Source organism: Agromyces sp. Y575, from assembly GCF_059445445.1.
Genome location: NZ_JCAIUI010000004.1, coordinates 200,650 through 256,201 on the forward strand (window position 1 = coordinate 200,650; position 55,552 = coordinate 256,201).

Annotated in this window: 59 protein-coding genes and 1 pseudogene (1 of these 60 cut by a window edge); 10 read left to right on the forward strand and 50 right to left on the reverse strand. The window is 68.7% G+C overall.

All coding sequences use genetic code 11. The features are described from left to right. Positions 1-825 (forward strand): cell wall-binding repeat-containing protein (locus AC1C2U_RS16875; protein ID WP_495362932.1); only part of this gene is annotated, 825 nt, incomplete at its 5' end. A gap of 42 nt (positions 826-867) precedes the next feature. Here the strand turns inward: AC1C2U_RS16875 and AC1C2U_RS16880 are convergent. Both AC1C2U_RS16880 and AC1C2U_RS16885 read right to left on the reverse strand, forming a co-directional pair. Beyond that, positions 868-1,064, reverse strand: a pseudogene (locus AC1C2U_RS16880) (GMP synthase (glutamine-hydrolyzing)); the annotation flags it as partial. A 53-nt stretch (positions 1,065-1,117) separates the two neighbouring features. Next, a complete protein-coding gene (locus tag AC1C2U_RS16885) occupies positions 1,118-2,188 on the reverse strand; it encodes an FAD-dependent monooxygenase (RefSeq protein ID WP_495362933.1) in 1,071 nt (356 codons plus the stop codon). A 66-nt stretch (positions 2,189-2,254) separates the two neighbouring features. Here AC1C2U_RS16885 and AC1C2U_RS16890 point away from each other — a divergent pair, with 66 nt between their 5' ends. After that, positions 2,255-2,791, forward strand: a complete 537-nt coding sequence (locus AC1C2U_RS16890; protein ID WP_495362934.1) for a TetR/AcrR family transcriptional regulator — start codon at positions 2,255-2,257, stop codon at positions 2,789-2,791. 8 nt (positions 2,792-2,799) lie between these two features. Here AC1C2U_RS16890 and AC1C2U_RS16895 read toward each other — a convergent pair whose 3' ends face one another. The 8 genes from AC1C2U_RS16895 to AC1C2U_RS16930 all read right to left on the reverse strand — a co-directional run bounded on the left by AC1C2U_RS16895 (position 2,800) and on the right by AC1C2U_RS16930 (position 11,804). Next, complete coding sequence (locus tag AC1C2U_RS16895; protein WP_495362935.1) at positions 2,800-3,249, reverse strand: SRPBCC family protein; 450 nt, start codon at positions 3,247-3,249, stop codon at positions 2,800-2,802. A gap of 52 nt (positions 3,250-3,301) precedes the next feature. Beyond that, positions 3,302-4,900 (reverse strand): glutamine-hydrolyzing GMP synthase, encoded by a 1,599-nt coding sequence (gene guaA, locus AC1C2U_RS16900; protein ID WP_495362936.1) that lies wholly within the window; start codon positions 4,898-4,900, stop codon positions 3,302-3,304. After that, complete coding sequence (locus AC1C2U_RS16905; RefSeq protein WP_495362937.1) at positions 4,897-5,403, reverse strand: DUF3817 domain-containing protein; 507 nt, start codon at positions 5,401-5,403, stop codon at positions 4,897-4,899. Before AC1C2U_RS16905 ends, guaA begins: the two co-directional genes overlap by 4 nt. Positions 5,404-5,412: 9 nt before the next feature. Beyond that, positions 5,413-6,201 (reverse strand): SURF1 family protein, encoded by a 789-nt coding sequence (locus AC1C2U_RS16910; RefSeq protein WP_495362938.1) that lies wholly within the window; start codon positions 6,199-6,201, stop codon positions 5,413-5,415. A gap of 11 nt (positions 6,202-6,212) precedes the next feature. Continuing rightward, the gene (locus AC1C2U_RS16915; protein ID WP_495362939.1) at positions 6,213-6,728 is read right to left on the reverse strand and encodes a cation:proton antiporter regulatory subunit; all 516 of its coding nucleotides are present in this window, start codon (positions 6,726-6,728) and stop codon (positions 6,213-6,215) included. Positions 6,729-6,846: 118 nt separating this feature from the next. Next, positions 6,847-8,592: a glycerol-3-phosphate dehydrogenase/oxidase gene (locus AC1C2U_RS16920; RefSeq protein ID WP_495362940.1), complete on the reverse strand. Its 1,746-nt coding sequence runs from the start codon at positions 8,590-8,592 to the stop codon at positions 6,847-6,849. Between the two features lie 258 nt (positions 8,593-8,850). Further along, a complete protein-coding gene (locus tag AC1C2U_RS16925; RefSeq protein WP_495362941.1) occupies positions 8,851-9,975 on the reverse strand; it encodes a GuaB3 family IMP dehydrogenase-related protein in 1,125 nt (374 codons plus the stop codon). 128 nt (positions 9,976-10,103) lie between these two features. After that, positions 10,104-11,804, reverse strand: coding sequence for an ABC-F family ATP-binding cassette domain-containing protein (locus tag AC1C2U_RS16930; RefSeq protein ID WP_495362942.1), 1,701 nt, complete (start codon positions 11,802-11,804; stop codon positions 10,104-10,106). Between the two features lie 129 nt (positions 11,805-11,933). Here AC1C2U_RS16930 and AC1C2U_RS16935 point away from each other — a divergent pair, with 129 nt between their 5' ends. Next, on the forward strand, positions 11,934-13,085 hold the full coding sequence (locus AC1C2U_RS16935; RefSeq protein ID WP_495362943.1) for a MalY/PatB family protein: 1,152 nt from the start codon (positions 11,934-11,936) through the stop codon (positions 13,083-13,085). A 39-nt stretch (positions 13,086-13,124) separates the two neighbouring features. Here the strand turns inward: AC1C2U_RS16935 and AC1C2U_RS16940 are convergent, their stop codons facing one another. Further along, positions 13,125-13,943 carry a hypothetical protein gene (locus AC1C2U_RS16940; RefSeq protein WP_495362944.1) on the reverse strand — a complete coding sequence of 273 codons (819 nt, stop codon included), beginning with the start codon at positions 13,941-13,943 and terminating at the stop codon, positions 13,125-13,127. Positions 13,944-14,060: 117 nt separating this feature from the next. Beyond that, a complete protein-coding gene (guaB, locus tag AC1C2U_RS16945) occupies positions 14,061-15,563 on the reverse strand; it encodes an IMP dehydrogenase (RefSeq protein ID WP_495362945.1) in 1,503 nt (500 codons plus the stop codon). Positions 15,564-15,901: 338 nt separating this feature from the next. Here guaB and AC1C2U_RS16950 point away from each other — a divergent pair, with 338 nt between their 5' ends. From AC1C2U_RS16950 to AC1C2U_RS16965, 4 genes are read left to right on the forward strand one after another with little or no spacing between them, the layout of a single operon-like run. Beyond that, positions 15,902-17,152, forward strand: a complete 1,251-nt coding sequence (locus tag AC1C2U_RS16950; protein ID WP_495362946.1) for an ABC transporter permease subunit — start codon at positions 15,902-15,904, stop codon at positions 17,150-17,152. A 13-nt stretch (positions 17,153-17,165) separates the two neighbouring features. Next, positions 17,166-18,146, forward strand: coding sequence for a branched-chain amino acid ABC transporter permease (locus AC1C2U_RS16955; RefSeq protein WP_495362947.1), 981 nt, complete (start codon positions 17,166-17,168; stop codon positions 18,144-18,146). Continuing rightward, positions 18,136-19,047, forward strand: coding sequence for an ABC transporter ATP-binding protein (locus tag AC1C2U_RS16960; RefSeq protein WP_495362948.1), 912 nt, complete (start codon positions 18,136-18,138; stop codon positions 19,045-19,047). Before AC1C2U_RS16955 ends, AC1C2U_RS16960 begins: the two co-directional genes overlap by 11 nt. Continuing rightward, a complete protein-coding gene (locus AC1C2U_RS16965; RefSeq protein WP_495362949.1) occupies positions 19,034-19,807 on the forward strand; it encodes an ABC transporter ATP-binding protein in 774 nt (257 codons plus the stop codon). Before AC1C2U_RS16960 ends, AC1C2U_RS16965 begins: the two co-directional genes overlap by 14 nt. A 221-nt stretch (positions 19,808-20,028) precedes the next feature. Here the strand turns inward: AC1C2U_RS16965 and AC1C2U_RS16970 are convergent, their stop codons facing one another. From AC1C2U_RS16970 to AC1C2U_RS16985, 4 genes are all read right to left on the reverse strand, one after another. After that, the gene (locus tag AC1C2U_RS16970) at positions 20,029-21,333 is read right to left on the reverse strand and encodes an ABC transporter substrate-binding protein (RefSeq protein WP_495362950.1); all 1,305 of its coding nucleotides are present in this window, start codon (positions 21,331-21,333) and stop codon (positions 20,029-20,031) included. A gap of 256 nt (positions 21,334-21,589) precedes the next feature. Next, positions 21,590-22,546, reverse strand: coding sequence for an EamA family transporter RarD (gene rarD / locus AC1C2U_RS16975; protein ID WP_495362951.1), 957 nt, complete (start codon positions 22,544-22,546; stop codon positions 21,590-21,592). A 220-nt stretch (positions 22,547-22,766) separates the two neighbouring features. Then, positions 22,767-23,063 (reverse strand): co-chaperone GroES, encoded by a 297-nt coding sequence (groES, locus tag AC1C2U_RS16980; RefSeq protein ID WP_495362952.1) that lies wholly within the window; start codon positions 23,061-23,063, stop codon positions 22,767-22,769. A 127-nt stretch (positions 23,064-23,190) separates the two neighbouring features. Next, positions 23,191-23,346: a hypothetical protein gene (locus AC1C2U_RS16985; RefSeq protein ID WP_495362953.1), complete on the reverse strand. Its 156-nt coding sequence runs from the start codon at positions 23,344-23,346 to the stop codon at positions 23,191-23,193. A 39-nt stretch (positions 23,347-23,385) separates the two neighbouring features. Between AC1C2U_RS16985 and AC1C2U_RS16990 the strand changes: the two genes are divergently transcribed. Beyond that, positions 23,386-24,573: a class I SAM-dependent methyltransferase gene (locus AC1C2U_RS16990; RefSeq protein WP_495362954.1), complete on the forward strand. Its 1,188-nt coding sequence runs from the start codon at positions 23,386-23,388 to the stop codon at positions 24,571-24,573. Between the two features lie 90 nt (positions 24,574-24,663). Here the strand turns inward: AC1C2U_RS16990 and AC1C2U_RS16995 are convergent, their stop codons facing one another. From AC1C2U_RS16995 to glmS, 10 genes are all read right to left on the reverse strand, one after another. After that, positions 24,664-25,188, reverse strand: a complete 525-nt coding sequence (locus tag AC1C2U_RS16995; protein ID WP_495362955.1) for a DUF4190 domain-containing protein — start codon at positions 25,186-25,188, stop codon at positions 24,664-24,666. 10 nt (positions 25,189-25,198) lie between these two features. Continuing rightward, positions 25,199-25,939, reverse strand: a complete 741-nt coding sequence (locus tag AC1C2U_RS17000) for a DUF4190 domain-containing protein (protein WP_495362956.1) — start codon at positions 25,937-25,939, stop codon at positions 25,199-25,201. A gap of 7 nt (positions 25,940-25,946) precedes the next feature. Beyond that, positions 25,947-26,489, reverse strand: coding sequence for a DUF4190 domain-containing protein (locus tag AC1C2U_RS17005; RefSeq protein ID WP_495362957.1), 543 nt, complete (start codon positions 26,487-26,489; stop codon positions 25,947-25,949). A 105-nt stretch (positions 26,490-26,594) separates the two neighbouring features. Then, positions 26,595-27,698, reverse strand: coding sequence for a tRNA (adenosine(37)-N6)-threonylcarbamoyltransferase complex transferase subunit TsaD (gene tsaD, locus AC1C2U_RS17010; protein WP_495362958.1), 1,104 nt, complete (start codon positions 27,696-27,698; stop codon positions 26,595-26,597). Continuing rightward, positions 27,695-28,282, reverse strand: coding sequence for a GNAT family N-acetyltransferase (locus AC1C2U_RS17015; protein ID WP_495362959.1), 588 nt, complete (start codon positions 28,280-28,282; stop codon positions 27,695-27,697). The genes tsaD and AC1C2U_RS17015 overlap by 4 nt, the downstream gene beginning before the upstream one ends. Further along, positions 28,279-28,914, reverse strand: coding sequence for a tRNA (adenosine(37)-N6)-threonylcarbamoyltransferase complex dimerization subunit type 1 TsaB (gene tsaB / locus AC1C2U_RS17020; protein ID WP_495362960.1), 636 nt, complete (start codon positions 28,912-28,914; stop codon positions 28,279-28,281). The genes AC1C2U_RS17015 and tsaB overlap by 4 nt, the downstream gene beginning before the upstream one ends. Before the next feature lie 10 nt (positions 28,915-28,924). Further along, positions 28,925-29,470: a tRNA (adenosine(37)-N6)-threonylcarbamoyltransferase complex ATPase subunit type 1 TsaE gene (gene tsaE, locus AC1C2U_RS17025; RefSeq protein ID WP_495363113.1), complete on the reverse strand. Its 546-nt coding sequence runs from the start codon at positions 29,468-29,470 to the stop codon at positions 28,925-28,927. Continuing rightward, positions 29,470-30,615 (reverse strand): alanine racemase, encoded by a 1,146-nt coding sequence (gene alr, locus AC1C2U_RS17030; RefSeq protein WP_495362961.1) that lies wholly within the window; start codon positions 30,613-30,615, stop codon positions 29,470-29,472. The genes tsaE and alr overlap by 1 nt, the downstream gene beginning before the upstream one ends. Beyond that, positions 30,612-30,980, reverse strand: coding sequence for a holo-ACP synthase (locus tag AC1C2U_RS17035; RefSeq protein WP_495362962.1), 369 nt, complete (start codon positions 30,978-30,980; stop codon positions 30,612-30,614). The genes alr and AC1C2U_RS17035 overlap by 4 nt, the downstream gene beginning before the upstream one ends. A gap of 22 nt (positions 30,981-31,002) precedes the next feature. Continuing rightward, entirely contained in the window at positions 31,003-32,853 is a 1,851-nt protein-coding gene (gene glmS, locus AC1C2U_RS17040; protein ID WP_495362963.1) for a glutamine--fructose-6-phosphate transaminase (isomerizing), read from the reverse strand. Between the two features lie 88 nt (positions 32,854-32,941). Here glmS and coaA point away from each other — a divergent pair, with 88 nt between their 5' ends. Next, positions 32,942-33,898 (forward strand): type I pantothenate kinase, encoded by a 957-nt coding sequence (coaA, locus tag AC1C2U_RS17045; RefSeq protein WP_495362964.1) that lies wholly within the window; start codon positions 32,942-32,944, stop codon positions 33,896-33,898. A gap of 123 nt (positions 33,899-34,021) precedes the next feature. On the opposite strand, the gene glmM is transcribed toward coaA, so the two are convergent. The 18 genes from glmM to AC1C2U_RS17135 all read right to left on the reverse strand — a co-directional run bounded on the left by glmM (position 34,022) and on the right by AC1C2U_RS17135 (position 48,992). Continuing rightward, entirely contained in the window at positions 34,022-35,383 is a 1,362-nt protein-coding gene (gene glmM / locus AC1C2U_RS17050; RefSeq protein WP_495362965.1) for a phosphoglucosamine mutase, read from the reverse strand. A 23-nt stretch (positions 35,384-35,406) separates the two neighbouring features. Then, complete coding sequence (rpsI, locus tag AC1C2U_RS17055; RefSeq protein ID WP_495352960.1) at positions 35,407-35,892, reverse strand: 30S ribosomal protein S9; 486 nt, start codon at positions 35,890-35,892, stop codon at positions 35,407-35,409. A gap of 43 nt (positions 35,893-35,935) precedes the next feature. Beyond that, positions 35,936-36,382, reverse strand: a complete 447-nt coding sequence (gene rplM / locus AC1C2U_RS17060) for a 50S ribosomal protein L13 (RefSeq protein WP_495352959.1) — start codon at positions 36,380-36,382, stop codon at positions 35,936-35,938. A gap of 220 nt (positions 36,383-36,602) precedes the next feature. Next, positions 36,603-37,490 carry a tRNA pseudouridine(38-40) synthase TruA gene (gene truA, locus AC1C2U_RS17065; protein WP_495363114.1) on the reverse strand — a complete coding sequence of 296 codons (888 nt, stop codon included), beginning with the start codon at positions 37,488-37,490 and terminating at the stop codon, positions 36,603-36,605. A 350-nt stretch (positions 37,491-37,840) separates the two neighbouring features. Further along, on the reverse strand, positions 37,841-38,896 hold the full coding sequence (locus tag AC1C2U_RS17070; RefSeq protein ID WP_495362966.1) for a GNAT family N-acetyltransferase: 1,056 nt from the start codon (positions 38,894-38,896) through the stop codon (positions 37,841-37,843). A gap of 89 nt (positions 38,897-38,985) precedes the next feature. Continuing rightward, complete coding sequence (locus tag AC1C2U_RS17075) at positions 38,986-40,023, reverse strand: GNAT family N-acetyltransferase (protein WP_495362967.1); 1,038 nt, start codon at positions 40,021-40,023, stop codon at positions 38,986-38,988. 86 nt (positions 40,024-40,109) lie between these two features. Then, the gene (gene rplQ / locus AC1C2U_RS17080) at positions 40,110-40,646 is read right to left on the reverse strand and encodes a 50S ribosomal protein L17 (protein WP_495362968.1); all 537 of its coding nucleotides are present in this window, start codon (positions 40,644-40,646) and stop codon (positions 40,110-40,112) included. 50 nt (positions 40,647-40,696) lie between these two features. Then, the gene (locus AC1C2U_RS17085; RefSeq protein WP_495362969.1) at positions 40,697-41,686 is read right to left on the reverse strand and encodes a DNA-directed RNA polymerase subunit alpha; all 990 of its coding nucleotides are present in this window, start codon (positions 41,684-41,686) and stop codon (positions 40,697-40,699) included. Between the two features lie 138 nt (positions 41,687-41,824). Further along, the gene (rpsK, locus tag AC1C2U_RS17090) at positions 41,825-42,223 is read right to left on the reverse strand and encodes a 30S ribosomal protein S11 (protein WP_170024924.1); all 399 of its coding nucleotides are present in this window, start codon (positions 42,221-42,223) and stop codon (positions 41,825-41,827) included. A 44-nt stretch (positions 42,224-42,267) separates the two neighbouring features. Then, positions 42,268-42,642, reverse strand: coding sequence for a 30S ribosomal protein S13 (rpsM, locus tag AC1C2U_RS17095; RefSeq protein WP_495352953.1), 375 nt, complete (start codon positions 42,640-42,642; stop codon positions 42,268-42,270). 179 nt (positions 42,643-42,821) lie between these two features. Continuing rightward, positions 42,822-42,938 carry a 50S ribosomal protein L36 gene (gene rpmJ / locus AC1C2U_RS17100; protein WP_282836964.1) on the reverse strand — a complete coding sequence of 39 codons (117 nt, stop codon included), beginning with the start codon at positions 42,936-42,938 and terminating at the stop codon, positions 42,822-42,824. 69 nt (positions 42,939-43,007) lie between these two features. Next, complete coding sequence (gene infA, locus AC1C2U_RS17105; RefSeq protein WP_495352952.1) at positions 43,008-43,229, reverse strand: translation initiation factor IF-1; 222 nt, start codon at positions 43,227-43,229, stop codon at positions 43,008-43,010. Positions 43,230-43,428: 199 nt separating this feature from the next. Further along, complete coding sequence (locus tag AC1C2U_RS17110; RefSeq protein ID WP_495362970.1) at positions 43,429-44,580, reverse strand: mannitol-1-phosphate 5-dehydrogenase; 1,152 nt, start codon at positions 44,578-44,580, stop codon at positions 43,429-43,431. Continuing rightward, positions 44,577-45,017, reverse strand: a complete 441-nt coding sequence (locus AC1C2U_RS17115) for a PTS mannitol transporter subunit IIA (RefSeq protein WP_495362971.1) — start codon at positions 45,015-45,017, stop codon at positions 44,577-44,579. Before AC1C2U_RS17115 ends, AC1C2U_RS17110 begins: the two co-directional genes overlap by 4 nt. Positions 45,018-45,047: 30 nt before the next feature. After that, positions 45,048-46,580 carry a PTS mannitol transporter subunit IIBC gene (locus AC1C2U_RS17120; RefSeq protein WP_495362972.1) on the reverse strand — a complete coding sequence of 511 codons (1,533 nt, stop codon included), beginning with the start codon at positions 46,578-46,580 and terminating at the stop codon, positions 45,048-45,050. Continuing rightward, positions 46,577-48,280, reverse strand: a complete 1,704-nt coding sequence (gene ptsP / locus AC1C2U_RS17125) for a phosphoenolpyruvate--protein phosphotransferase (protein WP_495362973.1) — start codon at positions 48,278-48,280, stop codon at positions 46,577-46,579. The genes AC1C2U_RS17120 and ptsP overlap by 4 nt, the downstream gene beginning before the upstream one ends. Positions 48,281-48,325: 45 nt before the next feature. Beyond that, entirely contained in the window at positions 48,326-48,592 is a 267-nt protein-coding gene (locus tag AC1C2U_RS17130; RefSeq protein ID WP_495362974.1) for an HPr family phosphocarrier protein, read from the reverse strand. Positions 48,593-48,680: 88 nt separating this feature from the next. Next, the gene (locus AC1C2U_RS17135) at positions 48,681-48,992 is read right to left on the reverse strand and encodes a PTS sugar transporter subunit IIB (protein ID WP_495362975.1); all 312 of its coding nucleotides are present in this window, start codon (positions 48,990-48,992) and stop codon (positions 48,681-48,683) included. Positions 48,993-49,217: 225 nt separating this feature from the next. Here AC1C2U_RS17135 and AC1C2U_RS17140 point away from each other — a divergent pair, with 225 nt between their 5' ends. Then, complete coding sequence (locus AC1C2U_RS17140; RefSeq protein ID WP_495362976.1) at positions 49,218-51,119, forward strand: BglG family transcription antiterminator; 1,902 nt, start codon at positions 49,218-49,220, stop codon at positions 51,117-51,119. 45 nt (positions 51,120-51,164) lie between these two features. Here the strand turns inward: AC1C2U_RS17140 and map are convergent, their stop codons facing one another. The 6 genes from map to rpsE all read right to left on the reverse strand — a co-directional run. Next, a complete protein-coding gene (gene map / locus AC1C2U_RS17145; protein ID WP_495362977.1) occupies positions 51,165-51,992 on the reverse strand; it encodes a type I methionyl aminopeptidase in 828 nt (275 codons plus the stop codon). Between the two features lie 6 nt (positions 51,993-51,998). Then, positions 51,999-52,649 (reverse strand): adenylate kinase, encoded by a 651-nt coding sequence (locus tag AC1C2U_RS17150; RefSeq protein WP_495362978.1) that lies wholly within the window; start codon positions 52,647-52,649, stop codon positions 51,999-52,001. Continuing rightward, positions 52,646-53,968: a preprotein translocase subunit SecY gene (gene secY / locus AC1C2U_RS17155; protein ID WP_495362979.1), complete on the reverse strand. Its 1,323-nt coding sequence runs from the start codon at positions 53,966-53,968 to the stop codon at positions 52,646-52,648. Before secY ends, AC1C2U_RS17150 begins: the two co-directional genes overlap by 4 nt. Positions 53,969-54,083: 115 nt before the next feature. Then, positions 54,084-54,758, reverse strand: coding sequence for a 50S ribosomal protein L15 (rplO, locus tag AC1C2U_RS17160; RefSeq protein ID WP_495362980.1), 675 nt, complete (start codon positions 54,756-54,758; stop codon positions 54,084-54,086). Next, a complete protein-coding gene (gene rpmD / locus AC1C2U_RS17165) occupies positions 54,758-54,943 on the reverse strand; it encodes a 50S ribosomal protein L30 (protein WP_022893865.1) in 186 nt (61 codons plus the stop codon). Before rpmD ends, rplO begins: the two co-directional genes overlap by 1 nt. Further along, positions 54,943-55,552, reverse strand: partial view of a 30S ribosomal protein S5 gene (gene rpsE, locus AC1C2U_RS17170; protein WP_495362981.1) — the 3' portion only. Its footprint extends 83 nt past the window's final position; only the last 610 of its 693 coding nucleotides appear in the window; its start codon lies off the right edge, out of view; its stop codon occupies positions 54,943-54,945. The genes rpmD and rpsE overlap by 1 nt, the downstream gene beginning before the upstream one ends.

A 55,552-nucleotide genomic window follows, 5' to 3' on the forward strand; every position in this document is an offset into this window, starting at 1 on the left:
GTCGCATACATCGCCAGCGGCATGAACTACGCCGACGCACTCTCCGGCGCACCCGTCGCCGGCATCACCGGCGGCCCCATGCTCCTGACCAACCCCAACGCGCTCCCCGAAACCGTCGCCACCGAACTCGAACGACTCAACCCCGAACGAATCATCATCCTCGGCGGCACCGCATCCGTCAGCCCCGACGTCCAAACCCGCCTCGAGGCCATCAGCCCCGGCGCCGTCACACGAATCGCCGGCGCCGACCGCTATGCGGTCTCGGTCGCCATCTCCCAGTCGCAGTACACCCCGGGCGTCCCCGTCGCATACATCGCCAGCGGCATGAACTACGCCGACGCACTCTCCGGCGCACCCGTCGCCGGCATCACCGGCGGCCCCATGCTCCTGACCAACCCCAACACTCTCCCCGATACCGTCGCCACCGAACTCGAACGACTCAACCCCGAACGAATCATCATCCTCGGCGGCACCGCATCCGTCAGCCCCGACGTCCAAACCCGCCTCGAGGCCATCAGCCCCGGCGCCGTCACACGAATCGCCGGCGCCGACCGCTATGCGGTCTCGGTCGCCATCTCCCAGTCGCAGTTCACCGCGGGCGTCCCGGTCGCATACATCGCCAGCGGCATGAACTACGCCGACGCACTCTCCGGCGCACCCGTCGCCGGCATCACCGGCGGCCCCATGCTCCTGACCAACCCCAACACTCTCCCCGAAACCGTCGCCACCGAACTCGAACGACTCAACCCCGAACGAATCATCATCCTCGGCGGCACCGCATCCGTCAGCCCCGACGTCCAAACCCGCCTCGAGGCCATCAGGTGAACCTGAGACGCGTGACCGTGGAAACGACATCTCCGACACGTACTCCCGCTCGATGGTGCCGCCGGCTTCGACGTGACGTCGAGCACGACCCGGTTGACCGCGGCCACCTCGTTCGTGATGCGGTTCGAGATCTTTCGCGTCGTAGGGCAGCCGAGGCCAGTCGCGGTCATCGCGTCTTCCGACGACAACGGCTGCAGTACGATCGGGTGACCGTAGGTGCGGCCATCGCCCTGCACGCCGGCAACAGTCCCTGCACCGCACGAGTCGAGCGGATCGCAGCTCGCACTCGTGCTCAGCCGGCGATGCTCGCGTCCCGACGGCCCGGCGTGGTGCGACTCGTGGCCCGGCTGCCGGCGATCGCCAGCAGGCGGTCGCGCAGTGGTTGGGCGCGCTCGGCGAGCGCGAGATGCATGAGCGCTCCGGATGCCACACGCAGACGCTGCGACGATCGAACTCGAGCCCGGTCGTACGCATTCAGCGCCTCGTCGACCGGCAGCTCCCCGAGCAGCCGCCCGAGTGCGACGGCGTCGAGGAGCGACTCGCATGCGCCTCGACCGAGGTTCGGCGTCATGGCATGGGCCGCGTCTCCGACGAGCACGAGTCGTCCGCTCACGTAGGAACGCAGGCGCGGAACCGTCCAGACGCGCTGCGCAAGGGTGGCCTCGGGCGCGGCCGAGGCGAGCACGTCGGCGAGGCTCGGGGCGAGCTCGTCGAAGCCCTGCCGAGCGAGCTCGAGCGCGGCGGCGACATCGATGCGGCGCGGCCCGAGGTCGGAGCGGAACGCGGCATACCAGTTGGTACCCGACCGGTGCGGCCCGACGCCGTAGAGGCGACCGCGACCCCAGTACTCGCCCATCGCCTCGGTCGGCGCGGAGTGCGGCACGACGCCGCGTACCGCGAGGTACGGCGTCAGCGAGGCATCCGCTCGACTGCCCCAGCCCGAGCGCCGCACGACGCTGTGCACGCCGTCGGCCCCGACGACGAGCTCGTGGGCCGCCGCAACCACGCGGTCGATGCGCTCGGTGGTGCGAACGACGGATGCCGGGACGGCCGCGTCGAGCGCGGCGAGCAGGTCATGGCGGGCGACGAGCACTGCCACGGGCGTCGGCAGCTCCGTCCAGGTGCGTCCGGCGGAGCTGCGCAATGGGAACCGGTCGATGGAAGGGCTCGAGCGACGCAGCCCGTCGGCGATGCCGATCGACTCGAGCGCGTCGACGGCCTCGGGCCACATGGCGAGGCTGGTGCGGATGTCGGGCAGCTCGGTGCGTTGCTCGACAAGTGTGACGTCGAAGCGGTCGGGGTCGAGTACTGCCGCGAGGGCGAGCCCGGCGATTCCGCCGCCGACGATGCGTATGCGGGTCATGCGCGACACACTACTACAAAAATAGTAGCTACACTACTTCTGTAGTTGATTTGATACACTCGCCCCATGGACCGCCGCACGCTCGTCGCCGACGCCGCCCTCGATGTCGTCGCCGCCGAGGGCATGAAAGGGCTCACGCACCGCGCTGTCGACGCGGCATCCGGTTCCCCTGCCGGCACCGCCTCGAACTACTACCGCACGCGTGCGGCGCTCGTGGCGGCTGCAGTCGATCGCCTCGAGCAGCGCGACCTCGAGCTCTGGTCCGCCGGCGCGCAGCTGCCGCCCCCGGCCGACCCCGACGCCCTCGCCGACCGCCTCGCGGCCACCCTCGCCGCGTTCGTCACCGAACAGGCGGACCTCACGCGTGCCCGTCTGGTGCTCGCGCTGTCGGAGCCCGAGGCCGTCGTCGCGGGACACGGCCGATTCGTGGACGTGGCGCGCGCCCTGGTCGACGCCGCGGGCGTCGACCGCGCCGAAGAGCGAGCGCGCTGGCTCGCGGACTACTCGGACGGCGTGCTCCTGCACCAGCTCACGACCCGGAAGGGCGAGCCGCTCGACGTCGAGTCGCACCGCCGCGCCATCCGTCGATTACTGCTCGAGTGAGTTCGGCCTCAGTCGGCCGCGAGCCGTTCCAGCCGCCGGATGTCCGCCCGGATCGCACGCGCGAGCATCCACCGCAGGGGCAGGGCAAACCAGCGCTCCACACCGTGGGGCCGGATGCGCACGTGGAACGTGAACACGCAGCGCAGCCCGTCGAGCGGCTCGACGGACCGCCCTCCCTCCGCATCGATGCCAGAGGTCGTCCGCCAGGTGAACGCCCGCCCGTGATCCACGCTCGTCACGATGCCGCCATTGCGGTAGGCCGTGCCCGCGAATCGCATGACCTCTCGCGTCGTGGTGCCGACCCCGACAACTCCCGAAGGGTCGGGGTCCATCGTCGCAACGCCGGCGCGCCAGAGCGGGTCCTTGCCGTAGTTGGCAACGACCGCCCAGACCTCGCTCGCGGGGCGGCCGACCTCACGCGAGACTCGAAGGGAGATCTGCCTCCCGGCCGTCGCCATCAGCGGTCGAGCGTTTCGAACGACGCACGGGTCGCATCGGACCGCCGCAGCGTCACTCCCACTCGATGGTGCCCGGCGGCTTCGACGTGACGTCGAGCACGACCCGGTTGACCTCCGCCACCTCGTTCGTGATGCGGTTCGAGATCTTCGCGAGCACGTCGTAGGGCAGCCGGGTCCAGTCGGCGGTCATCGCGTCTTCCGACGACACCGGGCGCAGCACGATGGGGTGACCGTAGGTGCGTCCGTCGCCCTGCACGCCCACCGACCGTACGTCGGCGAGGAGCACCACGGGGCACTGCCAGATCTCCTGATCGAGACCGGCGGCGGTCAGCTCTTCACGGGCGATCGCATCCGCCTCGCGGAGCAGATCGAGACGCTCACCGGTAACCTCGCCCACGATGCGGATGCCGAGGCCTGGCCCCGGAAACGGCTGGCGGCTGACGATCGCCTCGGGCAGGCCCAGCTCGCGGCCGATCTGGCGCACCTCGTCTTTGAAGAGGGTGCGCAGCGGCTCGACGAGCTCGAACTGCAGATCTTCGGGCAGGCCGCCGACGTTGTGGTGGCTCTTGATGTTCGCAGTGCCGGTGCCGCCGCCCGATTCGACCACATCAGGGTAGAGCGTGCCCTGCACGAGGAACCTGATCGGCTCACCGTCGGCCGCGGCCTCGGCGATCAGGTCGCGCTCGGCCTGCTCGAACGCGCGGATGAATTCCCGGCCGATGATCTTGCGCTTCTCTTCCGGGTCGCTGACACCGGCGAGCGCGTCGAGGAAGATGTCGGCCGCGTCGACCGTGACGAGGCGCACGCCGGTCGCGGCGACGTAGTCGTTCTGCACCTGCTCACGCTCGCCCTTACGCAGCAACCCGTGGTCGACGAACACCGCGGTCAGCTGGTCGCCGACGGCCTCCTGCACGAGCGCGGTGGAGACGGCCGAGTCGACGCCGCCTGACAGCGCGGAGATCACGCGAGCCGAGCCGACCTGCTCGCGGATGCGGGCGACCTGCTCGGCGATGACATTGCCCGAGTTCCAGTCGGCCGGGATGCCGGCAGCACGGTGCAGGAAGTTCTCGATGATGCGCTGACCGAATTCCGTGTGCTTCACCTCGGGGTGCCACTGCACGCCGTAAAACTTCTTCTCGTCGTTGGCGAAGGCCGCCACCGGGGTCGACGCAGTCGACGCGAGCACTTCGAACCCCTCGGGTGCACGCGACACCGAGTCGCCGTGGCTCATCCACACGGTCTGGTCGGCAGGCTGGCCCTCGAGCAACGCGTTGCCCGAACCCGGCCCAGTGGGCTCGGTCGTCACCGTCGCCGCCGTCGCGCCGTACTCGCGGAGGCCCGTGTGCGCGACCTCGCCGCCGAGCTGCTTGGCCATCACCTGGAAGCCGTAGCAAATGCCGAGCGTCGGCACGCCGAGCTGCAGGATGCCCTCGTCGAGCGCGGGCGCGCCCTCTTCGTAGACCGATGACGGCCCGCCGGAGAGCACGATGCCGATCGGGTTCTTCGCCGCGACCTCGGCCGCCGTGATCGTGTGCGGCACGATCTCGGAATAGACGGATGCCTCGCGCACCCGACGCGCGATGAGCTGCGCGTACTGCGCGCCGAAGTCGACGACGAGCACAGGCCGCTGCTCGGTGGGCTGATCGGTCACTGCTGGGCCTCCACGGGGTCGGAAGAGTCGGTGTCGGATGTCGCGGCTGCTGCGACCGCGTCGGCCTCGCGTGACTCGCGGGCGTCGAGGTAGTCACGCACCTCGCGGCCGATGCGCGACTCGAGGAAGAACGAGAGGAACGGCACGATGCCGCCGAGCGCGATGATGATGAACCGGGTGAACGGCCAGCGCATGAGGCTCCAGAGCCGGAAGTCGCTGAAGAGGTATACGACGTAGAACCAGCCGTGGGCGATGAGGATGCCGGTCGAGAGGTTCACACCCGTGCCGGTCGACTCGAGTCCGGCCGCCGTCTCGATCACCGGGGTGAACGCGAGCACGCCCTGGTCGCCGAACGCGTAGAGCTCGAGGTGGAACGCGTACTTCATGATCATCTCGGCGCAGAGCAGCAGCAGCATCACGCCGGTGATGACCGAGGCCACTTGGTAGAACTTCAGCGCCCCGCGAATGCGCGGCAGATCGGCGGATTTCGGCTCGAGCGGCATGCGTTCAGTCTACGCGGCGTCGCTGGGCGTGCGATCGACGGATGCCGCGGCCTCCGCCGCCTCCTCGCGTTCACGCTCCACGGCGTCGCGCACGAGCCGGTACCAGAGGTAGATCGCGAAACCGGCGAAGACGACCCACTCGGCCGCGTAGAAGATGTTGAGCCAGTTCAGCTCAGCCGTCTGCTCCGGCGGCGGCGAGACGATGGCGTCGAGCCCAGCGGCCGGCTCCGACGCGGTGACGTAGCCGAAGTAGACTGGCCGGTCGTCGTAGTCAGCCCACACGTTGATGAACTGCGCGACGGCGACGGTCTGCATCGAGAACGGGTCGGCTTCGTCGTCGGGGGCGATCGGCGCCTCGCTCGGCAGGAACCTGCCGACGAGCGTGACCGGTTCGAGGGGGTCGATGTCGGCCTCGAACTGTTCGGCAGCATCACGAGCGGTCTGCTCATCGGCGGCCCAGCCGAGCGCGACGGGCAACCCGCCGGGCGTGCCATCCGTCACCTCGAGATGCACGACCGGCCAGAAGCCTGCGACGCCGTCGTTCAACCGCCCCTCGACGATCACCGTGTCGCCGGGCACGACGGTGCCCGTCACCTCGACGGTCTGGGCGGTCGCGGCCTGCTCCGTCGGCTGATCGGGCTCGGCGAGCTCGGCGAACGGCCGCACCTCTTCGGTGGGCCGCTCGACCACGACCGATTGCTCGACCGCGCGCTCGAGCTGCCACTGGCCGAGCAGCGCGAAGGCCGCGGCGATGCCGAGGGCGAGGAGCAGTGCGAGCACCCACCGTGGGCGCAGCATCATGTGGAGCATCAGGCGCTGGGGTCCTCGCCGCGCTCGAGTGGCGCCGCCCCGTGGCGAAACGCGCTGAATGCGGCGTCGACGCGCTCTTTCGGTCCAATGGCGACGAGGGTGTCGCCGATCTGGGTGACGAAGTCGTCGGACGGCGTCGGGTACGCGTGGTCGTCGCGCACGACCGCAGCGATCACGACCTCACCGGGTCGACTGAATTCGCCGAGCGGACGGCCGCGCACAGCGTCGTCGGCGTCGACGATGAACCAGTCCATGGGCACGCCCGGCAGATCGTCGAGTTCGGAGATCGACGTCACGATGCTCGTGCCGCCGAGGAGTTCGGCGACCGCGCGTGCCTCTTCGTCGCTCAGCCGCACCGTCGTGACCGGTTGGTCCTCGCCGCTTCCAGCCGCGCGCGTCATGAGATCGCTGGCGCCCGTTCGGTGCGCGACCACCGACAACTCGACGCCGTCATCGGTCGTGAACGAGTGGAGCACGCCGACTCCGGGGAGCGCCACCCGGCGGACGTCGATCATGGCGCGGTCACCTCCGGGTCGAGCGGGATCGTCCCCAGTCTATCGACGTCCACGGTCCTCGACGCCCAGGCGCCCAGGCGCGAGCGCCCGCTGAGCTCGCAGCTCAGTCCACGAGCGCTCAGTCCACCTTCACAATGTCGGGCGCTTCGAGCCGCACCCGATCGGCCGACTCGTCGTCGGGCTGCTCTTGCGAGGCGCGCTCCGCAGCGACCCGCTCGAGGTATCGCTCGACCTCGAGCGCCTGGCGCGCCGTGTCCCAGCCGAGCACCTCGCCCATGAGCCTCGCGGCGACGGGCGCCGCCGAGACTCCGCGATCCCATGCCTCGATCGAGATGCGGGTGCGCCGAGCGAGCACGTCGTCGAGGTGCAGGGCTCCCTCGTGCGAGGCCGCATAGACCACCTCGGCGCCGAGGTAGTCGTCGGCCCCTGGCAGCGGTTCGCCGAGTGCGGCATCATCGCGGATCAGGTCGAGCAGCTCGTCGGTCATCGTGCCGTAGCGGTTGAGCAGGTGCTCGATGCGCACTTCGTGTACGCCGAACGCGCGGGCGATCTTGCCGCGCTTGTTCCACGCGGCCTGGTAGCCCTCGGCCCCGAGCAGGGGAATGTCTTGCGTCGTCGACTTCGGCACCTTGCCGTCGAGGGCGTCGACCGCGGCGTCGATCGCGTCTTTCGCCATGACCCGGTAGGTGGTCCACTTGCCGCCGGCGATGACGACGAGGCCGGGCACGGTGTGTGCGACGAGGTGCTCGCGCGAGAGCTTCGAAGTCTGGTCGCTCTCGCCGGCGAGCAGGGGCCGGAGCCCCGCGTAGACGCCCTCGACGTCTTCGCGGGTGAGTGGCACGGCGAGCAGGGCATTCACGTGCTCGAGCAGGTAGTCGATGTCGGCCGCGGTCGCCGCCGGGTGCGCCTTGTCGAGGTTCCAGTCGGTGTCGGTCGTGCCGATGAGCCAGTGCCGCCCCCACGGAATGACGAACAGCACGCTCTTCTCGGTGCGGAAGATCATGCCCATCGCCGACTGGATGCGATCGCGCGGCACGACGAGGTGCACGCCCTTCGAGGCGCGCACCTTGAAGGTGCCGCGTTCGCCGACCATGCGCTGCGTGTCGTCGGTCCAGACGCCCGTGGCGTTCACGACCTGCTTCGCCCGCACCTCGAAGTGCTCGTCGGTCTCGAGGTCGTGCGCCTTCACGCCGACGACGCGCTCGCCGACCTTGATGAAGCCCTCGACCTTCACCCGGCTCGCGACGTGCGCGCCGTAGAACGAGGCGGTGCGCGCGAGGGATGCCACGTAGCGGGCGTCGTCGACCTGCGCGTCGTAGTACGTGAGTCCGCCGACGAGGGCGTCGTTCGCGAGGGACGGGATCGCCCGCATCACCTGCCGCTTCGAGAGGTGCCGGTGGTGCGGCACTCCGGGCGGGCGTCCTCCGGTGTAGCTGAAGATGTCGTAGAGCATCATGCCCGCACCGACGTAGAACCGCTCGAAGATGCGGGTCTTCAGCGGGTAGAGGAAGCGCACGGGCTTCACGAGGTGCGGCGCGATGCGCTGCAGCAGCAGGCCGCGTTCGATGAGCGCCTCGCGCACGAGGCGGAAGTCGAGCTGTTCGAGATAGCGGATGCCGCCGTGCACGAGCTTCGACGATCGGCTCGAGGTGCCCGACGCCCAGTCACGAGCCTCGAGCATGCCGGTCGAGAGTCCTCGCGTCACGGCGTCGAGCGCCGCTCCGGTGCCGACTATGCCGCCGCCCACCACGAGAATGTCGAGTTCTTTCTCCTTCAGCCGCGCGATCGCGGCCGCTCGCTCCTCTGGTCCGAGCTTGGTCGAACGCGTCACCGGCTTGATGCTCGCCGAATTCTGAGTCGCCATCGTGCCACTCCATCCCCACGGCCTCACGGCTGGGCCGCGCGATCCGATTCAACGCTACCCGAACCACCTGCGGAAAGAGCCCCTGCTGATTGAGCTCGTCGAAATCCGAACCAAGAGTCCTGCTGATTGAGCTCGGAGTTCTGCCGATTGAGCTCGGAGTTCTGCTGATTGAGCTCGTCGAAATCCGAACCAAGAGTTCTGCCGATTGAGCTCGTCGAAATCCGGACGCCAGGTTTCGACAGGCTCAACCCGCAGAAGCTACAACCCCTGATACGGCGCGACGACGACCTCGACGCGCTGGAACTCCTTCAGGTCGGAATACCCCGTGGTCGCCATCGAGCGGCGGAGCGCCCCGATGAGGTTCGTGACGCCGTCGGCCGACGGTGCCGGCCCGTAGAGCACCTCTTCGAGCGGGGCGACCTGGCCGACGTGCACGCGCTGGCCGCGCGGAAGCTTCGGGTGGTGCGCCTCGGCACCCCAGTGGTATCCACCCCCGGGGGCATCCGTCGCCCGCGCGAGCGCTGTTCCCAGCATGACCGCGTCGGCGCCGCACGCGATCGCCTTGACGATGTCGCCCGACTTTCCGACGCCGCCGTCGGCGATGACGTGCACGTAGCGGCCGCCCGACTCGTCGAGGTAGTCGCGGCGTGCGCCGGCGACATCCGCGACGGCCGTGGCCATCGGTGCGTGGATGCCGAGCGTTGCCCGGGTCGTCGACGCCGCTCCCCCGCCGAAACCGACGAGCACGCCCGCAGCACCCGTGCGCATGAGGTGCAGGGCTGCCGTGTAGGTGGCTGCACCGCCGACGATCACGGGTACGTCGAGCTCGTAGATGAACTTCTTGAGGTTCAGCGGCTCTTGATTCTTCGAAACGTGCTCGGCCGACACCGTGGTGCCGCGAATGACGAACAGGTCGACGCCGGCGGCGACCACGGTCTCGTAGAGCTCTTGCGTGCGCTGGGGCGAGAGCGCACCGGCGACGGTGACGCCCGCGGCGCGGATCTCGGCGAGACGTGCCGTGACGAGCTCAGGCTTGATCGGCTCGGAGTAGAGCTGCTGCATGCGCGCCGTGGCATTCTCGGGTGTGAGATTGCGGATCTCGGCCAGCACGGGCTCGGGTTCTTCGTAGCGGGTCCAGAGCCCCTCGAGGTCGAGCACGCCGAGACCGCCGAGCTGCCCCATCATGATCGCGGTCTGCGGCGAGACGACGGAGTCCATGGGCGCCGCGAGGAACGGGATGTCGAACTGGTAGGCGTCGATCGACCATCCCACCGAGACGTCTTCGGGGTCGCGGGTGCGCCGGCTCGGCACGATCGCGATGTCATCGAATGCGTAGACGCGCTGGCCCCGCTTGGAGCGGCCGATCTCGATCTCCTGAGTCACCACTCAACCCTACCGAACCGACTCCCGCTGAGCCGCGGGTCGAGGAGGAGCGCAGCTTGTCTCGAAACCCACGACGGGGTTTCGTGACGCTGCCTCCTTCGTCGGCTGCTCCTCAACCCACTGACCGCTCAGCGGGCTCGCGCGACGCGCGTCTCGTCCCACACCGGGGCATCCGACTCGTAGACCTCACCGTCGCCACCGAAGACGAGGAACCGGTCGAACCCGCGCGTGAACCAGCGATCGTGAGTAACGGCGAGCACCGTGCCGTCGAAGCGCGAGAGCCCCTCCTCGAGCGCCTCGGCCGAGACCAGGTCGAGGTTGTCGGTCGGCTCATCGAGCAGCAGCAGTGTCGCGCCCGAGAGCTCGAGCAGCAGGATCTGCAGCCGAGCCTGCTGACCGCCCGAAAGCGAGTCGAAGGTCTGCTGAGCGGATGCCACGAGCCCATACCGATCGAGGGCGGAACTCGCCGCCTCGCGTGCCATGCCGTCGCGGTTCGCATCACCGCGGTGCAGGATGTCGAGCAGGGAGCGACCGCGGTACTCGGGGTGCTCGTGGTTCTGCGCGAACCAGCCGGGCACGACCCTGGCGCCGAGCACCACCCGGCCGGTGTGCGGCACACGTGCGAGCGTCTCGCCGACGGTCGTGATGTGCCCGAGCGTGCGATCGGGCTCGGTGCCGCCGCCCGCGAGCAGGCGCAGGAAGTGCGACTTGCCCGAACCGTTCGAGCCGAGCACCGCGACCCGGTCGCCGTACCAGACCTCCAGGTCGAAGGGCTTCATCAGGCCCACGAGTTCGAGACGCTCGCCGACGACCGCGCGCTTGCCGGTGCGCGAACCCCGGAGTCGCATCGAGACGGCCTGCGCGGGCGGTCGCTCTTCAGGCGGCCCAGCCTCTTCGAACCTGCGCAGCCGGGTCATCGCGGCGTGGTACCGCGACGCCATGTCGGCGTTGTACTTCGCCTTGACCTTCAGCGTTGCGACGAGGGTCTTCAGTGCGGCGTGCTGCTCGTCCCAGCGGCGGCGTAGTTCGTCGAGCCGCTCGAAGCGTTCCTCTCGTGCGCGGTGGTAGCCCTCGAAGCTGCCGCCGTGCACCCAGGCCGTGTTACCGGCCGCGCCGAGCTCGAGCGTCACGATGCGGTCGGCGGCACGAGCGAGCAGCTCTCGATCGTGCGAGACGAGCAGCACGGTCTTGGGAGTGGCCCGCAACTGCGATTCGAGCCAGCGCTTGCCCGGCACGTCGAGCGAGTTGTCGGGCTCGTCGAGCAGCAGCACCTGCTCGGGGCCACGGAAGAGCGCCTCGAGCGCGAGCCGCTTCTGCTCGCCGCCCGAGAGTGTGGCGAGTTCGCGCCACTTCGCCCGCTCGAACGGGATGCCGAGTGCCGCGATCGTGCAGTGGTCCCACACGACCTCCTGCTCGTACCCGCCCGCTTCGGCGTACTCGGCGAGCGCGGTCGCGTACCGCATCTGCGCCGCGGTGTCGTCGCGTTCGATGAGGGCGTTCTCGGATGCCTCGAGCTCGATCGCCGCCGCTCGAACGCGAGTCGGCGCGACCGAGACGAGCAGGCCCGCGACCGTGGCGTCGGTGCCCTCCACTGTCTGCCCGGTGCCGACGAACTGGTCCATCACGCCGAGACCGCCATCGACCTGCACGCTGCCCTCGTCGGGGCGCAACTCGCCGCGGATGATGCGAAGCAGCGTCGACTTGCCCGCGCCGTTCGCGCCGATGAGGGCGGTGGTCGCGGCATCCGTCACCCGGAAGGCGAGGTCGGCCAGCAGCGGCCGGCCGTCGGGCAGCGAGAATGAGACGCCGTTGACGTCGATGAAACCCATGGGTATGTCCGTTCGGTACGCGGCTGGGCGAATTCACCCGGTGCCGCACCGCCCGACGGGCAGCCGACCAGACTAGCGGGTCGCACCCACCCTCTGCCACCCGCGGCCGTTCTGCGGCAAGCTGGAGGCATGCAACGCACTGCCGCAGAGCCACTCGACGCCCTCCGCACGCGAACCAGCGCGAAGTGGCGCCTCTACCCCGCCGATGTGCTGCCCTTGCCCGTCGCCGAGATGGACTATCCGCTCGCCGAGCCGATCGCCGCGGCTCTGCACGCGGCGATCCGCCGCTCCGACACGGGGTACACGGCGGGGAGCCTGCCGGTCGCCGAGGCGTTCCAGGGCTTCGCCGCCGCGCGACTCGGCTGGGACGTCGATCCGGCGCGGGTGACGTGCACCGCCGACGTCAGCATGGGCATCGTCGAGGTGCTGCGCCGGGTCACCGCCCCGGGCGACGGCGTCGTGATCACCCCGCCGATCTATCCGCCGTTCTTCGACCTCGTCACCGAGGCATCCGGCCGAGTGGTCGAGGTGCCGATGCTCGGCGGCATCGACGAAGGCTGGTCGCTCGATCTCGACGGCATCGACGCCGCGTTCGCGGCCGGCGCCCGGGCGATGGTGCTCTGCAACCCGCACAACCCGATCGGCCTGGTTCCGGATGCCGCGCAGCTGGCCGCCCTCGCCGCGATCGCCGCCCGGCACGGCGTCACGATCGTCTCCGACGAGGTGCACGGTCCGCTCGTACAGCCGGGGGTCTCGTACACGCCGTTCCTCACGGTCTCCGACGAGGCCCGCGAGCACGGCGTCGCGGTGACCGCCGCGACCAAGGCATTCAACATCGCCGGCCTGAAGGCGGCGCTCATCGTGACGGCGAGCGAACGCGGCGATCGCGTGCGCGCCTCGCTGCCGTACGAAGTCGAGTGGCGCATGAGCCAGTTCGGCTCGATCGCCTCGATCGCGGCGTTCCGCGAGGGCGGGCCATGGCTCGACGGTGTGCTCGCGAGCCTCGACGACAACCGGCGGCTGCTCGCCGAACTCATCGCCGACGAGCTGCCGGGAGTGCGCTACCGCATGCCCGACGCGACCTACCTCGCCTGGCTCGACCTCTCAGCTCTCGGCTGGGGTGACGACCCCGCCGCCTACGCGCTCGAACACGCCAAGGTCGCGCTCGGCATCGGCCCGACGTTCGGCGCGAGCGTCGGCATCGGGTATGCCCGGCTCAACTTCGCGTGCACGCCCGAGGTGCTGTCCGAGGCGATCACGCGCCTCGCCGACGCGCGCTGAACTCGGGTCGCGACGTCGCCGCACGGAATGGGTGCCGCCTCATCGCGGCGGATTCGTGATGAGACGCGTCGAGCAGCCCGTCTCACCGGGCATGAGCCATTCGGGCGTGAATCCGCCGACCCGCTCGGGAACTCCGTCGATGTCACGCACGACGACGAGACAGTCGGTGGGCGAGTCCGACAGGCCGACGGCGGCGATGAGCTGCTGCTCTGCGAAGTCGGCCTCACTGCGATAGGCCTCCGCCGGAAATCGCTTCGCCAACTCGGCCGCGAGTGCGCGCGCGCCGGCCCCGCTCGTCTCGGCATTCCCCACCATCTCGAGCAGCGCGACCTGCTCGGCATCGGCGAGCGCGGGCGGCTCGGTCGGGGTCGGCCTCGCGGGCGGCTGCAGTCCGTCGCACGGGAGCGCATCGAGGGCCGCGTCCTCCGAACCCCGCTGCCCCGTCACCGTGATTCGATAGCAGCGAACGGCCGACCCCTCCGAGTATCCCCGGCTGCCGAAGGCGTTGGGCGAGTACGCCTCGGCCTTCGCTGCGACGCGGATGTCGACCACGGCGACGCGGTCTCCCCGCGTCGTTCCCTCCCAGCCGAGCGCGTCGACCCGGATGTGGACCGGCGCCACCGCCCACATCGTCGGTTGCGGGTCGCCCGGCCCCGGGGTGAACTCGGCGGCGAGCCAGTCAGCCTCACGATCACGCGACGCATACGGCTCCATCCGGTCGGCGATGTCGGCCGCAACCTGGTCTGCCGTGTCACCGGCGACATCCTCGCCCGTGCGTGACGCGCAGCCCGCGAGCGAACCCACCGCGACGGCGACGAGCAGTGTCGTCGCAGCTGAACGCCATCGCCGATTCCCCATGGGGGAACGCTAGCGGGGCGCGCATGCGCTCACGGGGATGTGCGCGTGCGGTTCCCGCGAAGCCGTCGCCGAGGCGGGGGAACCGCGTCGCCGTATCGTCGAGCCGTGCCGGGCGCGTCAGCGGGTGTAGTTCGGCGCCTCGACGACGATCTGCACATCGTGCGGGTGGGACTCCTTGAGCCCCGCCGGTGTGATGCGCACGAACTTGCCCTTGGTCTTCAGCTCGGCGATCGTGCGGGCGCCGACGTAGAACATCGACTGGCGCAGCCCGCCGATGAGCTGATAGGCCACGGCCGAGAGGGGGCCGCGGTACGGCACCTGACCCTCGATGCCCTCGGGGATGAGCTTGTCATCAGACGGGACATCCGCCTGGAAGTAGCGGTCTTTCGAGTAGGAGGTCTTCTGCCCACGCGTCTGCAGTGCGCCGAGCGAGCCCATGCCGCGATAGGCCTTGAACTGCTTGCCGTTCTGGAAGACGAGCTCCCCCGGACTCTCGGCCGTGCCGGCGAGCAGCGAGCCGAGCATGACCGTGTCGGCGCCGGCGACGAGCGCCTTCGCGATGTCGCCCGAGTACTGCAGCCCGCCGTCGGCGATGAGCGGCACCCCAGCGGGCCTCGTGGCCTTCGACGCCTCGTACACGGCCGTGATCTGGGGCACGCCGACACCCGCGACGACGCGCGTGGTGCAGATCGAGCCCGGACCGACGCCGACCTTCACGGCGTCGGCACCCGCGTCGACGAGCGCCTGGGCGCCCTCCCTCGTCGCGACGTTGCCGCCGATGACGTCGATGTGCGCGAACGTCGGGTCGGTCTTCAGTCGCCGGATGATGTCGAGCACGCCGGCCGATTCACCGTTGGCGGTGTCGACGACGAGCACGTCGACCCCGGCGTCGCGCAGCGCCTCTGCACGCTCCCACGCATCACCGAAGAAGCCCATCGCGGCACCGACCCTGAGGCGGCCCTCGCTGTCTTTCGTGGCGTTCGGATATTGCTCCGACTTGTCGAAGTCCTTGACGGTGATGAGGCCGGTCAGGCGACCGTCTTCGTCGATGAGGGGCAGCTTCTCGATCTTGTGCTTCGCGAAGATCGCGAGCGCCTCGTCGGGGTTCATGCCGACGCGGCCCGTGATGAGCGGCATCTTGGTCATGACCTCGCTCACCGAGGTGGTGGGCTTCTCGAAGTCGGAGACGAAGCGCATGTCGCGGTTCGAGATGATGCCGACGAGCTTGCCGTCTGCGTCGACGACCGGCAGGCCGCTGACCCGATACGTCGCGCAGAGCGCGTCGACGTCGGCGACGGATGCCTCGGGCGTCGTCGTCACCGGATTGGAGACCATACCCGACTCGCTGCGCTTGACCCGGTCGACCATGTCCGCCTGATCGGCGATCGACAGGTTGCGGTGCAGGATGCCGATGCCGCCCTGACGGGCCATGGCGATCGCCATTCGTGCCTCGGTCACAGTGTCCATCGCGGCGGACAGCAGCGGAGTCGCGACGGTGATTCCACGGGAGAGGCGCGACGTGGTGTCGGCTTCACTCGGGATCACATCGGTGTGGCCAGGCAGCAGGAGGACGTCGTCGTAGGTGAGTCCTGTGAGTCCGAACGGGTCGGCCTGGTCCATATCGCTCCTCGTGTCGAGTTATGCCCGAATGCCGCGCGCCAAGGGTCAGGCGTGCAGTACCAATGTTAAGCGAGTTTGCATCTGAGCCATTCCCGGATAACAATCGAACGCCGTTTGCCTCATGTGCGAAACGTATGAGACATAATCGGCACGTACTGTCGACGACGTTGTCGACAGTAAAGGACCGAACCCTGACGGCCACCAGCTCGAGGGGCGCCCTTGGAGGTGCAGTGAAACCCACACGAATGCTCGCCCAACGGTCTCCAAGGAGGTGGCTCGTCCTCCTCGGAATCCTTTTGTCCGCACTCACTCTGTCCGGCATCGCAGCGTCCCCTGCGATGGCGGAGGATGGGAGTACGGCCCAGGCCACCGAGCAGGCAGAGCCGACAGAAGAGCCCGAAACGGAGTTCGAGTACCACTTCCGTGGAAACGTGCAGTACGACGGTGAACCCCTCGAGGGTGTCCAGATCACGGTCGAGGGCAACGGCTTCGAGGCCGAGACCGAGACCGACGCCGACGGACGGTGGGAGGTGGGAATGCCCGAGAAGGAGGGCACCTTCATCGTCACGCTCGACGAGGACACGCTTCCCGAGGGTGTCATCGTCGCCGAGGAGGGCGGCGCAGAGCGCGAGGCGACGTTCGGGCTGACGCGCAACGCGTCGGTGAACTTCTTCCTCGGCCAGGGCGAGCGCGTCACCGTCAGCTTCTGGGACCAGTTCTTGGAACGTGCAGTGAACGGGCTGAACTTCGGGTTGCTCCTCGCGCTGGCGGCGGTCGGGCTCTCGCTGATCTTCGGCACCACGGGATTGTCCAACTTCGCCCACGCAGAGCTGATCACGTTCGGCGCGCTGATGACGTTGACCTTGGGGAGCACTCTCGCGCTGCCTATCTGGCTCGCCATCATCATCGCGGTGATCCTCAGTGGCTTGCTCGGTTGGGGACTCGATGCTGCGATCTGGAAACCTCTCCGAAAGAAGGGCCTCGGTCTCATCCCGCTGATGATCGTCAGCATCGGTCTGTCGCTCGCTTTGCGGTACACCTACCAGTACTTCTACGGCGGCCAGACCCAGCAGCTCGTCGGCGCGACGGGCGTCGCCCGATTCTCGCTCGGCCCGATCTCGCTCAGCTGGATCGACGTTGCGAGCATGGCGACCAGCGTCGTCGTACTGCTCGCCGTCGCCTACTTCCTGTTGCGGACCCGCATCGGAAAGGCGACCCGGGCTGTTTCCGACAATCCCAGCCTCGCCGCCGCGAGCGGCATCGACGTGAACTTCGTCATCCGCATCGTCTGGGTACTCGGCTCAGCGCTGGCCGGCTTGTCGGGGATCCTCTGGGCGTATTTCCGGCCGGGTGTCAGCTGGGACATGGGCTTCCAGATCCTGCTGCTGGTCTTCGCCGCGGTGACGCTCGGTGGCCTCGGCACCGCCTTCGGTGCACTCCTCGGCGCCGTCATCGTCGGACTCTTCGTCGAGTTGTCGACGCTGTGGCTGCCAAGCGACATGAAGTACGTCGGTGCGCTGGTCATCATGATCGTGGTGCTGTTGTTCCGACCACAGGGCATCCTGGGTCGTCGAGAGCGAATCGGATAGGAAGGGGAAGACCATGGACTGGGGAGCAATCTTCGGAAACGCGGCCGTCGAGCTGATCAGCCCGACCACTGCTGCATACGCACTTGCCGCACTGGGTCTGGCGATCCACTTCGGCTTCACGGGCCTCCTGAACTTCGGTCAGGCAGGGTTCATGCTGCTCGGCGCATACGGATATGCGATCCCGGCTCTCAGGCTGGGCTGGCCGGTGTGGGCGTGCATCCTCACCGCGGTCGCGACATCCATCGTGTTCGCGCTCGTACTCGGCATCCCGACGCTGCGCCTGCGCGCCGACTATCTCGCAATCGTGACGATCGCCGCCGCCGAGGTGCTGCGGCTGATCTTCACGACCAACGAATTCCAAGCGGTCACGGGCTCGGCGAACGGACTCTCGGAGTACCAGACCGGGCTCCTGGCGTTCAACCCGTTCCCGCCTGGGCGATACGGCTTCGGCCCGTTCATCTTCGACAATCGTGTCTGGTTCTTCCTCGTGCTCGCGTGGATCATCGTCGCCATCGCCGTGGTGCTCACGTGGCTCCTCATGCGCAGCCCGTGGGGCCGCGTCCTCAAGGGCATCCGTGAAGACGAAGACGCGGTGCGCGCGCTCGGCAAGAACGTGTATTCCTACAAGATGCAGAGCCTGATCATCGGCGGTCTCTTCGGCACCTTCGCCGGCATGATATTCGTCATGCCACGCGCGGTCGTGCCGTCGTATTTCCAGCCGACGCTCACGTTCTTCATCTACGCGATCCTGCTGCTCGGCGGGGCCGCGACCATCCTGGGGCCGATCCTCGGGTCCATCGTGTTCTGGGTGCTGCTCTCGTTCTTCTCGGGCTTCATCGCCCGTGCAGTCGAGGCCGGGTGGCTGCCCTTCATGACGCAGGTGCAGGCCGGTCAGATCCGGTTCATCCTCGTCGGAGTGGCGATCATGTTGATAGTGGTGTTCATGCCACAAGGCATCCTCGGAAACCGAAAGGAGCTCGCTTTTGTCAAATGAACAAGCCTCCTCGAAGCCGGTCAAGTCGACCGGGCTCCACGTCGGCGACCCGGCGCCCGGAGTCAAGAAGGTCGACCCGATCCTGGTCGCCGACAGCGTCAAGCGAACGTTCGGCGGCCTCATCGCCGTCGACGTCGAGCACGTCGAGATCCCCCGCGGCGCGATCACCGCACTGATCGGGCCGAACGGTGCCGGCAAGACCACGTTCTTCAATCTCCTGACCGGATTCGACCGGCCGGACACGGGCACCTGGTCGTTCGAAGGACGACCGCTCGCCCACGTGCCGGCCTACCGCGTGGCACGCATGGGCCTGATCCGCACCTTCCAGCTGACGAAGTCGCTCGGCCTCCTGTCGGTCATGGACAACATGAAGCTCGGCGCGAAGGACCAGATCGGTGAGAATCTGTTCCGCTCGCTCATTCCCTCGCTCTGGCGCAAGCAAGACGGTGAGATCGAAGAGAAGGCGCTCGATCTCCTCACCCGGTTCAAGCTCGACGCGAAGAAGGACGAATACGCGGCGAGCCTGTCGGGCGGGCAGCGGAAGCTCCTCGAGATGGCCAGGGCGCTCATGAGCGACCCGACATTGGTCATGCTCGATGAGCCGATGGCCGGGGTGAACCCCGCGCTCACCCAGTCGCTGCTCGACCACATCCTGAACCTCAAGGCCGAGGGCATGACCGTGCTCTTCGTCGAGCACGACATGCACATGGTGCGCCACATCGCCGACTGGGTCATCGTGATGGCCGAGGGTCGTGTCGTCGCCGAGGGCGATCCCCACGTGGTGATGGAAAACCCGGCAGTCATCGACGCGTACCTCGGGGCCCACCACGATGCCGACCTCGGCAGCACCGACAGCGAGCACATCGAAGTACTGAAGGAGCTCATCGATGACGAACAGTAGCCCAGCACCGGCGGTCGCCGAGCCGCCGGCCACCGATCTCGTCGTCGACGTGCGCAACGTCGTCGCGGGGTACCTGCCCGGAGTGAACATCCTCAACGGATGCTCGCTCACGGCCGCGCCCGGCGAGCTCATCGGCATCATCGGCCCGAACGGCGCCGGAAAGTCGACGCTCCTGAAGGCGATCTTCGGTCTCGTGAAGGTGCGCGAAGGCGGCATCTACCTGCACGGCGAAGAGATCACCAACCTCCAGGCGAACAAACTCGTCGCGCAGGGCGTCGGTTTCGTCCCGCAGACGAACAACGTGTTCCCCTCGCTGACCATCCAGGAGAACCTCGAGATGGGCATGTACCTGAAGCCGAAGGGCCTCAAGGAGCGGCTGGAGTTCGTCACCGAGATCTTCCCCGAACTCGCGAAGCGTCTCGGCCAGCGTGCCGGCTCACTCTCGGGCGGAGAACGGCAGATGGTCGCCATGTCGCGCGCACTCATGATGGGTCCCCACGTGATGCTGCTCGACGAGCCCTCTGCCGGGCTCTCGCCCGTGCGGCAAGACGAGGCGTTCCTCCGGGTCAAGGAGATCAACAAGGCCGGCGTGACGACCATCATGGTCGAGCAGAACGCACGCCGCTGCCTGCAGATCTGCGATCGCGGATACGTGCTCGACCAGGGCCGCGACGCCTACCACGGCACGGGCCGCGAGCTGTTGAACGACCCGAAGGTCATCGGCCTCTACTTGGGAACGCTGGGCCAAGACGACGACTGAGCACGGCACGACACGAAGAGGGGCGGATGCTGCGGCATCCGCCCCTCTTCGCATGCCACGGCTGCCGCGAAGGTCCCGGCCGAAACCCGGGCCCCGCACCAGTCGCAGCCGGCACTCGCAGCCACCGCACGCCGCCACCGCCCGCAACCACCGCACACCGCCACCGCACGCAACAGGGCCCCGACCGAAGTCGGGGCCCTGTCGTTCACTCACTCAGCGGATCAGCCGTCACCGATGCGCTCGTAGGTGTTGTCCTCGAGGTACTGGAAGATGCCGATGGTGGCTTCCGTCGGGTCTCCGTTCTCATCGAAGGTGATCGGGCCCGAGGGGCCGTCGTAGTCGATCTGCTTGCCCTCTTCGAGGAGCGCGACGCCCTCTTCGTAGCTCGTGACCTTCTCGCCGTCGCCTGAGCCGCCCGAGACCTGACGCAGGTACTTGGCGATCTCGGGGCCCTCGGTGCTGTTGGCCGCGTACGCCGCCAGCGAGAGAAGCACGACCGCGTCGTACGACTCAGCCGCGTAGCTGAAGTCGGCCAGCGCGGGGTCGACCTCGAGCAGACGGTCGGTGAAGTCACCGAGCGTTCCAGTGTCGAGACCGGGGAGCGTGCCCTTCGAACCGGCCACGAGGCCGGGGGCGAAGTCTGCACTGTAGTCCGACAGGTTGCCGTCGACGAAGTACAGCTGGTCATTCGGGTAGCCCGCACCGACGAGCGCCGGCGTGATGATCTTCGCCTGGTCGAACGTGATCAGTGCGATCGCGTCGGGGTTGGCAGCCGTCACTTCGGCGATCTGAGCGTCGAAGCTCGAGTCGCCCTCGTTGAAGAGCGCCTCTGCGACGACTTCACCGCCGGCCGCCTCGAAGGCGGTCTTGGTGAACTCCGCGAGACCCGTGCCATAGGAGTCGTTCAGCACGATCAGGCCGAGCGTCGCGTTGCCGTCTTCGGCGATCAGGTTGCCGAGCACCTCGCCCTGGAGCACGTCGGAGGGAGCGGTGCGCCAGAAGAGTCCGTTGTCGTTGTACTCGGTGAAGTCGGCCGAAGTGTTCGCCGGCGAGAACTGGATGACTCCTGCAGCGACGATCTGGTCGATGACGGTCTTCGAGACGCCCGACGACGCTGCACCGATGATGGCCGACACGTCTTGCGAGAGGAGGTCGGTCACGGAGACGGTCGCGGTGTCGGTGGTGGTGTCGCCCGAGTCGCGGAAGATGATCTCGACGCCGAGACCGGAGTCCGCGACCGCGTTGACGTCATCGGCACCGAGCTGAACGCCGGCCTCTTCGGGCGGGCCGAGGAACGCGAGCGCACCACTCTGCGGAAGGATCGTTCCGAGCTTGAGCGACAGGTCGCGCTCGCCCTCGGCGATGGGCAGCGCGTCGCCGGTGTCGGCAGGTTCGTCGGAATCGGCGGGGGCGGGGGCACCCGAACTGCACGCGGTGAGGAGAAGGGCACTGACGCCAGCGATGGCGATGCCCGTCCAGGCTGCGCGAGCCGAGCGCGAGGCCGAGGCCTTCGCGAATACGCTCATGTTGCTCCTTGGGACTGAAGGAAATTGGTACACAATGCAGCGCCATGGTGACGCCGTTGTTTGACAGTATTCCGCGCCAATGGCGGAAACAAGTCAGGGCGGTCACAACCGTGTAACACCGCGGCAATCGTTATCTCGCCGACACCTCCCCCCGATACGGCGCACGGAATCAGCGAGGAGGCCCCTATTCGCGCGGAATTCGCGCGTCAGCGGCATCCGCTCGCCTGCTCGGCGCCCGGCCCGCGCGGAAGGGGGGTCACACCGGCTCGACGACCACCCGTCTCGACGCGCGGACCCCGCGGAGCAGGTCGATCGTCAGCACGATGAGCGCCACCCAGACGAGCCCGAAGCCGATCCAGCGCTCGAGCGGCATCGGCTCGTGCAGCACGACGACGCCGACGAGGAACTGGATGAATGGGGCGAAGTACTGGATGAAGCCCATGAAGATGAGCGGCAACCGTCGGGACGCCGCCGCGAAGAGCAGGAGCGGCACCGCGGTGACCGCGCCGAGGCCGATCAGCAGCACCGTGTGCCAGACGCTCACCGTGCCGATCGTGAGCCCCGTCGTCATGGCGACGAACACGAGCTGCACGACGGCGAGCGGTGCGAGCCAGACGGTCTCGATCGTGAGCCCGGAGACCGCGTCGACCTTCGGGCCGACACGCTTCTTGATCAATCCGTAGAAGCCGAACGAGAACGCGAGTACGAGTGCGATCCACGGCAACTGACCGTAGCCGAACGCGAGCACCACGACCGCGACGATCGAGATGCCGACCGCGATCCACTGGGTGAGGTTGAGGCGCTCGCGCAGCACGAGCACGCCGAGGAAGACCGTGACGATCGGGTTGATGAAATAGCCGAGTGAAGCCTCCACGACCTGGTTCGAGAGCGTCGCGTAGACGTAGGTCTGCCAGTTGATGAAGATCAAGATGCCGGCGAGCCCCATGATGAGCACGATGCGCCGATCGCGGAAGAGCACGGCGAGAGGTCGCCAGGCGCGCGTGATGGCGATGAGCAGGGCGCAGAACACGACCGAGAACAGCACTCGCCAGGCCACGATCTCGAACGGCCCGGCAGGCGCGAGCGCGATGAAGTAGATCGGGAGGAATCCCCACAGCCCGTATGCGCCGATCGCGAAGAAGAGGCCCGAGCGGCTCACCCCCGTAGAGGGATGCGCCGGAGGGGACGTCTCGATCTCGGGGCTGGATGACACCAGCACAGACTACGCCCGGCCGGCACCCCTCGAGCGTACGGTTCCGGTCGCTGCACCGCCCGCATTCCGACACGAACGGCACGCAAGATGGGACGGTAAGCGAGGAGCCGCGAACGCGAACGAGCGGGTGACCGGATGCCGCGACATCCCATCACCCGGAACGACGACGAGGCCCGGATGCCCCCACTGGGCATCCGGGCCTCGGATGAATCGTGTCGCCCTAGCGGACGACGACTGCGAGCACGTCGCGAGCCGACAGGACGAGCAGGTCGTCGCCGTCGAACTTCACCTCGGTGCCGCCGTACTTCGAGTAGATCACCTTGTCGCCGACCGCGACGTCGAGCGGGATGCGGTTGCCGTTGTCATCGATGCGACCGGGGCCCACTGCCACGACCTCGCCCTCCTGGGGCTTCTCCTTGGCAGTGTCGGGGATGACCAGACCCGATGCGGTGGTCTGCTCGGCGTCGACCTGCTTGATGACGATGCGATCCTCGAGCGGCTTGATGGAAACCGACACGGTTGACCTCTTTCTTGACGAAGACTGGTTGGCAGCCTCAGAGCGAGAGTGCTAAGCCGAGTCTAGGCCCGATTTGGCACTCGTGCAACGTGAGTGCCAGCCCGTTCAGCCATAGGCGAACGCTGCCTCAGCGCGATGCCAGCGTGGCCGCCGGGCTGCGGATCAGCAGCGCATCGCTCAGCCGGCGACGCGATGCCAGCGTGGCCGCCGGGCTGGGGATCGGCATCGCTCCGCCGGCGATGCGATGCGATGCCAGCGTGGCCGCCGGGCTGCGGATCAGCATCGCACCGCTCCGCCGGCGATGCGATGCTAGCGTGGCCGGGTGGATCGCGCTGAACTCGTCGAACTGCTCTCGCCAGAGGGCCTCACGCTGCTCGACGGGCTGCCCGAATGGGACTCGAAGGCCGACATCGTCAAGACCGTCGCCGACCTTCGCAAGCAGGGGCATCGGCCCAGCCTCGTGGCCGCCGTGCTCAGCCAGGCCAAGCTCCGCGGGAAGGCTGAGGCGAAGTTCGGCCCGTTCGCCTCGCGGATGCTGTTCACCGAAGCCGGTCTCGAGCAGGCGACGCGGTTGAAGGTCGCGGCGCTGCACGCCGGGCGCTTCTCGCGGGCCGGTGTCGGCCATGTGGCCGATCTCGGCTGCGGCATCGGCGGCGACGCCCTCGCCATGGCGGCGATCGACCTCGAGGTCACGGCGGCCGAGGCCGATGAGGTCACCGCGGCGATCGCCGCGTACAACCTCACGCCCTTTCCCCGGGTGCGAGTGCTGCACGAGCAGGCCGAGCGGGTCGCTCTCGGCGGCATCGATGGGGCCTGGCTCGACCCGGCGCGACGCACGACCGCAGGCGGCACCACGACGAGAATCACGGATGCCGCCGACTACTCCCCCTCGCTCGACTTCGCCTTCGGGCTGGGTGAGCGCATGCCCACCGGCGTGAAGCTCGGCCCCGGCACCGATCGCGACGTGATCCCCGCAGAAGCAGAGGCGCAGTGGGTCTCGGTCGACGGCGACCTCGTCGAGCTCGGGGTCTGGTTCGGGTCGGTCGCCCGTCCCGGCATCCGCCGCGCTGCCCTCGTAATCCGCGGTGATGCCGCCCAAGAACTCACAGCGGGGGCCGACAGCGAAGATGCACCGGTCGGGCCGCTCGGAGACTACCTGTACGAGCCCGACGGCGCCGTCATTCGCGCGCGGCTGATCGGTGATCTCGCGCGCGCCCACGGTGCCTGGATGCTCAGCTCCGGCATCGCGTACCTCACCGCCGACACCGCGTTCGACTCGCCGTTCGCTCGCGGGTTCCGCGTGATCGAACGGCTGCCCGCCGACGAGCGCCAGCTGCGCCAGGCGTTGGCGGCACGGGACATCGGCACGCTCGAGATCAAGAAGCGCGGCACGGATGTCGACCCCGCCCGACTGCGCACCCGGTTGAAGTTGCGCGGCGCGGCGTCTGCGACCATCGTGCTGACTCGCGAAGCGGGCCGGCACGTCGCCCTGCTCGTCGAGCGGATCTGAGTCGACGCTCGTCGACTGGCCGGCCGAACGGCCGTCACCTTCGCGTGAAGCTTCGGCCGTCAGTCGGCTCGACCTCGGTGCGGCTCGAAGTCAGTGCGGCAGAGCACCGAAGACGATCGCGTAGTAGCCGATCCAGACGGCCGAGAACACGAGCCCGGCGATGCCGGTGCCGATGCCGACGAAGGCCAGCGTGCGGCCCCGTTCCTCGCGGCGAAGACCGAGTACGCCGAAGACGATCGCGGCGATGGAGAGTGGCAGCATCCAGCCCACGAAGAGCGATGCAGCGGCGCCGATGGTGCCGACGACGGCCGCGATCCAGCTGAACACCCGCCGTTGAGTCTGCTCTTCGACGGCCTCGGTCGGGTCGTTGCCCGGCCGATGCACGATGAGCAGCTGCCCGGTGGAGATCGATCGGAGCTGACCTGTGTCGAACGGGACGTCGAACTCCCGCACCGCGGGGTCGACACGGAACGTCGGTTCGGCGGGTTGGAACGGCGCCAAGGGCTCGAGCGACCTCGCACGCTCGTCGCTCGCACCGTTCGACCCGTCGTCGCGAGCCCCGGGAGAGCGGTCGGGGGTCTCGCCGTCGGGCGAAACCCCCTCGCGCTCAACCACGGATCGCTCCTCAGTACCCGTAATAGCTGTCGTAGCCGGAGAAGACGACGCCCCACAGGACGAACGAGAGCAGTGCGATGGCGATGCCGACGAATCCGAGGATGATGCCGGTCAGCCACATGCCCTTCGCTGCAGGCTCCTTCTTCTTGCCGAGGAAGCCGAGCACGACTGCGGCAGCCGGAATGAACAATTGCAGCACGCCACCGACGAACGGAATGAAGACGACGAAGAAGCCGATGAGGCCCACGATGCCCGCGATGAGCGAGATCAGGCTGAACACGGGTGTCGCCTTCGCGGGTGCGGCGGTGCCGTAGGCGGGTGCGCCATAGGCGGCCGGTGCCGGTGCACCGTAGGCGGGCTGGCCCGGTGCACCGTAGGCGGGCTGGCCCGGAGCACCGTAGGCCGGCTGCGCGGGCGCACCGTGCCCCGGTGCCGGCGCGCCGGCGGGCGGAGCGCCGTAGGCGGGCGGCGGGGGCGGGGGCGTCGGAGCGCCGTAGCTCGGCGCCGCGGGGGGCACCGGAGGTGCGGGCGGGGCAGGCGGCTCGGGTGCGGCCGGCGGTTCAGGCGCCGACGGCACTTCGGGCACGTCGGGCGTCGACGATGCCGGAGCTGCCGCAGCGGCGTCGACCGGCACGATGGGCTCGGGCGCGCTCGGAATCTCGGGCTCGGGAACGTTCGGCGTCTCGGGCTCGGCGGGCACCTCCGGGACGTCTGGCAGATCGGGGACGTCGGGGTTCTTGGGATCACTCATGGTTGCCTCAGTACCCGTAGGTCGTGCCGTAGTTGGCGAACACCGCGAACGCGATGATCGCGAGGATGACGAAGATCACGCCGACCAGGATGCCGACGAAACCGAGGATGATGCCGGTCAGCCACATGCCCTTCGAGGCCGGCTCCTTCTTCTTCGCGATGAAGCCGAGCACGACGGCGGCGATCGAGAACAGCAGACCGAAGTAGAAGAACGAACCGATGAGGCCGACGATGCCGCCGACGAGGGAGAGGATGCTCAGCACCTGCGACGGCTTGGCCGACGCGTCTCCGTAGGCGGGCGCTGCGGGCGCGGGCTGGCCGTAGGGCGGCGCGGCAGGTGCCGGCTGGCCGTACGCGGGCGCCGGAGGCGCTGCAGGGGGCGCTGCAGGGGGCGCGGCGGGAGGAACGGGCGCGGCGGCGGGCGGCACCGGCGGGGCGGGAGGAACGGGCGCGGCGGCGGGCGGCACCGGCGGGGCGGGGGGAACCGGTGCAGCGGGCGTCTCCGCCGGCACTGCGCCGTCGGGCTGCTCAGGAAGGTTCGGATCGGTCACGGTGGGTTCTCCTCGATGCTGTGGAATACGACCCCGCCACGATGACAGGCGCTCCCGGGCGCTGTCAACGACAGTGGCATCCGGTCTCGTGATCACACTATCGCGCTACGTACGGGGCTGCACGGATTCCGACGCACGTGACGACGCGGACTCGGCCGCCATCTGGATCTCGGTCGCCGGCAGGGTCGAGTCTGCACCGAAGTCGAGCGTCGACGGCGGATGCCCCGCCATCACGAGTTGCGCGCCGAGTGCGGCGATCATCGCGCCGTTGTCGGTGCAGAGCGACAGCGGCGGAATGCGCAGTGCGACACCCGCGGCATCCGCTCGCTCGGTGGCCAATTCGCGCAGGCGGGCATTCGCCACGACGCCGCCGCCGAGCAGCAGGCGCGGCACACCCAGTTCGGTGCACGCCGCGACGGCCTTCGTCACGAGCACATCGGCGACCGCTTCGCGGAAGCTCGCAGCGACGTCGGCGACCGGCACGGGCTCGCCGGCCGCTTCGCGCTGCTCGACCCATCGAGCGACGGAGGTCTTCAGGCCCGAGAAGCTGAAGTCGTAGCGGTGCTCCGCGAGGTCTTTGGGCTGGGTGAGTCCGCGTGGGAACCGGATGGCTCGCGGGTCGCCGCCGATCGCGGCCCGATCGATCTCGGGCCCGCCGGGGTAGGGCAGCCCGAGGAGCCGCGCCACCTTGTCGAAGGCCTCGCCCGCGGCGTCGTCGATGGTCTCGCCGAGGAGCTCGACGTCGGAGACGAGGTCTCGCACGAGCAGGAGCGAGGTGTGCCCGCCCGAGACGAGCAGCGCGACAGTGGGCGTCTCGAGCGGAGCCGCAGTGTCGAGCAGGTCTGCGCCGACGTGCCCGACGAGATGGTTCACTGCGTAGATCGGCACGTCGAGGGAGATGGCCAGCGCCTTGGCGGCGCCGACGCCGACCATGAGCGCGCCCGCGAGGCCGGGGCCACTCGTCACCGCGATCGCGTCGAGATCGGCGAAGGTGACGGATGCCTCGGCGAGCGCCGCCCGGATCGTGGGCCCGAGCGCCTCGAGATGTGCACGCGCGGCGATCTCGGGCACGACGCCGCCGTATCGGGCGTGCTCCTCCATCGAGGAGGCGATCGTGTTGGCGAGGAGCGTCGTGCCGCGCACGATGCCGACACCGGTCTCGTCGCACGAGGTCTCGATGCCGAGGATGAGCGGGGCGTCGCGGTTCATCGAGTCGCCCCTGCGCCGCCCGCAGCGCGCTCGCCCGCGTCTTCGGCGGCGGGGCGGGTGACCGCCGACGGCACCGTCAGCCGCATGTGCACCGCGTCGATGCCGCGCCGGTAGTATCCACGGCGCACGCCGATCTCCTCGAAGCCGAGCGAGTCGTAGAGCGCACGGGCGATGGGGTTGTCGGCGCGCACCTCGAGGAAGAGCTCCGAGACATGACGGCGTCGAGCTTCGGTGATGAGCGCGTGCATGAGGCCGCGGCCGAGGCCGATGCCCCGGGTCGACGGTGCGACCGCGATCGTCTGGATGTCGCCCTGCCCGCCGCCGGCCGGAGCGAGGAGGCCGGCGTAGCCGAGCAGGCCACCGGCGGGATCGGCATCGGCATCCGGATCGGCATCGCGATCGGGGCGAGCGTCGCGCTGGGCTTCGATCCGGTCGTCGACGGCCACCAGGTAGTAGCCGTGTTCGCTCTCGATCTCACGGCGCATGGCGTCTTCGGGCCAGGCATCGGCCTCGAAGGTCGCGCGCTCGAGCACCATGATGCGCTCGAGATCGTCGGTCGTCGCTCTCCGCATGAACACGCTCATCGCAGCACCTTCTTGCCGGCCGACGGGGTGACATCGGGTGCTCGCAGGTAGATCGGCTCGTCGGGCGTGAGCGGCAGGCGACCGGCGGCGAAAGCGAGTTCGGCGAGCATGCCGACCGCGCCCGCCGAGACGATCGCGGCATCGAAGCGGATGCCGCGTGGCGCGGGCACCTCGTCGCGTGGCGCGAGTTCGGGGCCGCTGACCCGCACGGGCAGTCCATCACCGTCGAGTCCGTCGTACTCGGAGATCGCGAACTCGCGACGTCGCGCGTCGGTGACCACCTGCAGCAGGCCTGCGTCACCCGCGCGGTACCGGGCCAAGGCGATCGCGTCGTGGCTCACGACCGGCACGAACGGGCGGCCGATGCCGAGTGCGAATGCGTGCGCTGCGGCGATTCCGACGCGCAGGCCGGTGAACGGCCCGGGCCCCATTCCCGCCGCGACACCCGACAGGTCGCGTGGTTCGACGCCGGCGCCGGCGAGCGCGTCACGGATGAATCCGCCGATCACCTCTGCGTGGCGCATGGTGTCGTCGGTGCCGGTCTCGAAGAGACAGCGCGGCTCACCGCTCGCGCCGTCTCGATCGACGACGGCGACACTCGTACCCGTCGAGGTGTCGATCGCGAGGAGCATGACCTCAAGCCTACGCGGGCGCGGCGTACGCAGTGTCGGCCCAGCGGGGCCCGCGGCCGATCACCGTGACCGTTCGCGGCTCGTCGGCATCGAGTGCGGTGCGGTCGAGGCCGTCGCCCGTGGCATCCATGCCGCCCGTGCCGCCGACCGGCCCAGCGGTATCCGCGATGCTCGCGCCCGTCGGCCGCTCGATCACGACCTCGAGCCATGAATCGGTGACGTCCTCCACGAGCCCGCCGCCCCATTCGACGACGACGACGGAGCGATCGAAGTCGAGGTCGAGGTCGTCGAGCAATGCAGCGCTGCCGAGCCGATAGGCGTCGACGTGCACGAGCGGGGCGCCGCCCACGAGGCTCGGATGGGTGCGAGCGAGCACGAAGGTCGGGCTCTGCACGGGCCCGCGTACGCCGAGGCCCGCGCCGATGCCGCGGGTGAGTGTGGTCTTGCCCGCGCCGAGCGGGCCAGTGAGCACGACGACGTCGCCCGCGCGCAGCACTGCCCCGAGCTCACGACCGAACGATTCCATCGCGGGGGTGTCGACCGCCTCGAACCGCATCACGCCCCGCCAAGGTAGCGGCGCGGCACGCGCGGCCCGATGCGGGTCACGATCTCGTAGCCGATGGTGCCTGCGGCATCGCCCCAGTCGTCCGCCGACGGTGCACCCGTCTCGGGGTCGCCGAAGAGCACGACCTCGTCACCCGTCTCGACCCGGTCGTCGCCGACGTCGACGACGAACTGGTCCATCGCGATGCGGCCGACGACGGGGCGGCGCGCGCCCGCTATCCAGACCTCTGCCCGATCGGAGGCCTGGCGGGGAACCCCATCTGCATACCCGAGCGGCACGAGGGCGAGCGTCGTCGCACGCGCGGCGCGCCAGATGTGGCCGTACGACACACCGGTTCCGGGCTCGACGCGGCGCACGGCGGCGACGCAGCCTCGGAGCGTCATGGCGGGTCGCAGCCCCAGATCGGCGGCGGTCGTGCCGTCGCCGAACGGCGGGATGCCATACGCACCGATGCCGATGCGCACGAGATCGAAGCGAGCGGCGGGCACGCGCAGCGCTCCCGCGGTCGAGGCGAGATGACGCACCTCGGCGCGCAGTCCCGCCGCCGCTGCCTGCTCGAGGCCGCGTTCGAAGGCGGCCAGCTGGCGCGCATCCTCATCGGGAGAGGTGTTCGCGAGATGGCTGAACAGGCCGCGCACTCGGATGCGGCCCGCACTCTCGAGCCCCGCCGCGAGTGCGACCGCCTCTGGCCAGTGCTCGGGGGCGACGCCGCTGCGACTGAGACCGGTGTCGAGTTTCAGGTGCACGGCCGCCACGCGGTCGACGGATGCCGCGGCATCCGCGATGGCCTGAAGCTGATCGATCGACGAGACGCCGAGGTCGATGTCGCGCTCGATCGCGGGGCCGAACCTCGCGCCGGGGTCGTGCAGCCACGCGAGGAGCGGCGCATCGATGCCCGCGTCGCGGAGCTCGTGCGCCTCGTCGATGTCGGCGACACCGAGCCAGTCGGCACCGCCCGCGAGAGCCGACCGAGCCACCGGTACCGCGCCGTGCCCGTAGGCGTTCGCCTTCACGACCACCATCGTCAGCGCCGGCGCCACGACGGCCGCGAGTGCGCGGATGTTCTCGCGTACGGCGTCGAGATCGACGACGGCTTCGCGGAACGGTCGCAGCGAGGCATCCGTCGGCCCGCTCACGAGGCTCCTCCTGCCCCGTTCTCGAGCACGACGAAGGCACTCGCGATGCCGGCGTCGTGACTCATGGAGACGTGGACCCGATCGATGCCGAGGTCATGGGTGAGTTGCGCGATGGCGCCAGACAGCTCGAAATCGGGGTTGCCGTGCTCGTCTTGCACGACCCGCATGTCGTGCCACCGGATGACCGGGTTCCCTCCGAGCGCCTTGATGAGCGCCTCTTTCGCGGCGAATCTCGCGGCGAGCGACCGCGCAGGGCGGCCCCGTTCGCTCTCAGCGAACAGTCGGTCGCGAAGTGCGGGAGTGCGCGTCAGCGAACGCTCGAAGCGGGCGATGTCGACGACATCGATGCCGATCCCCGCGATCACGGCGCCACCTCCCGCGCCCCGTTCACTCGACCGTGACCGACTTCGCGAGGTTGCGGGGCTGGTCGACATCGAGCCCCTTCGCCTGCGAGAGCTCCATCGCGAAGATCTGCAGCGGCACGACGGCGAGCAACGGCTCGAAGAGCGGCGCCGCGAGCGGGATGCGAAGCACCTCGTCCGCAAACGGCAGCACTGCGGCGTCGCCGGCCTCGGCGATCGCGATCACGCGGGCGCCGCGGGCGCGGATCTCCTGGATGTTCGAGACGACCTTCGGGTGCAGGGCTGCGGAGCCTCGCGGGCTCGGCACGACCACGAAGACCGGCTGGCCCGGTTCGATGAGCGCGATCGGGCCGTGCTTGAGCTCACCGGCAGCGAAGCCCTCGGCATGGATGTACGCGAGCTCCTTGAGCTTCAACGCACCCTCGAGCGCGATCGGGTAGCCGACGTGACGGCCGAGGAAGAGCACCGAACGGGTGTCGGCCATCCAGTGCGCGAGCTGCGCGACCTTCTCGGACTCGGCGAGCACGACCTCGAGCTTCTCGGGCACCGCCGCCAGCTCGTCCAACTGCGTCGCGAGCGCGTCGGCGGAGAGCGTGCCCCGCACCCGTGCGAGATGCAGGCCGAAGAGGTAGAGCGCCGCGATCTGCGCGACGAACGCCTTCGTGGAGGCCACAGCGACCTCGGGCCCGGCGTGCGTGTAGACGACCGCATCGGACTCACGGGGAATCGTCGCGCCCTGCGTGTTGCAGATCGAGATCGTTCGCGCTCCGTGCTCACGCGCATACTTCACGGCCATGAGCGTGTCCATGGTCTCGCCCGACTGGCTGATCGAGACGACGAGCGTGTCAGCATCGAGCACCGGCTCGCGATAGCGGAACTCGTGGCTGAGCTCGACCTCGACCGGCACCCGTGCCCACTGCTCGATCGCGTACTTCGCGACCATGCCCGCATAGGCGGCGGTGCCGCACGCGATCACGGTGATGCGACGGATTCCGCGAAGCTCCTCATCGCCGAACGACTCGAGTTCGGGAATCACGACCTGACCGTCGACGACGCGGCCGAGCAGCGTGTTCCGCACGGCCTCGGGCTGCTCGGAGACCTCCTTGCGCATGAACGACGACCAGCCGCCCTTCTCGGAGGCGGACGCGTCCCACGCGACGTCGAACGGCTCGACCTCGACCGGCTGCCCGTCGAAGTCGGTGACCACGACATCGTCGGCAGTGATCGTCACGATCTGGTCCTGGCCGATCGCCACGGCTCGCTTCGTGTACTCGACGAAGGCCGCGACATCCGAACCCAGGAAGTTCTCGCCCTCGCCGAGACCGATGACGAGCGGGGAGTTGCGGCGTGCGCCGACGACGACGCCGGGCTCGTCGCGGTGCACGGCCAGCAGAGTGAACGCGCCATCGAGTCGGGACACGATCCTGCGGAACGCCTCGCGCAGATCGCCGGTCGCCCGATACTCCCGGCCGAGGAGAACGGCGGCGACCTCGGTGTCGGTCTCGCTCTCGAAGACGAAGCCCTCGCCTTCGAGCTCGGCCTTCAGCTCGGAGAAGTTCTCGATGATGCCGTTGTGGATGAGGGCGAGCCGGCCCTCATCGCCGAGGTGCGGGTGCGCGTTGCGATCGGTGGGCCCGCCGTGCGTCGCCCAGCGCGTGTGTCCGATGCCGGTGCCGCCTCGATGCAGCGGGTTCGCGGCGAGCTCATCGGCGAGCATCTGGAGCTTGCCGGCCCGCTTCGCGGTCTCGATGGCACCGTCGTCGTCGACGACCGCCACTCCCGCTGAGTCGTAGCCACGATATTCGAGGCGACGAAGGCCTCCCATAAGGACGTCGAGGCTGTTGCGCTCTCCGACGTATCCGACGATTCCACACATGGGAGCGATTGTACTGGCGCTGCGCTGTGCACTCCCCCGCCGTCGCGGCCCGAGCGCCGTCGCCCGAGCGCCTGACTACACTGGCACGGTGCCTGATCCGCAGAGCCAGTCGTCGCCCGCGGCGCAGATCTCCCCGTTCATCGAACTCGATCGGGCCGACTGGGCCGCGCTCGCACCGTCGATGCCCTCCCCATTGCGCGAGACCGAGATCGTGCAGCTGCGCGGTCTCGGCGAACCGCTCGACCCCCGAGAGGTCGCCGAGGTCTACCTGCCGCTCAGTCGGTTGCTGAACCTCTACGTCGGCGGTACGAAGTCGCTGCACAAGGTCACGAGCGAGTTCCTGCGCGAGCGCTTCGAGTCGACGCCGTTCGTCATCGGCGTCGCCGGCTCGGTCGCCGTCGGCAAGTCGACGATCGCCCGATTGCTGCGCGAACTCCTCGCTCGCTGGGAGCACACGCCGCGCGTCGAGCTCATCACGACCGACGGGTTCCTCTTTCCGAACGCCGAGCTCGAGCGACGCGGCCTCATGGCCCGCAAGGGATTCCCCGAGTCGTACGACCGGCGTGCACTGCTCCGCTTCGTGAGTGAGGTGAAGGCGGGCGCCGCCGAGGTTCGCGCGCCGTTCTACTCGCACCTCGCCTACGACATCGTCAGCGATGCGCAAGTCACCGTGCGTCGGCCCGACGTGCTCATCGTCGAGGGCCTGAACGTGCTGCAGCCTCCCGGCCCCGGGCATCGTCTCGCCGTGAGCGACCTCTTCGACTTCACGATCTACGTCGATGCGCGCACGAGCGACATCGCGCGCTGGTACGAAGAGCGCTTCCTGAAGCTCCAGCGCGGCGCCTTCGCGAACCCGCGTTCGTACTTCCACCGCTACGCGAACCTCACCGAAGCCGAAGCGCGTGCCCGCGCGCGCGAGATCTGGCACTCGATCAACGAGCCGAACCTGCTGCAGAACATCCGGCCGACGCGGTCGCGCGCGTCCCTCGTGCTTCGCAAGGGCTCGGATCACACCGTCTCGAGCGTGCTGCTGCGCAAGCTCTGACGCGCGCGGCGCAGGGATGACGCACCCATCTCGCGCCGAACGTGCAGTCGCCGCCCATCCACGGGCGAAACGTGCACTCTCGACGCGAACCGCAGCGGCCGAGCACCCGCCGAACGGCCTCGACTACAGCGCGAGCTGCGCCAGCACCACGGCAGCGAGCGTCGCGGCGTGCCGCTCCGCGACGTCCTGCTCGGCGGCTTCGACCATGACGCGCACCATCGGCTCGGTGCCGGAGGGACGCAGGAGGACCCGCCCGGAGTCGCCGAGCTCGGCCTCGACGGCGGCGACTGCCGCAGCCACCTCCGCGTCGTCGCCGAGCGCGTGGTGGTCGACACCGCGCACGTTCACGAGCACCTGCGGGTAGACCGTCATCACCGAGGCGAGCTCGGCGATCGTCTTGCCGGTGCGTGCCATCTCGGCCGCGAGGTGCAAGCCGGTCAGCACACCGTCTCCGGTCGTGGCGAACTCGCTCATGATGACGTGGCCCGATTGTTCCCCACCGAGCGCGAGCCCCTCGGCCGCGAGCGCCTCGAGCACGTAGCGATCGCCGACCTTGGTCTCGACGACGCGGATGCCCTGTTCGGCCATCGCACGGCGCAGGCCGAGGTTCGACATGACCGTCACGACGAGCGTGTCGTCGGTCAGTGTGCCGCGTTCTTTCATCGACACCGCGAGGATCGCCATGATCTGGTCGCCATCGATGACCTTGCCGTCGGCGTCGACAGCGAGGCAGCGGTCGGCGTCGCCGTCATGGGCGATGCCGAGGTCGGCCCCGTGCTCGACCACGGCCGCCTGGAGTTGCTCGAGGTGGGTCGACCCGACGCCGTCGTTGATGTTCATGCCGTCGGGGTCGGCGCCGATGACAACGACGTCGGCTCCGGCGTCGGTGAACGTCTCGGGCGAGACGCCGGCGGCAGCGCCGTGCGCGCAGTCGAGCACGACCTTCAGGCCGTTGAGCCGGTGGGGCAGCGTGCCGAGCAGATGCACGACGTAGCGGTCTTCGGCATCGGCGAAGCGGCGGATGCGGCCGACGCCGTCGCCGACCGGAGCGAGCTTCGGCCGGCCGAGGAAGGACTCGATGCGGTCCTCCACCTCGTCGGGGAGCTTCGTCCCGCCGAACGAGAAGAACTTGATGCCGTTGTCGGGTGCGGGATTGTGCGATGCCGAGATCATCACGCCGAAATCGGCGCGGATCGAGTCGATCAGGAACGCGGTAGCCGGCGTCGGTATGACACCGGCATCGAGCACGTCGACCCCCGAGGCGGCGAGGCCGGCCGACACGGCGGCGGTGAGGAATTCACCTGAGACGCGCGGGTCGCGCGCCACGACCGCGACGGGCCGCCGGCCGGCGGCTCGACGCTCTTCTGCGTGCCGCCCCTGAGTGAGGACGGCGGCAGCAGCCTGAGCGAGGCCCAGGGCGAGGTCAGCCGTGAGTTCACGGTTGGCCAGGCCCCGGACCCCGTCGGTTCCGAAAAGCCGAGGCATCTACGGAGATCCGGGCGCTGAGATCAGCGCTTCGAGAACTGCGGCGCCTTGCGGGCCTTCTTGAGACCGGCCTTCTTGCGCTCGATGACGCGAGCGTCACGCGTGAGGAAGCCCGACTTCTTGAGCGTCGCACGGTTGTTCTCGCGGTCGATCTCGTTCAGCGCACGAGCGATGGCGAGGCGCAGCGCGCCGGCCTGACCCGAGGGACCGCCACCCGTGATCTTTGCGACCACGTCGTAGGAGCCGGTGAGCTCGAGCACCGTGAAGGGATCGGTGATGAGCTGCTGGTGCAGCTTGTTCGGGAAGTAGGCCGCGAGCTCGCGACCGTTGACGGTGATGCTGCCGGCGCCGGGAACGAGGCGCGCACGGGCGATCGCCTGCTTGCGGCGACCGACGGCGGCACCGGGCACGGTGAGCACGGGGCGGGGGGTGCTGGGAGCTGCCTCAGCGGCGCTCTCGGTGGTGTAGCTCTCGGGAGCCGCTTCGATCTGGTCTGCGATCTTCGCCATGGTGGTGTGAATCCTTATTTCGAGAACGTCGAGGGTGCCGGAATTACTGGGCGACCTGGGTGAGGGTGTACGGCTTCGGCTGCTGAGCCGAGTGCGGGTGCTCCGGCCCGGTGTAGACCTTCAGCTTCTTGAGCTGGGCCCGACCGAGCGAGTTCTTCGGGAGCATGCCACGGATCGCCTTCTCGACGGCGCGGACGGGGTTCTTCTCGAGAAGCTCGGCGTAGCTGACGGCCTTGAGGCCGCCCGGGTACCCCGAGTGGCGGTAGGCCTTCTTCTGCTCGAGCTTCTGGCCGGTGAGGGCCACCTTGTCGGCGTTGACGATGATGACGAAGTCACCGGTGTCGACGTGGTTCGCGAAGATCGCCTTGTGCTTGCCGCGCAGCAGGGCTGCGGTGTGGCTCGCGAGGCGACCGAGCACGATGTCGGTTGCGTCGATGACGACCCAGTCATGCTGGATGTCGGACGGCTTGGGAGTGAAAGTGCGCGTCACGGAAGTGCTGCTTTCTGATCGAGTGAGGGGTTCGTGAATCCCACTCCGGTGGGTGTTCGCCCGCGATGCGTTCGAACGCCCTGGTGGAGGGCTCAACTTCGCATGTCGCCGCAGAGGACGACACCAAAGGGAAAGCTTAGCGGGTCGAGGCGCGGGCGTCCAATCCCCCGGATGAGCCGCCGCCTGCGTCAGCACAGTCCTGCATCAGCACAACCCTGAATCAGCGCAACCCTGCGTCGATCGGATGCGCCCGGAGCGCACGCCGCGCACGGGTCTGCGCCGCCCGCGTCTCGAGCTCGTCGTCATCGGGGTATCCGACCTCCGTCAGCACCAGGCCCTTCGCGGGCATGACCTTGAAGGCGCTCGTTCGCTGCGCCGCACGAAGCAGTTCCATGGGCGATTCCACACCCAGACGCCCCTCGCCCACCGCGACGACCGCGCCGATCAACGCGCGCACCATCGAGCGGCAGAAGGCGTCGGCCTGCAGCGACGCCACGAGCACGCCGTCTGCGTCGCGGCGCCACCGGTAGGACTGCAACGTGCGGATCGTCGTCGCCTCGGCACGCGGCTTGCAGAACGCCGCGAAGTCGTGGAGGCCGACGAGCGACTCGGCCGCGGCCGACATCGCCCGTTCGTCGAGGGCACGCGGGATGGCGACGGTGCGACGGCGCTCGAGCGGGTCGCGTCGAGCGGATGCATCGGCGACGCGGTACTCGTACCGGCGCCACATCGCCGAGAAGCGGGCGTCGAACCCATGAGGCGCGCGATCGATGCTGTTGACGACGACATCGGCGCCGGCCCCGAGGATGCCGGTGAGTCGTCGTGCGAGCACACCCGCCTCGCTCGCCACCTCGGCCGGGTGCCCTCGTCGCGGCCGCGTCACCGCCCGCAGCGCGTCCAACGGAACATCGAGGTGCGCGACCTGCCCGACCGCGTGCACCCCGGCGTCGGTGCGCCCGGCCACCATGAGCCTCGGAACAACGCCCGTGCGCCGGAACAGGGTCGCGAGCCCGGCTTCGAGCACCCCCTGCACCGTGCGCTGACCGGGTTGGCGGCTCCATCCGTTGAAGTCGGTCCCGTCGTAGGCGATGCCGAGCCGAAGGCGCACGACGGATGCCTCGGTGCCGCCGGTGCCCGCCGCGGCCGGGTCGCTCGCCTCGCCCGCGGGGTTCGCACCGCCCGCGGGGTTCGCACCGCCCGCGGCATCCACTCGTTCGATCACCGAACCAGCCTAGGGTCCGCAGTCACCGTCTCGCGCACTCCCAGGGCGCTGCCGTCTCGGCGCATGCCTCCTGGGATGGCAATGCGACGACGACCCGCGCACCAGGGCCGCCGACGGTGAGCATCACGACCCCACCAGTCACGAGCACCCAACCCGCCCCGTGCCGACTGTGGGCAACGAGACCGTTGAGCGGATGCCGCGAGATGGAGAGGATGGAGTGCCGCCGGCAAGCGCCGTCAGTACTCACGCACGTGACTCACATGGGTGTGTGCGGGCGCGAAGCCGATGCCCTCGTAGAGAGCGAGAGCCCCGCTCGGGTTGGCCGCGTCGACGGTGAGGGTGGCGCGCTGGAGTCCGGCATCCCGTGCAGCCTGCAGGTGCCGCGCGAGCAAGGCCTGCGCAATGCCTTCACCGCGGCGATCGCGCACGACGCCGACGAGCTGCACGTAGCTCGAGGAGAATCCCTGCCTCTCCCAGTCGCCTTGGTTGAACAACGCGAGCACGAAGCCGACCACCCCCGCCCCGCTGGACCCGGTCGACTCGTCTGGCGCCTCCGCAACGGCGACGAACGAGAGTTCGGGAGCGAATCTCTCCGAATGCACCATCGATGACCACTCCTCGACGCTCCTCGACTGGCTGCCCCAGTGGTCGCGGAATGCGTCGTTTCGCGCGACTCGCGTCGGCTCGGTGAGCTCGTCACTCCAGCCTGCGATCGTCACGTCGACCGGATGATGGAACATGGGGAGCGGCTCGGAGAGGTCCCGCTCGAGGATGAAGAAGTGCCTCGTAAGCGGTTGTCCGTGCCCCTCGAGAAGCGCGGAGGCATCCGGCGACCGTTCATCGGCATACGCCATGATCCAGCCGGGCAGCGTCGAGTCGCTGGATCGCAACTGCTGCCGCGCCCGTGCGAGTTGCCACTGAAGCAGGGCGGCACCGAGGCCGCGTCGGCGCACGGCGGGGTGCACCGAGCCGAGGACGATCGAGCGCACGAGCGTCTCCTGCCCCGGCGGCATGACCGCCGTACCGTATGCGAGCACGTCGCCGCCAGGTCCGGTCGCGAGCATGGTGTCACGAACGGCGTCGATGTGCGACAGCTCGAACGGCTCGCCGACCTCGTCCCTCGTCTCGACCCAGTCGGGGTGATCCGTTGCGGCGACGGCGGCGAAGAAGACGAGCACGGCATCGATGTCAGCCTCGGTCGCCGGGCGCCACAGGGCATCCGGATGCTGCGGAGTCTCGACGTCCTCTGCGGGAACCCGGTCACTCAGCCGTACGCTCTGCTGCTCGCTCATCCGCTCATCCTGCCGAATCAGGCCGGTCGACGCGATCCGACGCGACGTCTCCGCGACGTCGTGTTCGTTGCACGAAGGACGTCGGAGCGCTACACCACGATCGTGTAGCTGGTCTCGCGGGTCGCCGCTCGGAACCCCATGCGCTCGTACAGGGCTAGCGCACCGGTGGGGCTCGCGGCGTCGACCTCGAGCGTGGAGTACTCGAGCCCTGCGGCACCGGCAGCCGCGAGGTGGGTCGCCAGCAGCGCCTTTGCGATGCCGCGCCCGCGTTGGCCGCGCACGACGCCGACGAGTGGCACGTGCGCACTCGAGAAGCCCTGCCCGGCCCAGTCGTCTTCCTTCACTTCGGCGAGCACGAACCCCACGACACGGTCGCTCGCCTCTTCGACGGCCACGACCGAGAGATCGGGTCGGAACACCGCGCTCGAGGCGAAGGCCCGCCATTGCTCCTCGGATGTCGGCTGGCTGCCCCAGTGATCGCGGAACGCGTCGTTGCGAGCCTCTCGCACCTCGTCGATCCGCGATGACGTCAGCATCTCGATGCGAACACCGTCGCCGGGACCAGCATCATCGATCGGCTCCCCGAGATCTCGGCGCAAACCCGCGAAGTACCGCGCCGCGCCGAACCCCGACGACTCGAACAGCGGACCGGCCCCCCGCGCGCGGTCGTCGGAGAAGGCCATTATCCAGCCGGGAAGCGGCAGATCGGATGCCGCGAGCTGCTGTTCGCCCCGCGCACGCTGCCAGGCGAGGAGCACTCGGCCGATGCCCCGCCGACGCAGTTCGGGATGCACGCCGCCCGCGAGGATCGTGCGCACGAGCGTGTCGTGCTCCGGCGGGTGGTACGCGATGCCCCACGCCACCGCCCGACCGTCGGCATCGAGCGCGACGACCGTGTCGAGCTCGCGGTCGACGAACGACATCCCGAGGTCGTCGGCGAGCTCCTCGCGCGGCACCGCGTACTCGGGATGGTCGGCCGCCGCCATCGCCGCCTCGAGTGCGACGAGCAGGTCGAGGTCGTCATCGCCGACCGGACGCCATGTCACGACGTCGGGATGCGAAAGGGGCGGGAGCGTCTCGGGAGCCGCGATGCGCTCGGAGAGCGGCGGCAAGTCGTGCTCGGTCACTCATTCAGCCTAGACGGCGACACGTGCGTGGCACGCAGAAGGCCCCGGTGCAATCGCACCGGGGCCTTCGTGAACGAGTGTCGAGACTACTTGGCCTCGGCGGCCTCGGTCTCGGCGGGCGCCTCGTCGGCGACAGCCTCGGTCGTCTCATCGGCGGCAGCCTCGGTCTCGACGACCTCGGTCTCCTCGACGACCTCGGCCGGAACCTCCTCGGCGACGGGCGCCTCGGCGGCGGCCGGCTTGGCTGCGCGCTTCTTCGGGGTCACGGGCTCGAGCACGAGCTCGATGACCGCCATGGGCGCGTTGTCGCCCTTGCGGTTGCCGATCTTCGTGATGCGGGTGTAACCGCCTTCACGGTCGGCGACCTGCGGTGCGATGACCGTGAACAGCTCGTGCACGACGGTCTTGTCGCCGATGACACCGAGCACACGACGACGCGCGTGCAGGTCACCGCGCTTGCCGAACGTCACCAGACGCTCGGCGAGCGGACGCAGGCGCTTGGCCTTCGTCTCGGTCGTGGTGATGCGCTTGTGCGTGAACAGCGCAGCAGCGAGGTTCGCGAGCATCAACCGCTCGTGGGCGGGGCCGCCTCCGAGGCGGGGGCCCTTCGTGGGCTTCGGCATGGTTCGTTCTCTCCAGTAGGTGGGGGTGGGCGGGCGGGCGGCGTGCCTGCCTAGTTGTTCTCGTCTTCGAAGCCCGTGTAGAAGTGGGCGCCGTCGAACCCGGGGACCGAGTCCTTGAGCGACAGACCCATTTCGGTGAGCTTGTCCTTGACCTCATCCACCGACTTCTGACCGAAGTTGCGGATGTTCATGAGCTGCGACTCCGACAGGGCGACGAGCTCGGACACCGTGTTGATGCCCTCGCGCTTCAGGCAGTTGTAGCTGCGCACCGACAGGTCGAGGTCTTCGATCGGGATCGAGAGCTCGCTGGAGAGCACGGCATCGACCGGCGCGGGGCCGATCTCGATGCCCTCGGCGGCGGTGTTCAGCTCGCGGGCGAGACCGAACAGCTCGGTGAGCGTGCGGCCCGCCGAGGCGATCGCGTCGCGCGGCGTGATGGCCGCTTTCGACTCGACGTCGACCACGAGACGGTCGAAGTCGGTGCGCTCGCCGGCACGGGTGGCCTCGACACGGTAGGTGACCTTGAGTACCGGCGAGTAGATCGAGTCGACCGGGATCTGGCCGGCCTCTGAGTACTCGTTGCGGTTCTGGCTGGCCGAGACGTAGCCGCGGCCACGCTCGATCGTGAGCTCGAGCTCGAACTTCGCCGAGTCGTTGAGCGTCGCGATGACGAGCTCGGGGTTGTGCACCTCGACGCCGGCCGGAGCCGAGATGTCGGCGGCGGTGACCTCACCGGACCCCTGCTTGCGCAGGTACGCGGTGATCGGCTCGTCGTGCTCGCTGGAGACGACCAGGTTCTTGATGTTGAGGATGATCTCGGTGACATCCTCCTTCACGCCCGGAACGGTCGAGAACTCGTGGAGCACGCCGTCGATGCGGATGCTCGTCACGGCTGCGCCGGGGATCGAGGAGAGGAGGGTGCGACGGAGCGAGTTGCCCAGGGTGTAACCGAAGCCCGGCTCGAGGGGCTCGATCACGAAACGCGAACGGAACTCCGAGATGTTCTCTTCGGTGAGCGTCGGGCGCTGTGCGATCAGCACTGTTGATTCCTTTCGGCAGGGTGTCCGCTATATGACACCTGCGAGTACGAGGATCTTGAGTTGTATGAGAGAACGGATGTCCCGGCGATCGAGGAGAGCCCGGCTGAGCCGGACGCCTCCTCGATCACCGGGAAGAGATCAGACGCGACGGCGCTTGGGCGGGCGGCATCCGTTGTGCGCCTGGGGCGTCACGTCGTTGATGCTGCCGACCTCGAGCCCTGCGGCCTGAAGGGAACGGATCGCGGTCTCGCGGCCCGAGCCGGGGCCCTTGACGAAGACGTCGACCTTCTTCATGCCGTGCTCCTGCGCCTGGCGGGCGGCCGACTCTGCGGCCAGCTGCGCGGCGAACGGGGTCGACTTGCGCGAGCCCTTGAAGCCGACGCCGCCGGAGGAAGCCCAGCTGATCACGGCACCGTTGGTGTCGGTGATCGAGACGATCGTGTTGTTGAACGTCGACTTGATGTGGGCCTGGCCCACTGCGATGTTCTTCTTTTCCTTCTTGCGCGGCTTGCGAGCTGCCGTCTTGGGTGCTGCCATGATTTCTCCTGAATCCTAGAGGCGCTGGATCACTGGGCCGAGGCCTAGCGAGCCTTCTTCTTGCCGGCCACGGTGCGCTTCGGTCCCTTGCGGGTGCGAGCGTTGGTCTTGGTGCGCTGGCCTCGGACCGGGAGACCGCGACGGTGGCGGATGCCCTCGTAGGAGCCGATCTCGACCTTGCGGCGGATGTCGGCTGCCACCTCACGGCGCAGGTCACCCTCAACCTTGAAGTTGACCTCGATGTAGTCGCGGAGGGCGATGAGCTGCTCGTCGCTGAGGTCCTTCACGCGAATGTTTCCGTCGATGCCGGTCTCGGCGAGCGTGGTGAGCGCTCGCGTGCGGCCGACGCCGTAGATGTAAGTCAGTGCGATCTCCACGCGCTTCTCGCGCGGGATGTCGACTCCTGCCAGACGTGCCATGTGTGGCTTCTCCTGTTTCGAAGTGGAGGTGTGGAACAACGCCGGTGCCCGGGCCTCCGACCCGAGGTGTCCGTATCGCTGATCGAGTAGCCGCGAAGCGGCGTATCGAAATCGATACTTCTGGCGCTGCCGATATGTTCAGTTGTGGGGAACGGGGCGCGTGCGCCCCTCGTCTGTGACTAGCCCTGACGCTGCTTGTGGCGCGGGTTGGCCTTGCAGATGACCATGACGCGGCCGTGGCGGCGAATCACCTTGCAGTGGTCGCAGATGGGCTTGACGCTGGGGTTGACCTTCACGATTATTCCTTGGATTTCGCTGTCCTCGTACCCGCGGGACGCCGCGGGCCGTTACTTTCCGAACAGCCCTTACTTGTAGCGGTAGACGATGCGGCCGCGCGTCAGGTCGTATGGGCTCAGCTCCACGATCACGCGGTCTCCGGGGAGAATGCGGATGTAGTGCTGGCGCATCTTTCCTGAAATGTGCGCGAGGACCTTGTGCCCGTTCGAGAGTTCCACCCGGAACATCGCGTTCGGAAGGGCCTCGGTGACCGAGCCTTCAATCTCGATGACGCCGTCTTTCTTGGCCATAGCCTCACTATCGCTTGGAGTTTGGGATGCTGGTCGTGCGATGGTTCTGCGCAGAGCGCAGCTCCGTCAAACACAGAAGATCTGTGGGAACACAGACCGTCAGGCATGCCGAAGCAGGCGTGCAGAACACCAAGGGTCAACTATAGGCGATTCCGGCCCGCTTCGCCAGTTGAGCCACGGATGCCGCGGCGACGACGCGTCACGCTGTCGACTGCGCGTCGGTGAACACAGCGATGAGCCCGGATTCGAGCGGATGCTCCGCCTCGATGCCCGTCACCTCGTGCACGAGCTCCGCGGCGCCCCGCGCCGGCAGCAGAGCCTGCAGCTCGACGCTCTCTGGGTCGGCGGGCACATCGAAGCGAAGGGCCGCGCCGACCGCGGCGAGGAGACCCTCGACCGGTTGCCCGCGCTCGACGAGCTCGGCCGCCGGTCCGATGAAGCGCTCGTGCCTGCCGAGCTTGCGCAACGGCTGGCGGCCGACGCGCTCGACGGTGTCTGGCAGCTCGGGGTTGCGGAAGCGCTCGAGAATGCTCGCGCGGTACTCCGCCTGTTGCGCCTCGGTGAAGCCGTGCTTGTCGACGATGAGCGCCGACGTCTCCGCGAGCACGCGCTCGACCGCGCCGGCGACGCCTGGATCGGCGAGCGCGTCGCTGATGCGCTCATGGCCGGCGAGGAAGCCGAAGTACGCCGTGGCGGCGTGCCCGGTGTTCACGGTGAAGAGCTTTCGCTCGATGTAGGGCCCCAGGTCGGCCACGAAGTGCGCGCCGGGGATGTCGGGCGCAATGGCGCCGAACGGCGGGCGCTCGATGGACCACTCGAAGTACGTCTCGACCGTGACGTCGAGCCCAGCGCCCGGTGCCTGGGCAGGCACGATGCGGTCGACCGCTGTGTTGGCGAATACGGCGCGCGCGGCGAGCGCCGGCCACTCCGGCTCGGAGACGAGCGCGGCCATCTCGTCTCGCAGCACGTCGGTGGCGTTGATCGCGTTCTCGCAGGCCATGATCGCCAGGGGCGGGGCATCCGCTGCCCTCGCGCGGAGCGCCGCCACGAGGTGCGGGGCGATGAAGCGCAGAATGGTCGGCCCGACCGCGGTCGTCGCGATCTCGGCGGTCTCGAGCTCGGCGGCGAGCGCCGCGGCATCCGTCGCACTGTTGACGGCGCGATAGCCGTCGACGACCCGGTCGCGGTCGCCGGCGCCGACCTCGTGCACGGTGTAGTGGTCGGATGCCGCGAGCGCATCGATGAGCTCGGCGTTCACGTCGGCGAACACGACCTCGTAGCCCGCCTCGTGGAGCAGGAGACCCACGAAGCCGCGCCCGATGTTGCCGGCGCCGAAGTGCACGGCCTTCACGAGTCGTTGACCTCCGAGAGCAGTGCGAAGATCTCCTCCGCCGACGCGGCGTCGACGAGCGACTGCACCGAGTCGTCGTCGGAGAAGATGATCGCGATCTTGGAGAGGATCTCGAGGTGCTCGTTCTCGAGCCCCGCGATGCCGACGACGAACCGCACCGGCTCGCCGCCCCAGTCGAGAGGCTCGTCGTACCGCACGAACGAGAGCGCGGAGCGCAGAATCGCGTCCTTGCCCTCGTTCGTGCCGTGCGGGATTGCCAGGAAGTTGCCCATGTAGGTCGAGACGGATCCCTCCCGCTCGAGCATCGAGTCGAGGTAGTCCGGGCGCACCGCGCCGGCATCGACGAGGATGCCGCCGGCGTCGCGGATCGCCTGCTCGCGGTCGGCCGCACGAGGTGCGAGCCGCACGTTCTCGGGAGAGAGGATCTGTTCGGTCATGGGCCGTTCCTTTCTATCGGCGCTGGCCTTTCAGCGCACGCCTTCGGATTCCAGCAGGTGCACGATCTCGTCGTACTTCGGCGAGTTCATGAAGTTGTCGACCGAGATGTGCAGGGCGTTCGGCGACTGCAGTCGTGCCCGGTCGGTGAGGTCCTGATGGGTGACGACGAGGTCGACGTCGTCGGTGAGGCTGGCGATCGCCTTGTTCGTGACGTCGACGCTGTCGATGCCGGCCTTCTTGATCTTATTTCGCAGCACCGTGGCACCCATGGCGCTCGAGCCCATGCCGGCGTCGCAGGCGAAGATGATCGTGTGGATGGGTTTCCGCTCGAACGCCGCGGCCTCCCCCTCTGCGAGCAGCGCACCGCCTGCGGCGGCACCACCGGTCCCGAGGTCGGCCAAGACGCCGCTCTGCTTGCCCTTGTTCTCCTGGGTCTTCGCGATGGCCTCCGACAGGTCGCCGGCGCCCTCCTTCGCGAGGTCGCGCTTCCGGCTCGCCCTGAGGATGACCGCGGAGATGAGGAACGAGACGACGGCGGCGAAGACCACCGAGAGGATGACCCCGAGGTAGCTGTCGTTCGCGGTCTGGAGCAGCACTGCGATGATCGACCCCGGCGCGGCGGGCGCACGCAGCCCCGATTGGAAGAGCACGTTCGTCGCGACGCCGGCCATGCCGCCGGCGATCGCAGCGAGGATCAGCATCGGCTTCATCAGCACGTACGGGAAGTAGATCTCGTGGATGCCTCCGAAGAACTGGATGATGATCGCGCCGGGCGCACTCGCCTTGGCCATGCCAACGCCGAAGATCGCGAATGCGAGCAGGATGCCGAGGCCGGGGCCGGGGTTCGCCTCGATGAGGAACAGGATCGACTTGCCCGTCTCCTCCGACTGCTGGATGCCGAGTGGGGTGAACACGCCGTGGTTGATCGCGTTGTTCAGGAAGAGGATCTTGCCGGGCTCGACGAGGATCGACACGAGCGGCAGCAGTCCCGCGAGCACGAGCCAGTTCACCGCGGCCTCGAGGCCGTTGCTGACGAACTCGACGGCCGGCGCGAAAGCGAAGAAGCCGGCGAGCGCGAGCAACAGGCCGAGTATGCCGGCCGAGAAGTTGTTCACCAGCATCTCGAAGCCGGCCTTGATCTTGCCCTCCCACAGCTTGTCGAGCTGCTTCATGAGCCACGCGGCGAGCGGGCCCATGATCATGGCGCCGATGAACATCGGGATGCCCGCGCCGACGATCACGCCCATGGTCGCGATGGTGCCGACGACGCCGCCACGCGTGTCGTAGACCATGCGGCCGCCGGTGTTGGCGATGAGCAGGGGCAGGAGGTAGGTGATCATCGGGCTGACGAGGCCGACGTACTCATTTCCGTCGGCGTCGGGGAACCCGCCGAGTGCGGGAACCGGGAACGGTCCGGCTTCGATGAACAGGGCGGTGATGAACCCCCACGCGATGAAGGCCGCGATGTTCGGCATGATCATGCCGCTGAGGAAGGTGCCGAACTTCTGGACGGCTACACGGCCTCCCCCTGGCCGCTTCGTGTCCGATGACGTCGTCGTCATGATTTGCCTCTCTGATGGTCACGACGCGGACTCCGCGTCGTGGTGATGTCGGTGGCGGCGGCGTCAGCCGCCGCTCGGGCTTCGGCCGCTCCCTCAGCGGCCAGTGCTGCCCGGGCGAGCGCCTTCGCGTCATCCGGGCTGTACCGCGCGAGGGAGGCGCGGACATCTGCGAGTGCCGATGGTGACATCGACAGGCTCGTGGCGCCGAGGCCCACGAGCACGACGGCGAGCAGCGGGTCGGCGGCGGCCTCGCCGCAGATGCCGACGGGCTTGCCGAGTTCGGCGCCGGCACGACCCACATCGGCGATCAACTGCAGCACGGCAGGATGCCACGGGTTCTGCAGGTTCGCGACGGTGCCGAGCAGGCGGTCGGCGGCCATCGTGTACTGCGTGAGGTCGTTCGTGCCGATGGAGGCGAAGTCGCTCGCGGCGAGCACGTGGCCTGCGATGAGCGCGGCCGACGGGGTCTCGACCATCACACCGGCGACACTGATGCCGAGCTCCTTGGCGAGCCCCGTGAAGTATCGCGTCTCCTCGACCGTCGCGATCATCGGCGCCATCACCCAGAGTTCGGCGTCGGTCGCCGCGTCGGCCGCGGCGAGCGCGGTGAGCTGCTCCCGGAGGATGACCTCGGAGTGCCGAAGCGCGCGGATCCCGCGGAGCCCGAGCGCCGGGTTCTCTTCGGGCGCGTCGTTGAGGAAGGAGAGCGGCTTGTCGGCGCCGGCATCGAGCACGCGCACGACGACCTTCTTGCCGGCGAACGCCGTGAGCAGCCGCGTGTAGTGATCCTGCTGCTCTCGAACGGTCGGCGCACTGTCTGCGTCGAGGAAGAGGAACTCGGTGCGGAAGAGGCCGACGCCCTCGGCGCCGAGCTTCAACGCCTCTGCGGCGCCATCGGCCGAACCGAGATTCGCGAGGAGCGGCACCGCGGTGCCGTCGGCGAGCGCGCCCGGCGTCACCGGCGCCGCCTCGAGCGCCGCGCGCTCGGCGATGCGGGACTTCGCGTCAGCGACCTGCTCGGCCGAGGGCGAGGCGATGACGACGTCGCCTGCGGCGTCGACCACGACCATGTCGCCGTCGGCGAGGCTCGCGGCATCCGCTGCCCCGACCACTGCGACGATGGACTTCTCGCGAGCGAGGATCGCGGTGTGCGAGGTCGGGCCGCCGTCGACGGTCACGAGCCCGAGCACCTGGCCGAGGTCGAGGGTCGCGGTGTCGGCGGGTGCGAGGTCGCGGGCGACGAGCACGAACGGATGCCCCGGGTTCGGCACGCCGGGGGCCGGGAGCTTCAGCAGGTGCGCGATGACGCGCTGGGAGATGTCGTCGAGGTCGGCGGCGCGCTCGCCCATGTAACCGCCCATGCCGGCGAGCAGGTCGCGATAGGCGGCGAACGCCTCGAACACGGCGCGCTCGGCGGTCTTGCCGGTCGCGAGCAGCTTCGTCACCTCGTCGATGAGGCTCGGGTCCTCTGCCATCATCGCCTGCGCCTCGAGCACGTCCTTCGCAGCTCCGCCGGCCTTGGCCCCGCGATTGGCGAGCTCCGCCGCGACGACGGAGAGCGACGCCCTCGCCCGCTCGCCTTCGCGTTCGGGGTCGAGGTGACTCGGTCGATCGACCGGCTCCGGCAGGCGCTCCGCCATGCGCACCACCGGCCCGACGGCCACCCCCTGGCCGATTCCGGTGCCCGTGATCTCCATCATTCGCCCTCTCGAGTCGTCGAATCGAACGGAGACGGATGCCCCGCCCTACTCGTCGTGGTCGGTGCTGAGCAGTTCGATGAGCTCGTCGAGCAGGGTCTGCTCGTCGCCGCCCTCGACGACGAGTGTGACCTCGTCGCCATGGTCGATGCCCTGCGAGATGACGCCGAGGATGCTCGCCGCGTTGACGGGCTTGCCGCCGGCCTTGCTGAGCGTGACCGCGGCGCCCGAGGCTGCGACGGCTTGAGTGAAGAGCTTGGCAGGCCGTGCGTGCAAGCCGTGCGTCGATCCGATTCGAACTGTTCGTTCAACCATGTTTCCGGTCTCCGTCGCGAGTGTCCGTTCCCTCGTTCACCATAGCCCTCCGCCGCGAGTGAGGGAGCGGTGAGCACCGCGCGGCGGATCATGATCGCGTCCCGGTCGCGGCGAGCGCGAGATCGAGCAGCGCCTCGCCGTCGGGGGTGGTGGCCGCATCGTCGGGCAGCACCGCGAAGACGACGGATGCCGCAGCCGCGCGTTCGCGGAGCGAGTCGAGACGATCGCCGAGGTGCGCGCCGATGAGGAGCAGATCGGCTCCGGGCAGCTCGACATCGAGCCTGGACTGGCTCGTCGCCTTCGCCTCCATCGGCAGTCCGCGTGCTTTGGCAGCGCGCCGGAGGCGCACGGCGACGAATGTGCTCGAGGCGCCGGCGCCGCAGACCACGATGATGCGCATCCGGTGTCTCCTCGCCCCGCCGCTCGCGGTCTCCGTTGATCGTCTCGACCGCGGCCGAAGCCGCGATCACCTCGATTCTCCGCCCTCGTCGCGGCGCCGCTCCAGCACATTCGCTTCCGCTCCCCCGGAAACCCTCTCGTGCTGTCGGGTGCACGCTCGTGCCGGATGGTTGACTGTGTTCACCGCCCGGGGCCGAGTGGCTCGGGCAAAACCCGGGAGATGCGTGTGGCCGAGAAATGGGAGCGCCTCGTCGAGGTGCTCGTCGAGCGCGCCGACTGGACGACCGCCGCCGAACTCGCGACCCGGCTCGATGTGACACCGCGCACCATCCGCAGCTACGTCGCGAATGCGAACATGAGCGCCATCGTCGTGCAGTCGGGGCCGCACGGGTACCGCCTCGATCGCGCGGCGTGGACCACCGCCCATGAGAGTCGGCCGTCGGGCACGTCCCCGGCAGCGCGTGTCGCGTGCATCATCCGAGCCCTTGCCGATGCCGACGCCGGCCTCGACGTGTACGAGACGGCTTCTTCATTGCATGTCAGTGAATCGACGGTCGAGGCCGATCTCGGCCGCATCCGGGCGCGATTGGCCGGCACCGGTCTCGCCCTCGTACGACGCGGCCCTCGCGTGAGCCTCGGCGGTCCCGAGTCGGCGACACGACGCTTGCTCGGCACCCTCTTCCGAGAGGAGGCGGCGCGCGGCACGCAGGGCGACGCCGCGCTGCGCGAGGCGTATCCCGAACTGCCGGCGTTCCGAGTCTCGCTCGTCGCGCGCCTCGCGGAGGCGGGGTACGCGCCGAACGAGTACGCATTGAATGACGTGCTCCTCCACATCGCCATCGCCGTCGATCGAGTCGGCCATGACCACAGGCTCGACGCCGACGAGTTGCCGCCGCCGTCGGACCGCACCGCAGACTTGGAGCGCACAGCGCTCGGAGACCTGCTCGACGGGGTCATCCGCACGCGGTTCGGCACCGCCGTCGGCGACACCGAACTCGCCCACCTCTCGAGACTGCTCGGCACGCGCGCAGCGACGCGCACCGTTCCGACGACGGATGCCCCTGCACCCCCGCTCTCCTCCAGATCTGCCCTGGTTCGCGCAGTGGTCGGGCGTGCGGCCGATGCGTACCTCGTAGAGCTCGACGATGACGAGTTCATCGAACGCCTCGCCCTGCACGTCGACAATCTCGTTGCGCGCTCGGCCGAGCACCGGCCGTCGCGCAATCCCCTGACCGCGACGATCAAGTCGGCGTATCCGCTCATCTACGACCTCTCGGTCTACATCGCCCACGAACTCGCCGTGGCCGAGGGCATCGTCGTCGACGACGACGAGATCGCCTACATCGCGATGCACGTCGGGGCGTACCTGGACCGTCGCCGGGCGAGCGCCGAGCGTGTGCGCGTCATCATCGTCGCGCCGGCCTACCACGACGTGCACCTGGCGCTCGCCGAACGCATCACGAAGGCCTTCCCCGATGACATCGACCTCGTCGGCCTCGTCGATCATGCCGGGGTCGAATGGTCGAACCTGCCGGCCGAGCTCGTCGTCTCGGTGCTCACCCCGCCGGTTCCGACTCCGAACTTCGTACGGATCTCGCTGTTTCCCACGGAGCCCGACCTCGAACGTATCCGATCCGAGCTCGGTCGAATCCGGCGGGTTCGGCGACGCGCGCGCCTCGCCGTCGCGCTCTCGCAGTACATCACGCCCGAGCTCTTCGTCCGCGGCCTGCACGGGCAGGACCCCGAGCAGGTCATCCGTCTCCTCGGCGACCGCATGATCGCCGCGGGCGTCATCGACCACTCCTACGTCGACGGCACGCTCGAGCGGGAGCGACTCTCGTCGACCGCGTTCACCGAGTACCTCGCGGTGCCGCACGCGCTGACGATGTCGGCGAATCGCACCGCGATCGCGATCGCGATCGATGAGACGCCGATCGACTGGTCGGGCGCCCGCGTCAACGTGGTCGCCCTCATCGCCTTCGCCGACGACGGGCGAGCCGAGTTCCAAGACGTCTTCGACCAGTTCGTGGAGGCGTTCTCGGAGCGCTCGAACGTCGAGCGACTCGTTCACGGTGCCACCGACTACCCGGGGCTGCTGGCCGAGCTCGCCCGCCTCATGGAGCCGTAGTCGGCGCCGTCCGCTCCCGGCACCGGTTCGCCGGGCAGATCTCAGTCAGGCGATCGGTGCCGGCCTGATGCCGAACGGCGCAAGCCCCGCAGCGCCGCCGTCGGGTGCGGTGAGCACCCAGATGCCATCGGCGTGCACCGCGACGGAGTGTTCCCAGTGCGCGGCGTCCGATCCGTCGGCGGTGGTCACCGTCCAGTCGTCGTCGCGGGTGAACGTGTCGATCGCACCGCCGACGATCATCGGCTCGATCGCCACGACGAGTCCGGGCTTGACCGCCGGTCCGCGGCGATCGACGCGGTAGTTGAACACCGGCGGCTCTTCGTGCATCGAGCGTCCGATGCCGTGGCCGACATAGTCGGTGAGGATGCCGTAGTCGCCCTCACCGTGCACGAAGTCCTCCATGGCCGCGCCCACCTCGTTGAGGTGGGCCGCTCCGGCCAGCGTTGCGATGCCGAGCCACAGGGACTGTTCCGTGACACGGCTCAGCTGCTCACGGGAGGCGACGACGTCTGGGCGCGCCGGGTCGGGCAGCACGACGGTGAACGCCGAGTCGCCGTTCCAGCCGTCGACCTCGGCCCCGCCGTCGACCGAGACGATGTCGCCCGGGCGGAACGGACGGTCACCGGGGATGCCGTGCACCACGTCGTCGTCGACCGAGACGCAGAGTGTATGCCGGTACCCGGGCACGAGCTGAAAGTTCGGTCGCCCGCCCGCATCGCGGATCACCCGCTCTGCCGCCGCGTCGAGCTCGATCGGCGTCGCACCCGGAACCAGGAGGCGCCGTGCCTCTGCGAGGGCCGCTGCAGTCGCCTCACCCGCTGCCCGCATCGACCGGAGCTCGGGCGGCGACTTGTAGATCGAACGTCTGAACACTCTGGCTCAGGGTGAGTCGACGTTGCCGTTGGACGGCGTGAGGCCGCGCTCGGCCAGACCTTGGAAAATGCGCTGGGTGACTTCGTCGAGCGAACCCACCCCGTCGATGCGGACGACGACGCCGCGCGGCCGGTACACGTCGAGGATCGGGGCCGTCTCGCGCTCGTAGATCGCAAGCCGGTTCGCGATGACCTCTTCGGTGTCGTCGGTGCGCCCCTGATCAGCGGCCCGCTGCTGCAGTCGAGCGATGCTCTCGGCACGGGGAACATCGAGCTCGATGACGGCGTCGAGCGCCTCACCGCGGCCCGTGAGGAACACGTCGAGGTCCTCGACCTGCGCACGGTTGCGGGGATACCCGTCGAGCAGGAAGCCCTCCGCGGCATCCGCTTGGCTGAGCCGATCGCGAACGAGCTCACTCGTGAGCGCATCGGAGACGAGGTCACCCGCCTCGATGATCGCCTGCACCCGCTTGCCGAGTTCGGTGCCACCTGCGACGTTCGCCCGGAAGATGTCACCCGTGGCGATCTGGGGCACTCCGAAGGCCTCCGCGACGAGCACGCCCTGTGTTCCCTTGCCGGAGCCCTGAGGCCCGACGATCAGGAAGCGGGCGGAGCCGGTGGCGGAAGGCGCGCCGTCTTGAGGCCCTCGAAGGGTCATCGAAGAAGTCCTTCGTAGTGTCGCTGTTGCAGCTGGGCGTCGATCTGCTTCACCGTCTCGAGGCCGACGCCGACGATGATCAGGATCGATGCGCCGCCGAACGGGAAGTTCTGGTCGGCGCCGACCCAGGCGAAGGCGATCAGCGGGATCAGCGCGACGAGGCCGAGATAGAGCGAGCCCGGCAGGGTGATGCGGGTGAGCACGTAGTCGAGGTACTCGGCGGTCGGTCGACCCGCACGGATGCCCGGGATGAACCCGCCGTACTTCTTCATGTTCTCGGAGACCTCGTCGGGGTTGAACGTGATCGCCACGTAGAAGTACGTGAAGCCGACGATGAGCAGGAAGTACATGAGCATGTACAGCGGGTGGCTGCCCTGCGTGAGGTAGTTCGTGATCCAGGTGACCCACGGCTGCGGGGTCTCGCCGGCCGCCGGGGTGTTGAACTGCGCGATGAGCGCAGGCAGGTACAGCAGTGAGGAGGCGAAGATGACCGGCACCACGCCCGCCATGTTGACCTTGATCGGGATGTACGTGTTGTTGCCGCCGTACGTGCGCCGGCCGACCATGCGTTTCGCATACTGCACGGGGATTCGTCGTTGCGACTGCTCGACGAAGACCACGGCGACCACGACCACGAGGCCGATGGCGAGCACGATCGCGAACACGTCCCAGCCGCGGGCGATGCCGATCGACCAGAGCGAACCGGGGAACGTCGCGGCGATCGAGGTGAAGATCAGGAGCGACATGCCGTTGCCGATGCCGCGCTCGGTGATGAGCTCGCCCATCCACATGATGACGCCGGTACCGGCGGTCATGGTGACGACCATGAGCAGGATCGCATACCACGCGTCGTTCGAGATGAGCTGCGAACACGCGGGATCGTTCGACGGGAACAGCGCGCCGGAACGGGCGACCGTGATGAGCGTCGTCGACTGGAGCACGCCGAGAGCGATCGTGAGGTACCGCGTGTACTGGGTGAGACGCCCCTGGCCGGACTGGCCCTCTTTGTACAGGGACTCGAAGTGGGGGATCACCACGCGCAGCAACTGCACGATGATCGACGCGGTGATGTAGGGCATGATGCCCAGCGCGAAGATCGACAGCTGCAGCAGCGCGCCACCCGAGAACAGGTTGACGAGGTCGTAGAGACCGGCCGCCCCCGCCTGGTTGGCTGCGAGGCAGGCCTGCACGTTGCCGAAATCGACGAATGGCGCGGGAATGAACGAGCCGAGCCGGAACAGGGCGACGATGCCCAGCGTGAACCCGAGCTTGCGGCGAAGATCCGGCGTGCGGAAGATCCGCCCGATGGCGTTGAACACTCGTCCTCCTGTTGCTCCGTATGGAGTCAGTCCATATGCGACTCGAGCCAGTCGAGACCCCCGTGAATCATACGCGAGGTCTCGACTGGCTCGAGCAATCGGTGCTGTTTCCGGTCTACTTGACCGAGCCGCCAGCGGCGACGATCTTCTGCTCGGCCGAGCCGGAGACCTTGTCGACCGCGACGGTGAGCTTCACCTGGATGTCACCGTTGCCGAGTACCTTGACGCGCTCGTTCTTGCGAACAGCGCCCTTGTCGACGAGATCGGCGATGGTGACATCGCCGCCCTTCGGGTACAGCTCGGCGAGCTTCTCCAGGTTGACCACCTGGTACTCGACGCGGAACGGGTTCTTGAACCCGCGCAGCTTCGGCGCACGCATGTGGTACGGAAGCTGTCCACCCTCGAACCCGGGGCGGATGCTGCCACGCGCCTTCGAGCCCTTGGTGCCGCGACCGGCCGTCTTGCCCTTCGAACCCTCACCGCGTCCGACGCGGGTCTTGTCCTTCTTGGCACCGGGAGCCGGGCGGAGGTGGTGCACCTTCAGCACCTGCTCGCGCTTCTCCGCGACATCCGCCTTGGCGGCGGCCGTCTTGGTGGACGCGGCCTTCGCTGGGGCCTTCTTCTCGGTCGCAGCCTTCGCCGCAGCCTTCGGAGCGTCGGCCGCCGCTCCGGCAGCCTTCTTCTCGGCTGCCTTGGGGGCGGCCTTCGCGGCGGCGGGCTTGGCGGCCGCCTTCTTCGTCGGAGCCTTCTTGGGGGCTTCGGCGGCGACGTCCTTCTTCTCGTCAGCCATTAGTCAATCTCCTCAACCTTCACGAGGTGCGCGACGGTGTTCACGTAGCCGCGGTTCTGCGGGGTGTCCTCGCGAATGACCGAAGCGCCGATGCGCTTGAGCCCGAGGCTGCGCAGCGTGTCGCGCTGGTACTGCTTCTCGCTCACCTTGGACTTGATCTGGGTCACCTTCAGCTGCTTGGCCATCAGGCACCTGCCTTCGATGCTGCGGCAGCCTCAGCTGCCTGGGCTTCGGCACGCAGCAGACGGGCCGGAGCGACCTCGTCGTAGGGCAACCCACGACGCGCAGCGACCGCACGCGGCTCTTCGAGCTCCTGCAGGGCCGCCACCGTGGCGCGCACGATGTTGATGGTGTTCGACGAGCCGAGCGACTTGCTCAGGACGTCGTGGATGCCGGCGCACTCGAGCACGGCGCGCACCGGACCACCGGCGATGACACCGGTACCGGCGGACGCGGGACGCAGCAGGACGACGCCGGCTGCGGCCTCACCCTGCACGGGGTGCGGGATGGTCGCTCCGACGCGGGGGACGCGGAAGAAGTTCTTCTTCGCCTCCTCGACGCCCTTGGAGATCGCGGTCGGAACCTCGCGCGCCTTGCCGTAGCCGACGCCGACGAGTCCGTTGCCATCGCCCACGACGACGAGCGCCGTGAAGCTGAAGCGACGGCCGCCCTTGACGACCTTCGACACGCGGTTGATGGTCACGACGCGCTCGAGGAACTGGCTCTTGTCGGCGTCACGGCCACCGCGGTCACGGCCACCCTGGTTGCGGTCGCGACCGCCACCGCCGCCGCCG

Coding starts and splice junctions, on each gene's coding strand:
- AC1C2U_RS16885 (WP_495362933.1), bottom strand. CDS start 2,188: ATGACCCGCATACGCATCGTCGGCGGCGGAATCGCCGGGCTCGCCCTC.
- AC1C2U_RS16890 (WP_495362934.1), top strand. CDS start 2,255: ATGGACCGCCGCACGCTCGTCGCCGACGCCGCCCTCGATGTCGTCGCC.
- AC1C2U_RS16895 (WP_495362935.1), bottom strand. CDS start 3,249: ATGGCGACGGCCGGGAGGCAGATCTCCCTTCGAGTCTCGCGTGAGGTC.
- AC1C2U_RS16905 (WP_495362937.1), bottom strand. CDS start 5,403: ATGCCGCTCGAGCCGAAATCCGCCGATCTGCCGCGCATTCGCGGGGCG.
- AC1C2U_RS16910 (WP_495362938.1), bottom strand. CDS start 6,201: ATGCTGCGCCCACGGTGGGTGCTCGCACTGCTCCTCGCCCTCGGCATC.
- AC1C2U_RS16915 (WP_495362939.1), bottom strand. CDS start 6,728: ATGATCGACGTCCGCCGGGTGGCGCTCCCCGGAGTCGGCGTGCTCCAC.
- AC1C2U_RS16920 (WP_495362940.1), bottom strand. CDS start 8,592: ATGGCGACTCAGAATTCGGCGAGCATCAAGCCGGTGACGCGTTCGACC.
- AC1C2U_RS16930 (WP_495362942.1), bottom strand. CDS start 11,804: ATGGGTTTCATCGACGTCAACGGCGTCTCATTCTCGCTGCCCGACGGC.
- AC1C2U_RS16935 (WP_495362943.1), top strand. CDS start 11,934: ATGCAACGCACTGCCGCAGAGCCACTCGACGCCCTCCGCACGCGAACC.
- AC1C2U_RS16940 (WP_495362944.1), bottom strand. CDS start 13,943: ATGGGGAATCGGCGATGGCGTTCAGCTGCGACGACACTGCTCGTCGCC.
- guaB (WP_495362945.1), bottom strand. CDS start 15,563: ATGGACCAGGCCGACCCGTTCGGACTCACAGGACTCACCTACGACGAC.
- AC1C2U_RS16950 (WP_495362946.1), top strand. CDS start 15,902: ATGGCGGAGGATGGGAGTACGGCCCAGGCCACCGAGCAGGCAGAGCCG.
- AC1C2U_RS16955 (WP_495362947.1), top strand. CDS start 17,166: ATGGACTGGGGAGCAATCTTCGGAAACGCGGCCGTCGAGCTGATCAGC.
- AC1C2U_RS16965 (WP_495362949.1), top strand. CDS start 19,034: ATGACGAACAGTAGCCCAGCACCGGCGGTCGCCGAGCCGCCGGCCACC.
- AC1C2U_RS16970 (WP_495362950.1), bottom strand. CDS start 21,333: ATGAGCGTATTCGCGAAGGCCTCGGCCTCGCGCTCGGCTCGCGCAGCC.
- AC1C2U_RS16985 (WP_495362953.1), bottom strand. CDS start 23,346: ATGCTGATCCGCAGCCCGGCGGCCACGCTGGCATCGCATCGCATCGCC.
- AC1C2U_RS17000 (WP_495362956.1), bottom strand. CDS start 25,939: ATGAGTGATCCCAAGAACCCCGACGTCCCCGATCTGCCAGACGTCCCG.
- tsaD (WP_495362958.1), bottom strand. CDS start 27,698: ATGAACCGCGACGCCCCGCTCATCCTCGGCATCGAGACCTCGTGCGAC.
- AC1C2U_RS17015 (WP_495362959.1), bottom strand. CDS start 28,282: ATGAGCGTGTTCATGCGGAGAGCGACGACCGACGATCTCGAGCGCATC.
- tsaB (WP_495362960.1), bottom strand. CDS start 28,914: ATGCTCCTCGCGATCGACACCTCGACGGGTACGAGTGTCGCCGTCGTC.
- tsaE (WP_495363113.1), bottom strand. CDS start 29,470: ATGCGGTTCGAGGCGGTCGACACCCCCGCGATGGAATCGTTCGGTCGT.
- glmS (WP_495362963.1), bottom strand. CDS start 32,853: ATGTGTGGAATCGTCGGATACGTCGGAGAGCGCAACAGCCTCGACGTC.
- glmM (WP_495362965.1), bottom strand. CDS start 35,383: ATGCCTCGGCTTTTCGGAACCGACGGGGTCCGGGGCCTGGCCAACCGT.
- rpsI (WP_495352960.1), bottom strand. CDS start 35,892: ATGGCGAAGATCGCAGACCAGATCGAAGCGGCTCCCGAGAGCTACACC.
- AC1C2U_RS17070 (WP_495362966.1), bottom strand. CDS start 38,896: ATGAGCGAGCAGCAGAGCGTACGGCTGAGTGACCGGGTTCCCGCAGAG.
- rplQ (WP_495362968.1), bottom strand. CDS start 40,646: ATGCCGAAGCCCACGAAGGGCCCCCGCCTCGGAGGCGGCCCCGCCCAC.
- rpsK (WP_170024924.1), bottom strand. CDS start 42,223: ATGGCAGCACCCAAGACGGCAGCTCGCAAGCCGCGCAAGAAGGAAAAG.
- rpsM (WP_495352953.1), bottom strand. CDS start 42,642: ATGGCACGTCTGGCAGGAGTCGACATCCCGCGCGAGAAGCGCGTGGAG.
- infA (WP_495352952.1), bottom strand. CDS start 43,229: ATGGCCAAGAAAGACGGCGTCATCGAGATTGAAGGCTCGGTCACCGAG.
- AC1C2U_RS17115 (WP_495362971.1), bottom strand. CDS start 45,017: ATGACCGAACAGATCCTCTCTCCCGAGAACGTGCGGCTCGCACCTCGT.
- AC1C2U_RS17120 (WP_495362972.1), bottom strand. CDS start 46,580: ATGACGACGACGTCATCGGACACGAAGCGGCCAGGGGGAGGCCGTGTA.
- ptsP (WP_495362973.1), bottom strand. CDS start 48,280: ATGATGGAGATCACGGGCACCGGAATCGGCCAGGGGGTGGCCGTCGGG.
- AC1C2U_RS17130 (WP_495362974.1), bottom strand. CDS start 48,592: ATGGTTGAACGAACAGTTCGAATCGGATCGACGCACGGCTTGCACGCA.
- AC1C2U_RS17135 (WP_495362975.1), bottom strand. CDS start 48,992: ATGCGCATCATCGTGGTCTGCGGCGCCGGCGCCTCGAGCACATTCGTC.
- AC1C2U_RS17150 (WP_495362978.1), bottom strand. CDS start 52,649: ATGACCCTTCGAGGGCCTCAAGACGGCGCGCCTTCCGCCACCGGCTCC.
- rplO (WP_495362980.1), bottom strand. CDS start 54,758: ATGGCTGACGAGAAGAAGGACGTCGCCGCCGAAGCCCCCAAGAAGGCT.
- rpmD (WP_022893865.1), bottom strand. CDS start 54,943: ATGGCCAAGCAGCTGAAGGTGACCCAGATCAAGTCCAAGGTGAGCGAG.